Raw genomic sequence first — 45219 nt, 5'->3', positions numbered from 1 at the left:
CAGGCGTTGCCCCACAGCGACTTCACGACGTTCCAGCCGGCGCCGCGGAACTGGGCCTCCAGCTCCTGCACGATCTTGAAGTTGGCGCGGACCGGCCGGGGCGCCCGCCCGGGCCGGTGCGTCCGGGGGGACGGGCGCGCCCGGGGTGGCCGGACCGGTCGGGGCGGACGGGGAGGACGGGGAGGGTGACGCGCCCACCGGGCCCAGGGCCGCGACGTGGGCCGCCACCGCCGCGCGCAGCGGGGCCAGCCGGGCGGCCAGCGAGGGGTGCGCGGCGAGGGCCTCGTCGTACCGGGCCAGCAGTGCCGCGCTCGTCGCGGCCGACCGGCGCCGCAGCGCCGTCTCCGCACGGGCCGCCCGTGCGGCCGCCGACGCGGAGCGCGTACCGCCCGACCCGTCCGACGTGCACGCGCCGAGCGCACCCGCCGCGGCGACCGCACCGGTCGTGATGAGCGCGCGTCTGCGTGTCGTTCCCGTGCGCCCCACGCGTCACTCCTTCAGCCAGGCCAGCCGGACCCGAAGATCATCGCAGGCGAGCGTACCCGCGGCTCGTCGGGAGGTGGACGGCAACACCCCCCGCGACCGGATACCCTTTGATCTGACACGCGACGATCCACACAACAGCACACGCGGCCGAGGAGTCACCCGGATGAGCACCACCCAGAGCGAAAGGCTGCGCGGGCTGCTGGAACCGCTGGTCAGCGCCAAGGACCTGGACCTCGAGGAGATCGAGGTGTCCCGGGCGGGCCGGCGGCGGATGCTGAGGATCATCGTCGACTCGGACGAGGGCGTGGAACTCGACGCCTGTGCCGAGCTGAGCCGCGCCATCTCCGACAAGCTCGACGAGACGGACGCGATGGGCGACGAGGAGTACGTCCTCGAAGTCAGCTCGCCGGGCGCCGACCGCCCGCTGACCGAGCACCGCCACTACGTACGTGCCACCGGCCGCCTCGTGAAGCTTCAGCTCCACGAGGACGGTGAGCTGGTGGCCCGCATCCTCTCCGTGGACGACGAGGGCCTCGATCTCGAGGTGCCGGGCGTGAAGGGGCGCAAGCCCACCGCCCGCCGCGTCGCGTTCCCGGACATCGTGAAGGCGCGCGTGGAGATCGAGTTCAACCGCAAGGACAAGAAGGAAGAGGAGGCGTAGCCGTGGACATCGACGTGAAGCTCCTGAGGGGCTTGGCACAGGAGAAGGAGATTCCCTTCGACCTGCTGGTCGAGGCGATCGAGTCGGCCCTCCTCATCGCCTACCACCGCACCGAGGGAGCCCGCCGCCACGCCCGTGTCGTGCTGGACCGGCAGACCGGTCATGTGACGGTGTGGGCGAAGGAGGACCCGGCCGACCTGGAGGAGGGGCAGGAGCCCAAGGAGTTCGACGACACGCCGTCGGACTTCGGCCGCATCGCGGCGAGCACCGCCCGGCAGGTCATCCAGCAGCGGCTGCGTGACGCCGAGAACGACGTCACCTTCGGCGAGTACGCCCGCCGTGAGGGCGACATCGTCGCCGGCATGGTGCAGCAGGGCAAGGACCCCAAGAACGTCCTGGTGAAGCTGGACGACAAGCTGGAAGCGATCCTGCCGGTGCAGGAGCAGGTGCCGGGCGAGGAGTACACGCACGGCCTGCGGCTGCGTACGTACGTGGTCCGCGTCGCCAAGGGCGTGCGCGGTCCCTCCGTCACCCTTTCGCGGACGCACCCCAATCTGGTGAAGAAGCTGTTCGCGCTGGAGGTCCCGGAGATCGCCGACGGCTCGGTCGAGATCGCGGCGATCGCGCGCGAGGCGGGCCACCGCACCAAGATCGCGGTGCGGTCCACCCGTTCGGGCCTGAACGCCAAGGGCGCCTGCATCGGCCCGATGGGCAGCCGTGTGCGCAATGTCATGGCCGAGCTGCTCGGCGAGAAGATCGACATCGTCGACTGGTCGGACGACCCGGCCGAGATGGTGGCCAACGCGCTGTCCCCGGCCCGGGTCTCCAAGGTGGAGGTCGTCGACCTCGCCGCCCGGTCCGCCCGGGTGACGGTGCCGGACTACCAGCTGTCGCTGGCGATCGGCAAGGAGGGGCAGAACGCCCGCCTCGCCGCCCGTCTGACCGGCTGGCGCATCGACATCCGTCCGGACACCGAGCAGCCCGCCGAGCAGGGCTGATCCGTCCGGGGATCGGTTCGGCACCCGCTTCGGGGAATAGATCTCGCCATGGTCACGTTGTGCGATGGCGAGATCACGACAACAACCGTTCGATTTTTGCCCCAAAGGGGTGAGGTCGCTGCGGGGAGGTAGACTTAACCGTGTCTGGCCGGACGCACGCCCGCGCCTGCCCTGAGCGAACCTGTGTGGGATGCCGGGAGCGAGCGGCCAAGCGCGATCTGCTGCGCATCGTGTTGATCAAGGGCGAGTGCGTCCCCGATCCACGCGGTACGCTGCCCGGCCGGGGTGCTTACGTGCATCCCGCCTCGGTCTGTCTCGACCTGGCGGTTCGCCGCAGGGCGTTCCCGAGGGCCCTCAGGGTCCAGGGGCCGCTCGACATCGCGGACGTCCGCCAGTACGTCGAGCAGTCGGCACCGTAAGTTCGGCACCGTAAGAAGAAGTACGGCACGGAACACCGTGCGGTCAGGTACCTCGCGAGTTGGAAGTAGGTCGAGATTGCGATGAGCACTCGATGAGTACGCGATGAGTACGCCCATGAAGTAGCGACGGTCCGGCGGTAACCCGGACCTAAAAGGAGCGAAGTGGCTAAGGTCCGGGTATACGAACTCGCCAAGGAGTTCGGTGTAGAGAGCAAGGTCGTCATGGCCAAGCTCCAGGAACTCGGTGAATTCGTCCGTTCGGCGTCTTCGACCATCGAAGCGCCGGTTGTACGTAAACTGACTGACGCGCTGCAGGGGCCCGGCGGCAACGCCGGCAAGTCCGCAGCGAAGCCGGGCGCGCCTCGCAAGGCCGCGCCCGCCAAGCCTGCCGCCCCCGCGCCCTCCCCGGCGCAGGCTGGAGGCACCTCCCCGGCCGCCAGGGCCGCGGGGGATCGTCCCGCCGCCCCGAAGCCCGGCGTTCCCGCGCCGAAGCCCGCGGCGGCCGAGAAGCCCGCGGTGGCGGACAAGCCGGCGGCGCCGGCCCCCGGCCCGCGTCCCACCCCGGGTCCGAAGCCCGCGGCGGCGCCCAAGCCGGCGCCCGCCTCGCCGGCCCCGGCGAATCCGGAGTTCACCGCGCCCCCGTCGGCCCCGGCCGCCGGTCCCCGGTCCGGTGCCACGCCCGGTCCCCGTCCCGCCGGCCGCCCGCAGGGCGAGCGCGGTCAGGGCGGCGAGCGCGGCGGCCGTCCCGGTGGCGCCCCGCGTCCCGGTGGCGAGCGTCAGGCCCCCCGTCCGGGTGCCCCGCGTCCCGCGGGTCCGCGTCCGGGCAACAACCCGTTCACCTCTGGTGGCTCCACCGGCATGGCGCGCCCGCAGGCGCCCCGTCCGGGTGGTGCGCCGCGTCCCGGTGGCGCCGGTGCCCCGGGCGGTCCGCGTCCGCAGGGTGCCGGTCAGGGCGGTCCCCGTCCGCAGGCCGGTCCCGGTGGCCCGCGTCCCACTCCCGGCGGCATGCCGCGTCCCCAGGCCCCGCGCCCGGGTGGCGGCCCCGCCGGTAACCGCCCGAACCCGGGCATGATGCCGCAGCGTCCGGCTGCCGGTCCCCGTCCCGGCGGTGGCCCCGGTGGTGGCCGCGGTCCCGGTGGTGGCGGTCGTCCCGGCGGTGCCGGTGGCGGCGGTCGTCCCGGCTTCGCCGGTCGTCCGGCCGGTCCCGGCGGCGGTGGCGGCGGCTTCGCCGGCCGTCCCGGTGGCGGTGGCGGCGGCGGTCGTCCCGGTGGTCCCGGTGGCGGTGGCGGCGGCTTCGGCGGTCGTCCCGGCTTCGGTGGCCGTCCCGGTGGCCCCGGTGGCCGTGGTGGCACGCAGGGTGCGTTCGGCCGTCCCGGCGGTCCGGCGCGTCGTGGCCGTAAGTCGAAGCGGCAGAGGCGCCAGGAGTACGAGGCCATGCAGGCCCCGTCGGTCGGCGGCGTGATGCTGCCTCGCGGCAACGGCGAGACCGTGCGCCTGTCGCGCGGTGCGTCCCTCACCGACTTCGCGGAGAAGATCAACGCCAACCCGGCGTCGCTCGTCGCGGTCATGATGAACCTCGGCGAGATGGTCACCGCCACGCAGTCCGTCTCCGACGAGACGCTTCAGCTGCTCGGCGACGAGATGAACTACCAGGTTCAGATCGTCAGCCCCGAGGAGGAGGACCGCGAGCTGCTCGAGTCCTTCGACCTCGAGTGGGGCGAGGACGAGGGCGGCGAGGAGAACCTCACCTCCCGTCCGCCGGTCGTGACCGTCATGGGTCACGTCGACCACGGTAAGACCCGACTGCTGGACGCGATCCGCAAGACGAACGTCGTCGCGGGCGAGGCCGGCGGTATTACGCAGCACATCGGTGCGTACCAGGTCGCCACCGAGGTCAACGGCGAGGACCGCAAGATCACCTTCATCGACACCCCGGGTCACGAGGCGTTCACCGCCATGCGTGCCCGTGGTGCGAAGTCCACCGACATCGCGATCCTCGTGGTCGCGGCCAATGACGGTGTGATGCCCCAGACGATCGAGGCGCTGAACCACGCCAAGGCGGCCGACGTGCCGATCGTGGTCGCGGTCAACAAGATCGACGTCGAGGGTGCCGACCCGGTCAAGGTGCGCGGTCAGCTGACCGAGTACGGCCTGGTGGCCGAGGAGTACGGCGGCGACACCATGTTCGTCGACATCTCCGCCAAGCAGGGTCTGCACATCGACTCCCTGCTGGAGGCCGTGATCCTGACGGCCGACGCCTCGCTCGACCTCCGGGCCAACCCGGAGCAGGACGCGCAGGGTATTGCCATCGAGGCCCACCTGGACAAGGGCCGCGGCGCCGTCGCGACCGTCCTGGTCCAGCGAGGCACGCTGCGGGTCGGCGACACGATGGTCGCGGGCGACGCCTACGGCCGTGTCCGCGCCATGCTCGACGACAAGGGCGAGAACGTGGAAGAGGCGGGTCCCTCGACCCCGGTCCTCGTCCTCGGTCTCACCAACGTCCCGGGTGCCGGCGACAACTTCCTGGTGGTCGACGAGGACCGTACGGCCCGTCAGATCGCCGAGAAGCGTGCCGCCCGTGAGCGCAACGCCGCGTTCGCCAAGCGTGTGCGCCGCGTCTCCCTCGAGGACCTGGACAAGGTGCTCAAGGCCGGCGAGATCCAGCAGCTCAACCTCATCATCAAGGGTGACGCTTCCGGTTCCGTCGAGGCGCTCGAGTCGTCGCTGCTCCAGCTCGACGTCGGCGAAGAGGTCGACATCCGGGTCCTGCACCGCGGTGTCGGTGCGGTCACGGAGTCGGACATCGACCTGGCGATGGGCTCCGACGCCATCGTCATCGGCTTCAACGTCCGCGCGGCCGGCCGTGCCGCGCAGATGGCGGAGCGCGAGGGCGTCGACGTCCGGTACTACTCGGTGATCTACCAGGCCATCGAGGAGATCGAGGCGGCCCTCAAGGGCATGCTCAAGCCGGAGTACGAAGAGGTCGAGCTCGGCACGGCGGAGATCCGCGAGGTCTTCCGCTCGTCCAAGCTGGGCAACATCGCCGGTGTCCTCATCCGCTCGGGCGAGGTCAAGCGCAACACCAAGGCGCGCCTCATCCGCGACGGCAAGGTCATCGCGGAGAACCTCAACATCGAGGGTCTGCGTCGCTTCAAGGACGACGTCACCGAGATCCGCGAAGGCTTCGAGGGTGGTATCAACCTCGGAAACTTCAACGACATCAAGGTCGACGACGTCATCGCGACGTACGAGATGCGGGAGAAGCCGCGCGGCTGATCCAGCCACGGCAGCCGGGGCCGGTCGGCGGAAGTATTTCCGTCGATCGGCCCCGGCCGTTGCGTGTACGGTTCTTGGTGTCCCTGCCAAGTGGTTGGCGGGGCCCTGAACCCGAACCGGCGGGACATCCGGGCGATCCATGTATGTGGGGACTCTGTCCTTCGACCTGCTCCTCGGCGACGTACGGTCGTTGAAGGAGAAGCGCTCCGTCGTCCGCCCGATCATCGCGGAGCTGCAACGCAAATTCGCGGTGAGCGTGGCGGAGACCGACTCCCAGAACCTCCATCGCCGGGCCCAGATCGGCCTCGCGATGGTGTCGGGGGACGTCGGGCACCTGACGGACGTGCTGGACCGGTGCGAGCGCATGGTCGCGGGCCGGCCCGAGGTGGAGCTGCTGTCGGTACGACGGCGCATGCACACCGATGAAGACTGAACGTGTCGCACTGCGGCACGACGAACGTAGGACGAAAGAGGAGAAGGACCGGTGGCCGACAACGCGCGGGCCCGCAAGCTGGCCGATCGCATCCAGGTCGTGGTCGCGGAGACCCTGGACCGGCGTATCAAGGATCCGCGACTGGGCTTCGTGACCATCACGGACGCCCGGGTCACCGGTGACCTGCGGGAGGCCACGGTCTTCTACACGGTCTACGGCGACGAGGAGGAGCGGACGGCGTCCGCGGCGGCCCTGGAGTCCGCCAAGGGCATCCTGCGCTCCGAGGTGGGCAAGCAGACCGGGGTCCGCTTCACGCCGACCCTGACCTTCGTGCCGGACGCCCTGCCGGACAACGCCCGCACCATCGAGGACCTCCTCCACAAGGCTCGGGCCAAGGACGAGGAGGTGCGCGAGGTGTCGACCGGCAAGACGTACGCCGGCGAGGCCGACCCGTACCGCAAGCCCGAGGACGAGGACGAGGGCGAAGCCTCGGAATGACACAGCACACCAGGACGCCCGACGGGCTTGTCATCGTCGACAAGCCGTCGGGCTTCACTTCGCACGACGTCGTCGCCAAGATGCGCGGGATCGCCAGGACCCGCCGCGTCGGACACGCGGGGACGCTCGACCCGATGGCCACCGGCGTGCTGGTCCTCGGCGTCGAGAAGGCCACCAAGCTGCTCGGTCACCTCGCGCTGACCGAGAAGGAGTACCTGGGCACCATCCGCCTCGGGCAGGACAGCGTCACCGACGACGCGGAGGGCGAGATCACCTCCTCCACCGACGCCTCCGGGGTCACCCGCGAGGCCGTCGACGGGGAGGTGGCCAAGCTGACCGGCGCCATCATGCAGGTGCCGTCCAAGGTCAGCGCCATCAAGATCGACGGCAAGCGGTCGTACGCGCGCGTGCGGGGCGGCGAGGAGTTCGACATCCCGGCCCGCCCGGTGACGGTCTCGTCGTTCCGGGTGTACGACATGCGCGACGCCGTCGCGGAGGACGGGACGCCGGTCGTCGACCTGGTCGTGTCGGTGGTCTGCTCCTCCGGTACGTACATCCGCGCCCTCGCCCGCGACCTGGGTGCCGGGCTCGGCGTCGGCGGGCACCTCACGGCTCTGCGGCGCACCCGTGTCGGCCCGTACAAGCTGGACGCGGCCCGCACCCTGGACCAGCTCCAGGAGGAGCTCACGGTCATGCCGATCGCCGAAGCCGCGGCCGCCGCGTTTCCCCGCTGGGAGGTGGACGAGCGGCGGGCGAAGCTCCTGCTGAACGGCGTACGCCTGGACATGCCGGCCTACGACGAGGCCCCGGTCGCCGTCTTCGGACCGGACGGCCGCTTCCTGGCGCTGGTGGAGGAGAAGAACGGCAGGGCGAAGAGCCTGGCGGTCTTCGGCTGACCCGGCCGGGCCGGGAAGACCGGCCCACCGTGGAGCGGGCGGCGGGCGCCCGGCGCCGGCTGCCCGCTCCACGATCCCCCTCGCAGGGGGTCTATCCGCCCGGAGCCCAGGATTCACCCACTTGGCCAGGCGCTCGGAGTGAACAGCGGGGGCACACGGGGGCGCTTTCGGATCGCGTCCTTCTCCCGGTGATCAACTCCGCCCTACCGTCGAACCATGGAACGCGGGGAACGGGCGACGCTGGTGCGGATCTGTGATCCGGCGGGCCGGGCCCGCGGGGTCGGCTTCGTCGCCGACGACGAGGGCACGGTCGTGACCAGCCACGAAGCGGTGGACGGACTCGTACGGGTGGAGGTGCACGCCCCCGGTGGGCGCACGTGCGCGGCCGAGGCCGAGGCCATCGTCCCGCTGCCCGAGGCCGACCTGGCGCTCGTGCGCACCGAAGGCCTCGGGGTGAGCCCGCTGCCCGTCGCGGGCCGGGGGCGCCTGGAGGCGGGAACCTACGTACGGATCGCCGCGCGAGGCTGGCGCGAGGCACGGGTGCTCGGTACGGCCCGGGTGACCTACACGGCGGCGGACCGGTTCCACCTGCTCGGTGACGTACTGGAGCTCGCCATCGGGACGGAGGGCCGCGAGGCGCTGCGGCTGGGCGGCGAGGCCGCCGGCGGGCCCGTACTGGACGCCGGGACCGGCGCGGTCCTGGGCGTGCTGGGGACGGCGCTGCACGCCGGGCACCGGGCGGCCGGGCTCGCCGTACCGCTCGCGCGGGTGGCCGCATCGGCGCCCGAAGGCCCGCTGGCCGCGCTGCTGCGGCGCAACGCCGCCACCGTCCCGGCGTACGGCGACGACCTCAACCTCGCCGCCGCCCTCCAGCTCACCGCCACGACGGGTGGAACCGTCGGCGGGCCCAGCACCTGCCCCGACCCGGTGGACCGACGCGCCGTCGCGGGGGAGTTGGAAGCGTTCACCGAGTCGGACGCCGTGGTGTGCGCCCTCGTCGGCGACCCCGGCAGCGGCCGCACCACCGAACTGCGCGCCCTCGCCGACCGCCGGGCGCGCGGCGACGCACCCGCCCCCACCCTCTGGCTGCGCGGCGCCGACCTGCACGCGGACGACACGTCCCTGGCCGACGCGGTCGCACGGGCGCTGCGGCAGGCCGGCCGGATCGTGGCCTGCTCCGGCGCCCCGGGCGCCATGGGCACCGCCACTCCGGCGCGGGTGGCACGGCTCGCCCGGGACTGGGGGCGCCCCCTGCTCGTCCTCCTCGACGCCCCGGAGGAGATGCCGCCCGTCCTGGCGCACCGGCTCGCCGAGTGGTCCGCCGGCACGGTGGGCTGGCTCCGCGCGCACCACACCCGGCTCGTCGTCGCCTGCCGGCCCGAGCACTGGGAGCAGGCGGGCGCGCGGTACCCCGCCGGGGCGCTGTACCGGCCCGGGAGGCCCGCCTGGCGGCTGCCGGACGCGCTGCGGATCGGCGACCTGTCCGGGCGGGAGGCGAAGCGGGCCCGGGAACGGTACGGGCTGCCCGGCGACGCCCTCGCGGCGGAGGACGCCCGGCACCCGCTGGCGCTGCGGCTCCTCGCGGAGGTACGGGAGGCACTGCCCGGGGACGTGCCCGGCCGGCCCCGCCGGGAGGAGGTCTTCGCCGCCCACCTGGACCTGATGTGCCTCCGCGTCGCCGTGCGGATCGCCGCCGCGTCCCGGCCCCCACTGCGCGGCGGCGCGGTACGGCGGCTCGCCGCCCGCGTGGCGGGGCGCGTGCACGAGGCGGCACGGCGCTGCCTGGGACCCGGGCAGGGGCAACTGGACCGCGAGGCGTTCGAGGAACTGTTCCCCTGGACCACCGGCTGGGCGGGCGCCGTCCTGACCGAGGGCCTGATCGTCCCGGCCGGCACCGGCTACCGGTTCGCCCACGAAGAGGTCGGTGACTGGCTCCAGGGCGCGCACCTGGACGTGGACGCCGCGCTCGACGCGCTGGTCCACGGGGACGCCTCGGCGGACCTGCCGGTACCCCGGCACCGGATCGGCCCGGTCATCCAGGCGCTGCTGCTGATGGACCGCGTCCAGGGACCGGCCGCCCTGGCCGAGCGGCTGGAGGGCCTGGTCGAGGCCCTGGACGCGGCGCTGGACGAGGCGGACAGGGGCTGCGACGAGAGCGGGGGCGGCGACGAGGCGCACGGGGGTGGCGACGGGGACGAGGCGCACGGAGGTGGCAACGGGGGCGGGGACGCCGCCTGGTGGGGCGCCCGGCTGCTGGGCGAGACCCTGCTCAGGGTGCCGGACGTACGCCCCTACCTGGGCGTGCTGCGGCTGCTCGCCGAGCGCATCGCCGCCGCGTCGGGCGCCGACGGGGCCCGGCACCCGGGCGGCTTCGAGGAGTTCGGGCCCTGGTTCTGGGAGCGGCTCCGGATCGGCGAGGACGACCGCGTCGACCTGCTGCGCCGCCTCGTGCCCGCCGACGGGGCGCCCGGGACACGTGACGCTCCGCGTTACCTCGACGCCGTCGCCGTACGGCTGGCCGTCGATCCCCGCGGCGTGCAGCCCCTGCTGTGCCGCTGGTTCACCGACGAGCGGCCCCTGCCGGCCCAGCCCGGCGCCCAGGTGCGGCCCACCGTCGCCGGGGCCGCGCAGGCCCTGCTGTACGCCCACCGCGACCTGGCCGTCGACGACCTGTGCGAGGCGCTCGTCACCACCGCGCACCCGCGCGCCGACGAGCTGCTCGCCGCTCTCGCCGAGGACGAGCCCGCCGCACTGTGCCGGGCCGTCGACCGCTGGGCCCACGACGACACCCGGCCCGGGCGGCGCGTGGCCGCCGCCGCGTACGCGCAGCTGCTCTCCTCCCACGCCGTCGCCGACGCCGACCGCGAACTCCTCCGGTACGCCGCCCTCGCCCTCCTCGCCCACCCCGGCGACCAGGCCCTGCACGGAGCGGCGCTCGGCATCCTCGTCCGCGACCCGCACAGCCGGGGCCGGTACCTCCGCCGGGTGCTGGCCGCCTTCCGCGCCGGCGCCCCCGGGCTGCCCGTGAGCGCGCTCGTCGCCGCCCTGCACACCCACCCCGAGCCGGTCCTCGCGGCCTTCCGCGCCCGGCTCCTGGACGGCGGGCCGCACGCCGACGCCGTACTGGAAGGGCTCGCCCGGATCCGCACGCCCGCGCTCGCCCGGCGCGCCGCCGAACTGGTCCGCGCGTACGTCCACCACCACCCCGAGGGCGCCGCCCACGCCGCCGCGTACGTCGATCGGCGCCTGGAGCAGGGCCCTGCCGCCCGTGCCGTGCTCTTCCCACTGGTCAGCGGGCTGCTGCGGGGCTGCCCCGTGGAAGTGCGCGGCGCGCTGGCCCCCGTCCTCGCCGCGCCCGGCACGCCCGCGTCGCGGCCGCTGCGCGAGGAGCTCCTCGACGTGCTCCTGGAGTACGAGCGGTACGAGAGCCACGACGGCCGTGACCTCGCCGTGCTCGACGCGCTGCTGCGGGCCGCCGCGCTCGGGTGCGTGCGGCGGCCGGAGGCGCGCACCCGGGAGCTGGTCCACCGCACCGGGCTGCTCCTCGTCCGTACGCCCGAGGGCGCGACCTGCTTCGACCGGCGGCTCGTCGAGCTCGCCCGGCAGGTGCCGGGGTTCGCGGCCCTGGTCGCGGGATGGCTGCGCCAGGCCCCGGCGGACTGGGCGTTCGTGGTCGGGCCCAGCGCCCGCCGGACCGTCGAGAGCCTGGGCGGCTCCCCGGCCGGTCCGGTCCATCCGATGCCGATGCGGGCCGGAAGCCGCGGGCATGGCAGTCTTAGACCTGCGTAAGAGGTCAATGACGTACACGGGTTCGGGCGAGGAGCGGTCACAGTGCAGCGCTGGCGTGGCTTGGAGGACATCCCCCAGGACTGGGGGCGCAGCGTCGTCACCATCGGCTCCTACGACGGGGTGCACCGCGGGCACCAGCTGATCATCGGGCGGGCGGTGGAGCGGGCGCGCGAGCTCGGCGTCCCGTCGGTCGTCGTCACGTTCGACCCGCACCCCTCCGAGGTCGTCCGGCCCGGCAGCCACCCGCCGCTGCTCGCCCCGCACCACCGGCGCGCCGAACTGATGGCCGAGCTCGGCGTCGACGCGGTGCTCGTGCTGCCGTTCACGGCCGAGTTCTCGCAGCTGTCGCCGGCCGACTTCATCGTGAAGGTGCTCGTCGACAAGCTGCACGCGCGCGCCGTCATCGAGGGCCCGAACTTCCGCTTCGGCCACAAGGCGGCGGGGAACGTGGAGTTCCTGCGGGAGATGGGCGCCACGTACGACTACGAGGTCGAGGTCGTCGACCTGTACGTCCGCGGCGAGGCGGGCGGCGGCGAGCCGTTCTCCTCGACCCTGACGCGGCGCCTCGTCGCCGAGGGCGATGTCGAGGGCGCCGCCGAGATCCTGGGCCGCCCGCACCGCGTCGAGGGCGTGGTCGTCCGCGGCGCCCAGCGCGGCCGCGGGCTGGGGTACCCGACCGCGAACGTCGAGACCCTGCCGCACACGGCCATCCCGGCGGACGGCGTCTACGCCGGCTGGCTCACGGCGGCGGGGGAGCGGATGCCCGCCGCGATCTCGGTCGGCACGAACCCGCAGTTCGACGGCACGGAGCGGACGGTCGAGGCGTACGCCATCGACCGGGTCGGCCTCGAGCTGTACGGGCTGCACGTGGCGGTCGACTTCCTGGCGTACGTACGGGGCCAGCAGAAGTTCGAGTCCATCGAAGCGCTGCTGGCAGCGATCGCGGACGACGTCGAGCGCTGCCGCGCCCTCACCTCCGGCCGGTAGGCCCGCCCTCCGGGCGACATCGCCCACCCTGGCGCGGGCGCCGCCCCCAGTCCGTTGTGGGCGTTCGGCCCGGGTGGGGCTCCCCCCCGTTGTGGGCAGTCGTGCCGCAGGGCGGCACGGGTGGGCACAACGGGGCGGGGCGGTGCCGTCGCTGCGGTTCGCCCCGGGGCGGTCCCTGCCGGTGGGTGGGGGCGTGGCCCCTCCGGGCTCACCTCCTCGAGGCCGGCGGCCTCGGGCACGGGAAAGGGAGCCCGCCCCCTGCCGCCGGCCTCTGCGGGGGCGACCCTGCACGGCCCCGCCCGGGTGGGTTGCCGACTGCGGGCCGGGGGTCTCGCCCTGGGGGGTCAGGCGCCGTGTACGTGGCACGCCGCCGCCCGGCCGTGGCCGCGCAGGACCGGGAGGTCACGCGTGCGGCACGCGGAGGCCAGGCCCGCGCGGTCCGCTTCTCCGGACGCCAGGACCTGGCACCGTGCGTGGAACCGGCAGCCCGGCGGGACGCGGGAGGGGTCCGGGGGTTCGCCCGCGAGGACCACCGGGGCGGTGGGGGACTCCGGGAGGACGGAGAGGAGCGCCTGGGTGTACGGGTGGCGCGGCGCCGAGAGGACCTCCTCGACCGTGCCCGTCTCGACGATGCGCCCCAGGTACATCACCGCCACCCGGTCGGCGATGTTCCACGCCAGGCCCAGGTCGTGCGTGACGACCAGCGCGGACAGGCCCAGCTCGTCGCGGAGGCGCAGCAGGAGGGCGAGGATCTCCCCGCGTACCGACGCGTCCAGGGACGCGACCGGCTCGTCCGCGACGATGAGTTCGGGTTCCAGGACCAGGGCGCCCGCGATGACGACCCGCTGCCGCTGGCCGCCCGACAGCTCGTACGGGTAGCGCAGGAAGAAGCGCTCCGGGGGGCGCAGCCCGGCGCGGGAGAGGGCGGAGGCCACGGCGGCGCGTTCGTCGCCGGGGTACCCATGGATGCGGAGGCCCTCGGCGACCGCGTCGTACACGGTGTGCCGGGGGTTGAGCGAGCCGCTCGGGTCCTGGAGCACGAGCTGTACGCGCCGCCGGTAGGCCTTCAAGTCACGGGAGGTGTACGACAGCGGCGCTCCGGCGAAGGTGACCGAGCCGGATGTCGGGCGCACCAGGCCCAGCAGCGAACGCGCCAGGGTCGTCTTGCCGCACCCCGACTCGCCGACGAGCGCGACGATCTCGCCGGCGCCGATGTCGAGGTCGACCCCGTCCACGGCGCGGGCGGGCGGGGCGCCGCGCCGGCCCGGGAAGGTGACGTGCAGGCCGGAGGCCGACAGCAGGGGGTTCATGCGGGGCTCCCGGCCGTCAGGACGCAGGCCGCCCGGTGCCCGGGCGCCGCCTGGGAGAGTGGCGGGTCCTGGGACGCGCACGTGTCCAGCGCGACCGGGCAGCGCGGGTGGAACGTACAGCCGGAGGGGAGCTCGGCCGGGTCCGGCGGGTCGCCGGGCAGGCCGCGCGGGGCGAGCCGCGAGGCCGGGTCGCCGATGCGGGGGAAAGCGGCGGACAGGGCCCGCCCGTAGGGGTGCCGGGCCGCGTCGTACACGGCCCTCGCCGGGCCCTCCTCGACGACCCGCCCCGCGTACATCACCGCCAGCCGGTCACACGTGTCGGCGAGTACGGCCAGGTCGTGGCTGATCATGACCAGACTGATGTCCTGTTCGGTGACCAGGTCGTCCAGCAACCGCAGGATCTGCGCCTGGATCATCACGTCGAGGGCGGTCGTCGGTTCGTCCGCCACGATCAGCCGGGGGTCGCACGCCAGCGCCATGGCGATCATCACGCGCTGCCGCTGCCCGCCGGACAGCTCGTGCGGGTAGGCCTGCGCCCGCGCGGCGGGCAGCCCGACCTGCTCCAGCAGCGTGCCCACCCGCTTGCGGGCCGCGCCCGGGGTGGCCCGGCGGTGGACGAGGAGGGGCTCGGCGATCTGGTCGCCGATCCGGTGCACGGCGTTGAGCGAGTGCATGGCGCCCTGGAACACGATCGACGCGCCCGCCCACCGTACGGCCCGCAGCCGCCCCCACTTCATGGTCAGGACGTCCTCGCCGTCCAGCAGGATCTCGCCGGTCAGCCGGGCGGAGGCGGGCAGCAACCGCAGCAGCGCGAGCGCGAGTGTGGACTTGCCGCACCCCGACTCGCCGGCGATGCCCAGCTTCTGCCCGGCCGCGACCGTCAGGTCGACACCGCGTACGGCGGCGGTGCCGGTGCCGTACGTGACGTGCAGGTCCTTGATGGTGAGGACGCTCAACGGCCTGCTCCCAGCCTCGGGTTGAGTACCGATTCGATGGCCCGCCCGCACAGGGTGAAGGCGAGCGCGACGACCGCGATGGCGATCCCGGGCGGCGCCAGGTACCACCAGTGCCCGGACGAGACCGCGCCCGCCTCGCGCGCGTCCTGGAGCATGCCGCCCCAGGAGACGACCGTCGGGTCGCCCAGCCCCAGGAAGGCCAGCGTGGCCTCGGTGAGGATCGCGGTGGAGATGCACAGCGTGGTCTGCGACAGCACCAGCGGCATGACGTTGGGCAGTACGTGGCGGTTCATGATGTGCCCGTGGCCGCCGCCGAGCGCCTTGGCGCGCTCGATGTACGGGCGGGACTCCACCGCGATCGTCTGGGCGCGGACGAGGCGCGCCGTGGTGGGCCAGCTGGTGATGCCGATGGCCAGGATCACCGTCCACATGCTCCGCGACATCACCGTGGCCAGCACGATCGCCAGCACCAGCGACGGCATCACGAGGAACCAGTCGGTGACGCGCATGACGACCGTGGAGAACCAGCCACCGAAGTGGCCCGCCAGGATGCCCACGAGCGTGCCGATGGCGACGGAGAGCGCCGCCGCGAGCAGCCCGACGGCGAGCGAGACGCGCGCGCCCCAGGCGAGGAGGCCCAGAAGGGAGCGCCCGAACTGATCGGTGCCGAGCGGGAACTGGGCGCTCGGCGACTCCAGTGCCGTACCGGGCGCGTTCGTCACGCTCTGCACGTCACCGCCGACGAGCAGCGGAGCCGCGAGTGCGACGAACGCGATCAGGGCGAGGGCGCCGAGCCCGTACAGCCCCGCCTTCTGCCGGCGGTACTGGCGCCAGAAGCGCGCCACCGACTCACGGCGTCTCGACCATGTCAGTGAGGTCATCGGCCCACCCTGGGGTCGAGCAGCGGGTACAGGAGGTCGGCGAGGAGGTTCATCAGGATCATCGCGCCGGCGAAGACCACGAACAGGCTCTGGACGAGCGGCAGATCGGGCACCGACAGCGCCTGGTAGAACAGTCCGCCGAGGCCGGGCCAGGAGAACACCGTCTCGACCAGGATCGATCCGGCGGCCACGTGCCCCAGGTTGATGAAGATCATCGTGACGGTGGGGAGCAGCGCGTTCGGTACGGCGTGCCGACGGCGTACGGCATCGTCCCGGAGTCCCTTCGCCCGCGCGGTCGTTAGGTAGTCGCCGCCCATCTCGTCGAGCAGCGAGGCGCGCATCACCAGCAGCGTCTGCGCGTATCCGACGGCGACCAGCGTGAGGACGGGCAGCACCATGTGGTGGGCGACGTCGAGGACGTACGCGAAACCCGTCTCGTCCCCGGACTCCATGCCACCCGTGGGGAACATGCCCGGGATCGGGCCGATGCCCACCGAGAAGACGATGATGAGCAGCAGCCCGAGCCAGAACGACGGCACCGACCACAGGGTCAGCGCCACGCCCGTGTTGATGCGGTCGCCGAGGCCGCCGTGGCGCCAGGCGGAACGGGTGCCGAGCCACAGCCCGATCGCCGAGTAGAGGACGACGGCGACGCCGGTGAGGAGGAGGGTCGCGGGGAGCTTGGCCGCGATCAGCTCACCGACCGGCGCCCGGAACTGGTACGACATGCCCAGGTCGCCGGTGAGGGCCTTGGCGCAGTAGTCCGTGAACTGCTGCCACAGCGGCAGGTCGAGGCCGAACTGCCTGCGGAGCGTGGCCATCTGCTCGGCGGACGTCGGCATGCCGTGCGTCATGGCCTTGACCGGGTCGCCGGGGATGATGCGGAAGAGGAAGAAGCTGGTGACCAGCACGGCGAAGAGGGAGACGACCGCGCCGCCCAGCCTGCCCGCCAGGTAGCGCGGATAGGCGCTCGTCGTCGTGCCCGGGCGCCGCGCCACATCGGCGGGCGAGCTGACCGTCGTCATCGGCTACTCACGGTCGTCGGCGGTGGAGCGGCGGCGTACGGCGGCCCAGACGCCCACGGCGAGGAGGACGGCGGCGGCGGGGCCGAGCACCAGCCACAGGCCTGCCGAGGAACCGGAGTCCTCGTTCCCGCTCGCTGCGGCCGGCTCCGCGGACCACCAGCTCCAGTAGCCGTCCTGACCGTAGATGTTGCCGCCGTCGGCGGGCATCGTGGTGATGGACTTGATGTGGTCCGTGCGGTACGCCTCTACCGCGTTGGGGTAGGCCATGACATTCATGAACCCCGTGTCGTACAGCCGCGATTGCAACTGCTTGACCAGATCGGCCCGCTTCGCGGGGTCGTACTCGACCGCCTGCTCGGCGTACAGCTCGTCGTACCGCTTGTCGCAGATGAAGTTGTCCGTCGCCCCGGTGTCCTTGGGGGTGGCGGGGAGCGCGGCGCAGGTGTGGATGGACAGGACGAAGTCGGGGTCGGGATTGACCGACCAGCCGTCGAAGGCGAGGTCGTAGTCGCCCTTGGTCCAGGGGTCCGAGACGTTGTCGAGGCAGTCGACCTTGAGTCCGATGCCGAGCTCGCCCCACCACTCCTGGAGGTACTTGCCGACCGCCTTGTCGTTGGGGTCGGTGGCGTGGCACAGGATCCGGAAGTCGAGCGGCCTGCCGTCCTTGCCGACGCGCTTGCCGCTGCTGTTCTTCTTGTATCCGGCTCGCTGGAGTGTCTGCTCGGCCTTCGCGGGGTCGTAGTCGATCCTCTGGCTGCCCTCCGGCTTCCAGAAGTAGGTGTCGAAGCGTGGCGGGATGTAGCCCTCACCCTCCACGGCGTGGCCCTGGAAGACCTTGTCGACGATCGTCTTGCGGTCGACGGCGTGGAACAGCGCCTTGCGGACCGCCGGGTCGAGCAGCGCCGGGTGGCCGCTGCCGAACTTCTTGCCGTCCTTCGCGCGCGCGCCGGGGTTGGTGGCGAGGGCGAAGAAGCGGCGGCCGGGCGCGTCGTTCACCTTGATGTCCTCGGCCGACTTCAGGGAGGCGGCCTGGGCGGGTGTGAGGTTCGGTACGAAGGACACCTCGCCCTTGCGGAGGGCGGCGACGGCGGCGTCACCGTCCTTGTAGTAGCGCAGCACCAACTCGTCGAACTTCGGCGCCCCGCGCCAGAACTTCTTGTTCGGCCTGAGCTTGACGTATTGGTCGACCTTGTAGTCGGTGATGACGAACGGGCCGTTGCCGACGATCGGGAACTGCTTGTCGTTGTTGAACTTCGAGAAGTCGCCGACCTTCTCCCAGATGTGCCTGGGCACGATCGGGACGTCGAGGGCCGTCATGGTGGCCTGTGGCTTCTTCAGCTTGATGACCAGCGTCCTCGGGTCCGGCGCGGTGACCTTCTCGAAGTTGGCGGTGAAGCTGCCGTTGGCGATGGCGGCGTTCTCGTCCGTCATCATCTTGGTGAACGTCCAGGCGGCGTCCTCGGCGGTCGCCTGCTTGCCGTCCGACCACGTGGAGTCGGAGCGGATCGTGTACGTCCACGTCAGCTTGTCCGGCGACGACTTCCAGGCGGTGGCGAGGCCGGGGATGGTGCGGGCGTCCTTGGCGTCGTAATTGGTCAGGTACTCGTAGGTGAGCCGGTGGATGCTGGTGGAGACCAGCCGCTGGGCGAGGAACGGGCTCAGGGAGTCCACGCTCTGCGAGACGGCGACGGTGAGGACGGTCTTGTCGCCCCCCTCGTCCCCAGCCTGTGCCGGTTGGCCGACGGTGAGTGAGGCGGCGGCGATACCTGAGGCGATGAGCAGGCGGAGGGAGCGGTGTGGAGCCATGGTGACCATGAGGTTGACCTCGCGTCGATCTCGGGGCGCCGGCTGGTGAAGCGAAGGTCTATCAGCGGGGATGTAACCGAGTCAACGAGGCGTCAAACCGCTTCTGGGCTGCGGGAATAGCGCGAGGGCCCGCACCGTGGTCACGGTGCGGGCCCTCATTGGTCCAGTCCTCTGCTGCCCTACTGCTGAGGGGCTGGCGGCGCCTGCGGGGGCTGCTGCTGGGCGTGCTGGTCGTGCTGGGGGTGCTGCGGGTGCTGCGGCCATCCGGGCTGAGGTTGCGGCTGCTGGGCCTGCGGCTGCTGGCCTTGCGGCTGCTGGGGCTGGGCCGGGGGCATGGCCTGGCCGGGCTGCTGGTACGGCTGCCACCCCTGGGGCGGGTACGGCTGACCGGGCATGGGCTGCTGGGGCGGGTACGGCTGGCCCGGCATCGGCTGCTGGCCGGGAACCTGCTGGCCCGGCACCGGAGGCGCCATCTGCGGCGGCATGGAGCCGTGACCGTCACCGGTCCACAGCCCCTGCGCCTGCTGCGCCCGTACGAAGTCCTCGGCGACCATCGCGGAGAGGTTGAAGTACGCCTCCCGCGTCTTCGGCCGCATCATGTCGAGGTCCACCTCGGCACCCGCCGCCAGGTGCTCGTCGAACGGCACCACGATCACCCCGCGGCAGCGCGTCTCGAAGTGCTGCACGATGTCGTCGACCTTGATCATCTTTCCGGTCTCGCGGACACCCGAGATCACCGTGATCGAGCGCTGCACCAGGTCGGCGTACCCGTGCGCGGACAGCCAGTCGAGTGTGGTCGACGCGCTGGACGCACCGTCCACGGACGGGGTGGAGATGATGATCAGCTGGTCGGCGAGGTCCAGCACGCCACGCATCGCGCTGTAGAGCAGGCCGGTGCCGGAGTCGGTGAGGATGACCGGGTACTGCTTGCCCAGGACGTCGATCGCCCGCCGGTAGTCCTCGTCGTTGAACGTCGTCGAGACGGCCGGGTCCACGTCGTTGGCGATGATCTCCAGACCGGAGGGCGCCTGCGAGGTGAAGCGGCGGATGTCCATGTACGAGTTGAGGTACGGGATCGCCTGGACGAGGTCACGGATGGTCGCCCCGGTCTCGCGGCGCACGCGCCGGCCGAGCGTACCGGCGTCCGGGTTGGCGTCGATCGCCAGGATCTTGTCCTGCCGCTCGGTCGCCAGGGTCGCGCCGAGCGCGGTGGTCGTCGTGGTCTTGCCGACACCGCCCTTGAGGGAGATGACCGCGATGCGGTAGCAGGACAGCACCGGCGTACGGATCAGCTCCAGCTTGCGCTGCCGCTCCGCCTCCTCCTTCTTGCCGCCGAGCTTGAAGCGGGCGGCGGCGGAGGGATTGCGGCTGGACTTGGCCTTCTGCTTGTTGTTGCGCAGCAGGCGGTCGGACGACAGCTCGACGGCCGCCGTGTAGCCCAGCGGCGCGCCCGGCACGGACCGTTCGCGCTGGTCGTGTGTGACGGACGTGGGCCAGGCGCCTCCGGTGCGGGGGTCGACCGGCGGCTGCTGGGGGTGCTGATGCGGCTGGGGGTGCTGCGGCTGCGCTTGCGGCTGCCCGGGCTGGGGCTGCTGCGGGAACCCGTACCCGCCTTGCGGCGCCGGGGCCTGCGGCGGCAGCGCACCACTGGGCCCGGGCTGCTGCGGGAGCTGCTGCTGGGGGTGCTGCGGGTGCTGGGCGGGGTGCGGGAAGCCGTATCCGCCCTGGGGCAGGGGCTGCGGGGGCTGGGACTGCGGGTGGCCGGGGTGGGGGAAGCCGTATCCGCCCTGGGGGTCCGTCTGCGGCGGCAGGGGCGCGGCGGGTGCCGGCGTGGGCGCCTGAACCGGAGCGGGCGGGGCCGACTGCTCCTGCGTCGGGGCCGGCTGTACGGGCCACTGCGGCGCGGCCGTCGGCGCGGCCGGCTGGAACGCGGGCGGCAGCGGCGGCAGCCCCGCGTCCTGCTGGGCCGGCGGCTGGGCCCACGGCTGCTGCACCGGCTCGGGGGCGGGCGGGGTGGTGTCGTGGGGCGTGACGTCCTGCGGCGTGGCGTCCTCGGGCGTGGGGCCCTCGGGCGTGGCGGGCGTGGCATCGGCCACCGCCTCGGCGGCCTCGGCCTCGGTCTTGGTCTCCGCCGCCTCTGCCCTCGCCTCGACGTCGGCCTCGGCTTCGACGCGGCCCTCGTCACCGGTCGCGTCGGTCTCGACGGCATCGTCCGCCGGAGCGCTCTCCTCGGCGGCCCGGGCCTCGGCCTGCTCCGCCTTCGCCGCCTCCCGTTCCGCGATCTCGGCCATCTCACGCTTCAACGCGGCCGGAGAGAAGCGCATGGTGGCTCCGCTCTCCACATCCCCGCCCCCGAACGGCTGCGGCGCCTCGTCTCCCGGCTGCTGACCGGACGGGGCCGGGGCCGGGGCAGGGGCCGGCTCAGGCTCGGCCGGGGCCACGGGCGTCGGCTCGGCGGGAGCCGGGGGAGTCACGGGGGCCGATTCGGCAGGAGCCGGAGCCGGAGAAGCGGGAGTGGCCGGAGTGGCCGGAGGAGCGGGCGGAGCGGGCGGAGCGGGAAAATCCTGAGGAGCCGCCGGAGCCGGGGCCTTTGGCGTCCAGTTCGGCTGGGCATCACCGCTCTGCGGCTCCGCCGGGGCCGGTACGGCCACCGGCGTCGCCCCGCTCGGCGGCGGGGGAGGCGTGACCGACGGTGCGGCCGACGCCCCGCCGCCCGACGACGTGTCGCCCGCGTTCTGCGTGTACCAGGCAGGCGGGGTGTAGTCGATGGTGAACTCACCCGTCATCTCGGCGGGATCCGCGTCGGACTCCTCGACGGGAATGCTCCAGCCCCCGTGGATGTCGTCCCGATCGCCGTTCACTTTGCCTCCTGGTGTGGTCGAGCACCCTTGTGCCGTCGTGGGTGGGGGCCACCGTTGTTCCGATCGGCCCGGCTCTCCCCCGGGGACGTGGCGACATGACCGCAAACGCGCGCCGCGCCCTCACCCACCCTAATCGCCAACACCACCCGCCCGGCAGGCCCGTCCCGGGTCACCCTCCGACCCGCCTCCCACCTGCTGCCCTCATGTGACCCGGATACGGCGGAGCGTGAGGAACAGAGCCGGATGAATCGGCGCAATCCGATGGAAGCAGGGTGTCCGATCCAGCCGGTGGGCGTTCCCAACGATCAGGTCTCGGCCCCAGCGGCTCCCTCAGCGGCTCCCTCAGCGGAGGTCGAACTCGCCGTCCCGCGCGCCCAGCACGAACGCCTGCCATTCGGCCTCCGTGTACCGCAGGACGGTGTCCGGGTCCAGGGACGAGCGCATGGCGACGGCTCCGCCCGGAAGGTAGGCGATCTCCACGCGCTCCTCGTTCGCACTCGTGCCCGGGGCGCCATGCCACTCGACGTCGGAGATGTCGAGTGCGTACAGCGCGTCCTTCTCCTCTGCGCTTCCCATCACGGTTCCCTTCGATCACAGTCGGCTGAACGGACGGGCGAGAGCAAACGCCCCGTGGCGGCGCGTAGTTGGATGCGGCCCAAGCGTCACCACTCGTATCCTAGGCCAGCTCAACCCCGGGGGACGGAGCGCTTCCGCGGATCGGCAGGCGGTTTACGCGGGCGTACGTCCGCCGGGGCCGTGTCCGTACGTCACCCGGCCGAGTGAGGCGCGGTGGAGGTCAGTCGATCCGGCGCGCCATGCCCAGCAGGCCGGACTCCGCGTCCGTGGCGCTGGTCATCACCCACTGCCGCTCACGTCCGGCGCACCAGAGGGTCACACCGTCCGCCAGGGTCGGCAGCGCCTCGGTCTCGGTCGGGTGCAGGCCCAGTATCCGGCCGATCTGCTGCGCTTCCTGGGGCGAGACCCGCTGGACGCCCACGAGTGTGGCCATCCGCATCAGCCGGGGCGCCACAGGGCTCAGATAGGGCAGCAGTGTCAGTACGGACTGCCACGGCGACGACACCACACGTCCGCGGGGCGGTCGCATTCCACAGTCCCGGACCACGACGACCGGACTCCCCACGGTCGCGCCCATCGGCGGGACGCGGCCCACATCGTGGAGGGTGACGCACTCGAGTCCGGCTCCCGCGGACTGTGACAGGGCGGTCCACTCCTGGGGCCGTCCCGTCTCCACCGCCACGCGGGCCCCGGTGCCCGCGGCACGCAGGGCCAGCACCTGGGCCGTCCACAGGCCGCCGATCAGGAGTACGTCGTACGGCGTCGAGCGGTGGAAGCCGACCAACTGCGGGCGGCCCTCGGCGTCGTCGCCGATCACCACGCCGTCGTCGCCGACCGGCAGGGACAGGACGCCCAGGTGGTCGGTGAGCACGCTGTGGCCCGCGTGACTCGGGCCGAACAGCCCGCGCAGACCGCGTACGGAAGCGGACCGGGCCATCAGCGCGCACCTCCCAGCGGCAGCGTCGCCAGCACGCCCGGCAACTGCTCGCGGTCCAGTCGCTGCAGACCGACCTTCGCCGATCGGGCGGCCTGTTCCAACGCCCGCCGCACCCCGACGAGTTCGGTGTCGGAGCCACCGGTGATCCGGATGTGACCGAGCATGTTCATCGTTCCATGGCGCGTTCCGCGACGCAGGGTGAAACTGACGGTGGTCGCGTACGCCGGAACAGAGGTGAGCAGGGAGACCAGCTTGGGCAGCGGGGACGCTCCCCGGCCCAACTCCGGCCAGCGGCCGACCGCGTACGTGGTGTTCCAGCGGTCGTCGCATCGCCAGACGCGTGACGTCTCGGCCGTACGGCGCTGCGGTGCGGTACCGGGTTGGGAGGCCCGCGCCGCCAGCCGGGGATTCGCGCAGGCGGCGGTCGCCACCGTGGAGTTGAGCTCCTCCTGGTCCAGGACCACGGCCTGGAACCCGGCTCCGGTCATACGGCTCGCCACATGGTCCGCGACACGCACCAGGCAGCGCTGCGCCCCCTCCACTCCGCCGCCGCGTGCCCTGACGGCTTCCGGGCAGAGCTCCGGGTCGAGCTTCACGGCCACCCACGTCATGCGCAGCGCGGGGGAACCGGTTCGCTCGTGCAAGGGGGCGTACGAGAGCCGCGCCACGGACTGCTGGGGCAGGTGCGGCGCGGGAGCGGGACGTACCTGCTGCACCAACTGGACCGACTCCAGGACGATGTCGTCGACCTGGAGGGCATCGCCCAGTACCGACAGGGGCAGTGCGCGGGCGCCGGAGGCGGGACGCAACGCCGATCCCTTCGCCTCGACCCGTACGACGGCGGTCAGGAAGGTGCCGTCACCGAGCATGCCGACGGTGCGGCGGTTCCGGTCGACGTAGGTGAAGGGCCGGAAGCCCGGCACGTTCTCCGTGACACCGGCCAGCGCCGGGTCGGCGTCCGGGGCGGGGGCCGTGGCGTTCCGCCTGCGTGCGCGGAGGGCGAGGGCCGTGGACAGCCAGTCCTGAAGTGCCTGGCCGCGGCGGCGGATCACGGCGAGCAGTACCAGCAGACATGCCACGACGCCTGTGGGGACGAGCCAGAGCCCTCCGAGCGCGACACCGACCGCGGCCAGGGCCAGTGCCGTCTCCACGAGCACCAACTGCCGCAGCTGGACCGGGCCGACGCGGCTGGTGCGGGACAGCGGACGCAGGGTCGTCGTCGTGGGGACCCTGGGAACCGGAGGCGTGGGCCGGGCGTTACTCCGTTGCCGTCGGGAAGTTTCCGGGGCCGGTCCGGAGGTCCGCCCATTTCGCGCGCGCGTCGCCGTACCCATCGCCGCGTTGCCCCCTCGTGTCCGCAATTGCCAAATTCTCATGGGCGTTGACCGGGCGATCACCCTACCTGAGCGGGGAGATGCAGGCGCCAGCGGGCATAGTAGTGCTCGGCGCGACGGCGAGGCGTTTCGATGCGTATGGGAACCTGGTCGCCCAGAGGGGATGAGGGGCAGCGGACAAATGGCATCACGACGGGACGAACTCAACGCCTATACCTTCGCAAAGCGGAGGCTCATTGCGCAGTTCGTGCAGCCGAACACCACCGGGTCGGAGGAGGGCGCGCCGCGCCCGCTGCGTGCGGTGCTGCCGGGAGCCATCGTCGGTGTGGTCGTCCTCGCGGTCTTCGCTGCCTGGGGCATGTTCAAACCGGTGGCGCCGCAGAAGTGGGACACCCCCGGTGAGAACGTCATCATCGCCAGCAAGTCCACCACGCGTTATGTGGTTCTGAAGACCGGCAGCAAGACGCAGCTCCATCCGGTCCTCAACATGTCGTCAGCGAAGCTCCTGCTGAACCCCGACAAGGGCAAGGTCATCAACGTCGACGAGTCGGTGCTCGACAGCGGCAGGATCCCGCACGGCGCCACCCTCGGCATCCCCTATGCCCCGGACCGGCTGCCCGACCCCAAGCAGGCCGGTGCCGCCAAGCGCTGGGCCGTCTGCGAGCGGCCGGGGGAGGGCGGCCGGGCGATCCAGAAGGCCGCCTTCGTCTTCGCCGAACGCGAGGAGAACAGGACCGAGGGCGCCAACCGCTTGCGCGGCGGAGAGCTGCTCTACGTCGAGGGCCCCGACAAGACGCGTTACGTGGTCGACGCCGGCGGCACGGCGTACCCCGTGAAGGAGGACGAACTGCTCCTGCGCCAGCTGGTCGGCCAGGGCCGCGCGGCCCAGCGGGTGTCCGCCGCCTGGCTGGACACCCTCCACAAGGGCGACACCATCACGTTCCCCGCCCTTCCCGGCCAGGTCGGGGAGCCCGCCGGTGTCGACGGGCTGCTCGACCCCGGGGACAACAAGGTGGGCATGGTCCTCACCGCCACGGACGGCACGAAGAAGCAGCAGTACGTCGTCCTCGAGGGACGGGTCGCCCCGGTCTCCGACTTCATGGCCAAGCTCCTGCTCAACAGCAGGGAGCTGATCGAGCTGGGGCAGGCCGGCCAGGCGAAGTCGGTCAGCGCCGGAGCCTTCGAGCCGGGCGAGGCGTTCGGCAAGGACAAGAAGTGGCCCCAGTTCGCGCCGAAGCCCGTCAACGAGGCCGGCATCGCCGACGGAAGCCGTAACACCGTGTGCAACGTGCTGCGCGAGGTGGACGGCGACGACGGATCGACCACACTCAGCACCTGGGCGGGCCGCGACTTCCCCGCGACGCTCCCGACCGGCTCGAGCAGCGCCTACGTCACGCCCGGCTCCGGCCAGCTGTTCCGTCAGTTCAAGGGATCCACGACCGACTCGGGATTCCTCTTCCTGGTGACCGACACCGGACTCCGCTACGCCATGCAGTCCAACGGCGACAGCGCCACCGACGACTCCGGAATCGGCTCCTCCGGCTCCAAGGAGGAGAAGGAGGCGCGGCAGCAGGAGGCGCAGCAGGCCCAGAACCGCCTCGGCTACAAGGACGTCGACCCCGTGCCGATCCCCGCCGCGTGGTCGACGTTCCTGCCGACCGGACCCCGCCTGTCGACCGGCGCGGCGCGCCAGCCGCAGGGTTCCTGAGGGCCGGGGCGCACATGACGTACACGTACCGGCGCCTGCTGACGGCCGCGGCCGTCACCGCGCTCACCCTCGTAGCCGTGCCCGCGGGCCCCGCCGCCGCGGACGACAACACCCGGTGCACCTTCCCCGGGAAGATGTACGAGGGCCGCCCCTGGTCCCTGCAACGCGTCCTGCTGGACGAGCTGTGGAAGCAGTCCACCGGCAAGGGCGTGCGGGTCGCCGTCATCGACACCGGTGTCGACGTCAAGAACCCGCAGCTGAAGAAGGCCGTGGACACCAAGAGCGGCGTCAACCTGCTCCCCAAGGACATCAAGGACGACAGCGGCAACAAGATCGAGCGGGGCAAGGAGGACGGCACCACGGACACGGTCGGCCACGGCACCAAGGTCGCCGGCATCATCGCCGCCCGCCCGGCCAAGGGAACCGGCTTCGTCGGCCTCGCGCCCGACGCCACGATCATCCCCATCCAGCAGAACGACGCCGAAGGACACGGCACCGCCGAGACCCTCGCGACCGCCATCAAGCACGCCATCGACGAAGAAGCCGACGTCATCAACATCTCCCAGGACACGGCCAAGGCGGTGGAACCCGCCCCCGACCTGAAGCAGGCCGTGGACGAGGCACTGGCCAGGGACATCGTCGTCGTCGCCTCGGCAGGCAACGACGGCCTGGGCGGCAACGTCAAGCCCACCTACCCCGCCTCGTACGACGGAGTACTGGCCGTCGCCTCCTCCGACCGCAACAACGAACGGGCGCCGTTCTCGCAGTCCGGCGACTTCGTCGGCATCGCGGCCCCGGGCGTGGACATGGTCTCCACCGTCCCCGGCGGCGGCCACTGCGCGGACAACGGCACCAGCTTCTCCGCCCCCTACGTCGCGGGCCTCGCCGCTCTCATCAAGGCCAAGCACCAGGACTGGACGCGAAAGCAGATCGTCGCCCAGATCCAGCAGACCGCCGAGCGCTCGGTCGCCGGCCACGACCGCCTCGTCGGCTGGGGCGTCGTCGACCCGGTCCGCGCCCTCACCGAGGACGACAAGCCCATCGAAGCACCGGTCGCCCACGAGGGCGTCACCCGCGCCGAGGCCCCCACCCCGGCCGAACTCCACCTCGGCGAAACCCCGGACGACCGCAACGCCCGCCTCGCGACGTACGTGGTGATCGGCGGCGGAGTCCTGGTCGCGGTCATCACCGGCGCCGCTGTGGCGGTACGGGACTCCCGGCGCCGGGCGAGACGCGTTGCGCGGTTGTGACCGCACGGCAGGGAAGTGGCGTGACGGATAAGGCGCTTGGGGCTGTCATAGCCAGTGACTAGAGTGACAACGACACTGCGTGTCGGCTGAAACAAACGGGGAGGATTGAGCATCGTGCTCGAGGCGGTTGTGTACGGGGGCGGCTATGGCGAGTGACCTCGAGCTCGGAGTTGGCGCGCTGCGGACGTTCCAGAGCCGGGTGGACGCCCTGCTGACGGAACTCGAGGGAGGCGCCGGAGGCAGCCGCCAGGTCGCCCTGGAGCGGGTGACCCGCGGTTCCCTCGGTGTCGGCCTGAAGTTCACGGAGGCGGACGACTTCTTCAACCAGTACAACCGCGTCCACACGGCCCTCGTCCAGCTTTCCAAGTCTCTCGGGGAGCAGATCGAGTTGCTGCGCATCGCCGTGCACGCGGCGGACGTCGGCTACGACAACGTCGACGAGGAGACACGACGGCGCTTCCACGAGATCCGGACACGTCTCGACAAGGAGCACGACGCGGCGGAATGGGCGAAGGCGAAGGCGCAGGAGAAGGGCGTTCACTCGGAGCGCCACGATGCCACCAGCGGCAAGACGGACCTGGGGTGATCACCGATGAGTGAAGAGAAGCAGCCGGAGCCGTTGACGCCCGAGCAGCAGGCGAAGAAATTCGAGCAGGCGCAGCAGGAGGCGCAGAAGAACATCCACGGTCAGTTCGCCGCCACGGACCTGATGGAACGGGCAACCGACCTCATGGACGGCTTCTTCCGCGGCGGTAAGGCGGGTGACAGCCTCTTCGGCAAGACCAGCTTCGAGAACGTGAAGCTGAACGCGATGCTGGACTTCCTGGACAGCGCGAACCCGGCCGACCTGGAGCACGCGGCCGAAACCCTCAAGAAGGCCACTAAGGCCCTCAACGATGCGGCAAAGGATCTGGCCGCCGCTGTCGCCGCACCGGACTGGAAGGGTGACGGCGCCGAGGCCTTCCGCTCCTACGGCGCCCAGATCGTCGGCTACACCTACAAGCTGAGCTCCTTCGCCAATGTGGTGGGTGCACAAATGGAGGTCGCCAGCACCGGCCTGACCTCGGTGCGCAACTCCAAGCCGCCGCGGGACGGCCGCCTCGTCCAGAAGATGCCCAAAGAATTCGCTGTGCCAGAGCGTACGGAGGACAACCCGGAGTACCGGAAGGCCCTCGCGGTGGAGAAGGACCGCCAGGAGGCCATCAACCAGATGAACCGCCTGGCTTCCTTCTACTCGGTCTCGCACAGCAGGCTGGCTGCCGAGAAACCCCCATCGCTGCCGAAGCCGCTGAACGCGGCGGTTCCGAGGCCGAAGGGTCAGGTCGATGACGGCCGCGCCACGGCCACTGGCTCCGATCGGGCCGATCTGTCGGGAGCTTCCACGACACCGGTGAGCGGAGGTCGCGCGGAAGGCAGTGTGGGTGACGGCTCCTCTCGCACTGAGGCTCTCGGTAAGCCGCTACAGGTGGCTGGCTACAGCCCGTCCATGCAGATCGACAGCGTGATTACCCCTACTGCCCCTCCAGCGGCCACGGGCACCACTGCGCCTCCTTCGAACACCGGCCCTTCCAACATCACCAACGGCAACAACCCCCCGATCACGGGAGACTTCCGCCTTCCTGTGCGTGCCGTCCCGCCACGGGCCATGGGCACGTCTGGTGTCCCTCGAACCAGCGGCGGCCCAGAGGTCGGCAAGGCCGGCCGGACCAGCGCCACAGGCGGCGGCGGATCCACTGCGGGACGCGCCAATGCGATGGGACGACCAGGAGTCGCTGGAGCTGGTGGCGGCAGCACGCCCCCGGCGGCCGGACGCTCCGGGACGGTCGGTCGCCCAGGAGCCATGGGCACAGGAGACGGTCCCGCGGGGCGTGCCGGAACTGCTGGAGGCCAGTCGCCCGCGATCGGTCGGCCTGGAGCAGCCGGGCAGCCTACGCCTGGACGCGCTGGAGGCTCGACCGGATCTCATGGAGGTCGTTCGGGCGGCATTATCGGAGGTACGGCTCAACGCGCTTCCAACGGCAGTGCCGGGCCACGCATTCCCCGAGGGACCGTTATCGGGGGAGAAGGAACCGTTGCCGCGGGTCGTTCCTCTGCGGCGAGGCCGACCCAGACTGGAGTCATCGGTACCAACCAAGGGAGCGGCTCTTCTCGCCCTACGGGACGCGGAACGCCGAGCACCAACGGTGTCGTCGGTACCCCGCGTGGAGCGGTAATGGGCTCTGGCAGCGCTGCCTCTCCAGGAGGTGGTCGTCCGGGTCAACGTCGGTCCCGCGACGAAGGGCAGGAGGGGACGGACTCGTCGCGCCCCCGCTACCTGACTGAAGACCAAGAGACGTGGGCGGGCAAGCGGCGCGGCGCCGCTGTGCCCCCGGTGATCGACTAGGCACTCGACAGATTCGGAAGTCAGGATGACGCCAGTAATGAGCCAGCGTTTCGAGCGCGGTGCGCTGTACAGCTTTCGGCGCGGCATGCTCTGCGCCGCGGCGGCGGCCGGAGCTTTGACAGTGGCCATCGGCGGAACCGCCACGGCAGCGTCCATCACCGACCCTCAGTCGAAGCAGTGGTACCTGGGCGCCATGAAGGCGGACGACATCTGGAAGACAGCCACCGGCGAAGGCATCACGGTCGCGGTCATCGACAGTGGTGTCAACCCTTCCACACCGTCGTTGACAGGACAGGTCCTCAAGGGCGTGGACTTCACCGGCGTGAAAGGCGAGGCCACAGACGACTTTGACGGTCATGGGACGTCGATGGCCGAGCTCATTGCCGGCACGGGGAAGGGCGGAGGCCTGAAGGGTCTGGCGCCGGGTGCCAAGATCATTCCGTACCGTGTGGCGGACACCGAGCTCCAGAACAAGGAGCGAGTGAACGCCTTCGACATGGAGGAAGCGATCCGGGCTGCTGCGGACAGTGAGGCCCAGATCATCAACGTGTCGATGGCCAGTGACTACTACAGCTCCGAAGAGCGTGACGCGGTGGAGTACGCACAGAGCAAGGGAAAGCTGCTTTTCGCTGGCGTTGGTAACGGTGCCAAGAAGGGGAATAAGCCACAATATCCTGCCAGCTACCCCGAAGCTGTCGCTGTTGCCGGATCGGGCCCTGACGGCAAGGTGGCCGACTACTCGCAGCACGGTGATTTCGTGGACATCGCAGCTCCCGCTGACGATATCCCCGGCTGGTGCGACCAGACCTTCACGAGTTACTGCGACGGCGACGGCGGCACTAGCTCCGCCACCGCCATCGCCTCCGCCACCGCCGCCCTGATCTGGTCCAAGCATCCCGACTGGACCGGAAACCAAGTGCTACGCGTCATGTTCGAGTCCGCTGCACGGGGTGACGACTGGAAGCCCGGTACCGTCAGCAACTACCTCGGTCACGGCATCGTCCGCCCCGGTGCACACATTAACCGCGGCCTCGGCAAGCCCGGCGACCCGGACATCAGCCCCCTCACCAACGAGAAGGTCGGGGGCGGCGGCCCGTCCGGTTCGTCCGCCTCGCCCGCCCCTTCCGCACCAGCTTCGTCACAGGCCCCGAAGCGCAAGCCGGGCTCCGACGCAGTCGTGGCAGGCTCCAGTGAGGAGGCCCAGAAGGCCGACGACGGAGGCAAGTTGGGGCTCATCATCGGCGGAGCCGCCCTCGTGGTCGTCCTCGCGGGAGCCGCATACGCGATCGCACGCCGGCGGCGCAGCGCCTGACCGGACCAAGGTGCCTCAGACTTCACCTTTCACCACCTGGTGAAGCACAACTCAGCAAGTCACCACAGTAGTTCAGAAGGGAAACGCAACCGTGTCACAGGGCCAGCGGCTTTCAGACAGCGAAGTAATCAAGCTCGAGAGGCACCTCCTCGAGAAGTTCAACTCGATCAAGGGCCAGCTGCAGGCGATTCAGGGCACGATCGACAGCCTTGAAGGCCAGTGGAAGGGTATCGGCGCAGGCGCCTTCAACAAGAAGCAGGAAGAGATCAACACCTCGATGGTGGGTCTCGGCAACATTCTTGCGAAGTTCCTCGAGGGACTGAGCGCCTCCAGGAAGATCAAGGACGGCACTGAGGACGAAGTCCTCGCCGCTGTGCAGAGCATCAACGTCGACCTCGGTGTCGGTACCCAGGCGAAGTCGAACATCAGCGGCCTGTAACACCCTTGGGCGACCCGATTTCGGCAACCAAGGCCGATTCACAACCAAGCGAGATGAGGAAAGATGAGTACGAACTACGACGGGCTTGTCGTCAAGTACGGCGCTCTCGACGCGACGGCCACCGTGCTCGGTAACCAGGCCAAGCGGCTCGAAGAGGATCTGCGTTCCATCAAGACGGCCATGGCCACCGTCGCTGCCGGCTGGGAGGGCGAGGCACACGAGGCCTACGTCCAGGAGCAGATCAAGTGGGACAAGGAAGCTTCGGACATCCACCAGGCCCTCATGCAGATCGGACAGGTCGTCGCGAGGGCGGGCGGCGACTACATGGGTGGCGACAAGAAGGCCGCCGGCTACTTCCTGTAGGCGCCGGGAGCCGTGCACGGAAATCAGGGGTGGGCACACGCGAGGGGTGCCCACCCTGTTCCTGCATTCTCGCCACTTTCGGCACAGGCCACCGCTTCCACTCGCGTGCTGGCGGTATGCCCTGTCACATGCCGGAGGCCGTACGCGCTGCTGGGCCCGGGACCAGGGCCTGATCGGAAAGGCGGCAGCGGAGCCGACGAGGGCGACGGGCAGAGGAGCACGGGGAGATAGGGCGTGGTGTACCAGGGGCGGCCGGGGTGGACGACACCTCGGTTACGGGCAGTACCCATCGCCCGGCGAACTCACGCGCCGTCTGTGCCTCCACGAGGAAGCAGCCAGGATCAATGCCATTGAGTGGCGCGCTGACCAGGGCCGTACGTTCACCGTCCGTGCTGCGCGCGACGAGCCGGTGCTCAGGCGCGGGTGGTAGGCCGGTGCGGTCGAGCCGGTTTGGGGCCCCGGGCCGCCCCTCCGTAGCCGACGGTCAGATGCAGTGGGCAGTGGGCGCGGACATCGACCAGGCTCTCATGGAGAACGGCCAGGTCGTCTTGAGGGCAGGGCGACCACAATGGTGGTCACAGGGGGCTCTGCCGACTGCGTCGCCTGAGCCGTCCGACTGCCGGCCGTCGACTCGGGACGCTGACCCGGCGTGAGCACGCGCGAGGGGCACCCACCCCTCGCCCATCCCGATGCGACAGACCCCAGGTCTCATGACGCCAGCCCCTTGCAGGCCGCCGAGTCGGCGACGGACTTCGCGTAGGCGAGCAGCAGCTTCTTGGCCGCGTCGGCGTCCGAAAACTTGTCGTTGTAGATGAGGACCCTGACGAAGAGTTGGTTCCGGTCGGGATGGTCCTTGGCAGCCACCGGACAAGGGATACGGCGCACGCCGCCCTTTCCGGACCACATGTACGTTCCGTCCGCGCTGGTGTGCTCGTCGAGGTCGATGTACGGGTTGATGCGGGCCGCCTTCCTGACGGAGGGGTCCACCTGCCACTCGGAGATGGCGCTGAACACTGTCGTGCCGTCGACGACGACACGACAGTGCGTGCCACCCACCTCGCGCGACGGCGCATGCGTCTTCAGGGTCTTGCCGCTCCTCGGCAGTACCGCGTCCACCGCAGCCGTGGGCACCGGGGTGCCGCAGAGGTCCGGCGGCACGGTGAAGGACCGCTTCTCCTCCGGTTGCGAGCAGGCGGCGAGTACCAGCGCGAGTTGGGCGGTCACCGCGAGAGCGGCGAGCTGCCGCCGTGCCCTGCGCCGCCGTGGAGCCGACGACGGAGCGCCCTCGGTCTGTCCCGGATCCGTGGCCATGCCGGCGTGTGTCATGCGGCCGGCACCTCCGTGGTGAGGTGGTCCGCCATGCCCTTGGCATTGGTGGCAGCGTCATTGAACCCGTTGTCACGCCCCGTCAGGGCCCAGTCCGCCGCCTTGTCCGGATGGGGAAGCCCATGGACCTTGGCCGCGTCGATGGCCGCCCTCTGGCCGTGTTCCGCGCTCAGGTCCCTGCTCTTCTCCCACAGGTCACCCGCGTTCCTGCTGGCCTCCGTCAGCACATCGGTTTCTGACTGCTGGAAGATGTGCTCGAGCACCATGCCGCTGACGGTACCGGCGACACCGCTGGCGACCGCACCGCCTACCGGTGTGGCGATGAAGCTCACGCCGACGCCGATGCCGGTTCCGATGGCTCCGGACCATGCGTTCTTCTGCTGCGCGACTGAGTCGGAGAACTCCTTCGCCTCCTTGGCGGCTGGGCCCAGAACAGCTTCCTGCATACCGATGGCCAGTGATCCGCTGACCTCTCCTGAACGCCGAGTGATCGTCTCGATCGTCTCCTGCGCTGAGTGTGGATAACGCTGATCCGCAGGCAGGTCCGGGTTGAGGTGGTAGTCCATGAGATCTGCCATGTATGCCTTCTGGCCCACTTCGACAGCTGCGTAACCGTCGGGGCTCTGCCCCACGGTGATCAGAAAAGCTGTGACGTCCTTGTGGTCGAGTTCGGCCTGGGCGCCCGCCAGGGGGAAGAGCAGGTCGGTGTTCCCGTGCGGGTCGTCGGCGATCGCACGGTTGATGTCGGGCAGGTACTCGGAGGCGATCTGACCCATGCTGTCGGACATGTGGGCGTGGTCCGTGAGCCGCTTGGGGTCTTCCTCGACCGACGCGACGATGGCCGACATCAGCTTGGCCTGCGCCTCCGAGTGCGGCGCCAGGTCGGCCGTCGGCATCTCGCCCGCGGGGTGGCCGGTCGTCGCGGCCTCCAGCGCCATCGCCAGGTTGTTCCGCCCCGCGATGCTTTCCTCGCGGTCCTTGTCGTAGTCATGGGGCCAGTCGCGCTCTTCGAAGAAGTACTCGAAGTTGCTGAGAGACCGGCGCTCGTCCTTGCCTTCCACCTTGAAGTCGTGGTCCTCGTCCTTCGTGACGAACGTGTCGCCAAAGAACTCGGTCGCCGCGTCCGGGCTGTTGGCGAGTGCCTTGAAGAAGCCTGTCATCGGGTCCCAGCCGGAGTCGGTTCCCGTGTGGTTGAGCTGCGGATCCACCCCCATGGGCTGCCAGGCGCCATGGGTGCCGTTGTGGGTGACCTTCTTCTCGGCCGCGACGAGCTTGTTGCCGTACTCGTTCAGGAACTTGTCGTCGTAGTCGCCCCACCGCATCAGGTTGCTCATGACCTGGCCGCCGAAGGGCATGCCGCCGTTCTTCTCCAGCGGCTTGTCGGCGAAGTTGACGACATCCCGCTTCCACGACTCCATGGCGGCCGTGTCGCTCTGACTGGCGGTCGCCAGCGTCAGACCGAGATGCTTCTGGAGGTCGTCCATCTGGTCGCGTCGCTCGTGCATGAGTTCGGGATTGATCATCGGCCTGTTGAGGTCGGCCCAGAACTCCAACGTTCCCTTGCCGCCCAGGTTGGTGGCGAACCGCTCGGCGAAGAGGTCGTCGTTCGCGTACTTCTTCAGGCCGACCGCCAAGAGGTCGAACTCCTTGACGGTGAGGTCCTCGGGATTCTTCTTCGCGATCTTCGCGAGGTCGTCGGCTTCCTTGAGCGCGGCTGCAGCCGAGTCGCGGTCCTTGTAACCGGCGTCGGAGAAACCGAGCTTGCTCTGGTCGACGAGTGCCTTGAGGACTGTGCTGGCCGTGGTGTCGCTCTGGGTGGCCTCATTGAGGATCTTCTGGATCTCGTCGCGGAGACCGGTCACGTCCTGCGGGGTGTGGTCCGGGACAGTGGCCCCCTTGGCAGCACGGTCCGGATGGATGTTCATCGTGACCGTGAAGCCGCCATCCCCGGTGGAGACCACAGTGAGGTTCTTCTTCAGGCCGCGTTCGATCGCGTCCTCGAGTTGTTTCTGGAAGGACTGCAGTTCGTTCCGGGTGTCCCTGAGGATGTTCCGGATCGAGGTGGCCTGAGTGTGGGCGTCGGCGAACTCCCCGGCCGTCTTACCGATGAACGCCTTGGAAACCGTCGCGTTGCTCCCGGCCCAGTTCGCCTTGTTGGCCTGGGCCCGTAGGCCGTCGTCGGCATCCCGCTTGAGGTCTTCAAGCTTGCTGATCAGGGTCGTCCAGTCGGTGATGGCTTCGTCGAGCAGGCCGAACTTCGCGAAGCGAAGAGTGTCCAGATCCATCCCTAGTCCTCACCCTTCTTTTCCTTCTTCGGCGGGCCGTAGATCTCGTTCTTCTTGCCTGGGGAGCCGACCCGTTCGTCGAACCCTTCGACGAGCGCCGAGATGCTGCTCAGCTGACCACCGATGTAGTGCTCGTCATCCGCGTGGATCTTCTTGGTCACTCTCATGTGGTTGGAGATGTGTGCGCATGCGTCCCTGAGCGAATCGAGCTGCTCCTCCCAGCGCTTGGCCACATGACTGGCACCTGTGCCGAGTTCGAAGCCCTGTGTCTTGAGGTCCTCGGCGGCCTTGGAACTGCTCGGTCCGGCCACGCGGGCCTCGTTCCACAATCGGTTGAACAGTTTGAAAGCGTTGTCGCCGATCTTTGCCAGGTCGCTCTGCGATGCCACGAGGTCCCCGTAGCTACCTCCACCGGACCCCTGCGCGGCGGCCTGGTTCAGCTGCATGTGCGTCGATTGACGCTCCGCTGCGTCCGTCTTGAGTTGTTCCCACTCGTCCCACGCCATGTGCTTGCCCTTCCCCTTGTCCGTCGGGCACCGGATGCGGCGACCGGCTCCACCCAGCCCTCAGCGCTCAGCCCTCAGCACACGTCCCGTCCGTGGCCTCCGCCCGCAGATCGAAGTAGACCGGCCCCATGTGAGCCGGGACCGGCTGGTCCGCGGAAGGCCTGGCCGTCAACGTCAGGCAGACGGTGCTCTCCGTGCCACTCACGTCGTAGCGCTCCACATTGCCGTCCGGGCTCAGGGCGCCCGAACGCCACGCCAGCCGAGCCGTCGGATCGTCCCTTTCCGGGCCGCGGAGTTCGGGGTCCAGGTAAGAGGACCAGGATCCGTCGTCCACACCCGGCAGGGGAGACTTCGTCGATTCGTCGAACGAACGGGCCACCGACCGCACCCGCTCGAGGAGCTCGTCCTGGTCCACTCCGTCGGGCGTGACGAGACGGAACGTGGAGAACGAACCCCAGAACGCCAGGGCCGCTAGGGCGAAGCACAGCAGTCGTTGGACGGCAAAGCCGGCGTCCGACGGCTCGTGGGCCGCCGGGTCGGCGTGCCGCCGGGCCTGGAACCGCCACCAGATCGTCCGGTGGTTGGCGAATCCCAGGACCGCGAACCCCAGGCCGAAGACCACCATGAACATGGCCATCGCCTTCATGTCGCCTGCCCTTCCCCAGGCTCCTCCCACGGCGGAGAGCCCGGCGGGGCCAGCCGCGTCAACCGATGCCGGCTGGGGCGGCGGTTCGGCGGCGCCACGCACTCTGCCCCCGCGCTCACTCGGGATTCCCCAGCCAGCCCGTCTGCACCAACGGATTCCCCCGCTGCCGCGAGACGAAGACGCCCCGCCCGGGCGGCATCGGCCGCATCCGCACGCCACCGAGCACGTCGCCCTCCTGCGGGTCACCGGAAAGGAGTACGCCTTGGGCGCCGAGCTCCATCATCCGTTGCATGAAGGGTTCGTACGACGCCCGGCTCGCGCCCGCCGAACTGCGGGCGATGATGAAGCGGACGCCCACGTCACGTGCGAACGGCAGATGCTCCGTGAGCTTGGCCAGCGGGTTGCCGCTCGACGTGGACACCAGGTCGTAGTCGTCGACCACCACGTACACCGACGGGCCGCGCCACCAGCTGCGGTCCCGCAGTTGCTGCGCCGTGACGTCGGCGGAGGGGGTGCGGCGCTGCATCAGGTCGGCGAGCGCGTCCACGTGGTGGTCCATGTTGTTGGACATGGGGACGTACTCCGCCAGGTGGGACGCCGGGGTGACGTCCAGCAGCGCACGCCGGTTGTCGATCACGAAGAACTTCGCGGAGTCCCCGTCGTACCGCTCGCACACCTGCTTGATCAGCAGCCGCAGCAGGTTCGACTTGCCCGACTCGCTCTCGCCGAACACCAGGAAGAACGGGTCGCGGTCGAAGTTGACGAAGACCGGCTCCAGGTTGTTCTCGTCGATGGCGAAGGCGACACCTCGCTTCGGCTCCACGTACCCTGCCGGCAGGTTCTGCGCCGGCAGCTCGCGCGGCAGGAGACGTACCTTCGGGGCAGCAGGACCGGTCCAGTGGCGGCCGATCTCCTGCACCATCGCTGCCGTGGCCTCGGCCAGGTCGCTGTCGGAGTTGATGCTGTCGATGCGCGGCACAGCGGCCATGAAGTGCAGCTTCTCCGGAATGAGACCGCGGCCCGGTACACCGCTCGGGACATTGACGGCGATCTTGCGGTCGACCTCCGAGTCCATGGTGTCGCCCAGACGCAGCTCCAGCCGGTTCATCAGGTGGTCCTTGATGTTGGAGCGCACCTCCATCGAACGCGACGCCGTGAGGATCACGTGGATGCCGTAACCGAGGCCGCGCGCCGCCATGTCCAGGACGGCCGGCTCGAGGCCTTCGTAATCCGTGCGGAAGTTGCCCCAGCCGTCGATGACGAGGAAGACGTCGCCCCAGGGCTGGTCCGTCACCGAGATCTCACCGCGGGCACGGAGCCTGCGGTACGTGGAGATGGAGTCGATCCCGGTGCTGCGGAAGAACTCCTCGCGCCGCGACAGGATGCCGTACACCTCGGCGACCGTGCGCCGCACCTTCTCCGGATCGAGGCGTGACGCCACCCCGCCCACGTGCGGCAGCTCCGCGATCGCAGACAGGCCACCACCACCGAAGTCGAGGCCGTAGAACTGGACCTCCTGCGGTGTGTGCGTCAGCGCGAAGCCCGCGACGAGGGTGCGCAGCAGCGTCGACTTGCCCGACTGCGGACCACCGATGATCTGCATATGGCCGGCCGCTCCGGAGAAGTCCCGGTACAGGACGTCCCGGCGCTGCTCGAAGGGCTTGTCGACCACGCCGAGAGGCACCACCAGCCGGCCGGCGCCCTCGTATCCGGGCTGCGTCAGACCGCGGCCCTCCACGCCCGCGAGACCGGGCAGGATCTCGTCCAGTGGCGGCGGGTTGTCCAGCGGCGGCAGCCACACCTGGTGGGCCTCCGCGCCGCGTCCCTCCAGCCGCCGCACGATGACGTCGAGTACGGAGTCGGCGAGGGCGTCGTCCTCCGCGCCCCGCGCCTCGGGGACACGCGCCTGCGCGGTCGGCTCGACGTAACGCACCGGCACGGGCGCGGCCGTGAAGGGCACCGGCCGGCGGTCCACCGGGAGCGGACCGCCCGGCAGCGCGGCGTGCTGGTTGGAGCGGTAGACACCGGAGACGTACGCCGCCTTGAAGCGGACCATCTCGTCCGTGCCGTACTTGAGGTATCCGGAACCGGGGACGTTCGGCAGCGAGTAGGCGTCGGGGACACCGATCGCCGCACGGGACTCGGCGGCGGAGAAGGTCCGCAGGCCGATCCGGTACGACAGATACGTCTCCAGGCCGCGCAGCCGGCCCTCTTCCAGACGCTGCGACGCCAGCAGCAGGTGGACACCGAGCGAACGGCCGATACGGCCGATCTGCACGAACATCTCGATGAAGTCCGGCATGGCGGTGAGGAGCTCGCTGAACTCGTCGATCACCAGGACCAGTGACGGGATGGGCTGCAGCGGCGCACCCGCGGCGCGGGCCTTCTCGTAGTCGTGGATGTTGGCGTAGTTACCGGCGTCGCGCAGCATCTCCTGCCGGCGGTTGAGCTCCCCGCGGATGGAGTCGCCCATGCGGTCCACCAGCGTCAGGTCGTCCGCCAGGTTGGTGATCACCGCGGCGACGTGCGGCATCTGGGACATGCCCGCGAAGGTGGCACCGCCCTTGAAGTCCGCGAGGACGAAGTTGAGGGTCTCCGACGAATGCGTGACCGCGAGCCCCAGCACCAGCGTGCGCAGCAGCTCCGACTTGCCGGAACCGGTGGCGCCCACGCACAGGCCGTGCGGGCCCATGCCCTCCTGGGCCGCCTCCTTGAGGTCCAGCATCACCGGGGAGCCGTCCTCGCCGACCCCGATCGGCACCCTGAGCCGCTCCGACTGCGACCGCGGCCGCCAGGTGCGGCTGACGTCGACCGACGCGGCGTCACCCAGGTTCAGCAGGTCGGTGAAGTCCAGGTTGGCGAGCAGCGGTTCGTCGTCGTCCGATCCCGAGGCGATACGCAGCGGGGCGAGTTGACGGGCGAGGGCCTCGGCGGCCTCCAGGCCGAGACGGTCGGGGGTCCCGTCGTACACGAGGCCGTGGGCGGACTCCAGCTGGAGGGAGTCGGGGCGGACGATCACGGACAGAGCGCCGCGGGCACCCGTCAGCTCTCCGGGAAACACCTCGATGATCGTCACACCCTGCAGGCCCTCCGGGGCCGCGAGCGCCGACGCCTGGGGGACCGACTGGCCCTCCAGTACGACCACGATGTGCGGCTGGTCCAGCAGCGGTTGACTCCCGCCGTGGAACCGCGGACGCCCCTCCAGACGCGTGGCCAGCATGTCCTCCAGGTCCCGCGAGTCCGTCGTGATCAGGCGCCGGCTGCCGGCACCGTCACCGGGGCCCGGTGCCTGGACGTGCGGAAGCCACTTGGCCCACTCCCAGTGCGGTGCCGCGGCGGGATCCGTGGCTATGGCGATGACCAGGTCCTCGGGGGAGTGCAGCGCGGCGAGAGAACCGAGCATGGCCCGCGTCGACGAGCGGACGGAGTCGGGGTCTCCGCTCACCGTCAGGTGGTAGAAGGCGCGCAGGGACACGGCCATGGGCAGGCCCTCGAGCGTGCCGTGGGCCGAGAGGAACTGCTGCATCGCCCCCGCCGTGAGCGGCTCCAGCTCGTCCACGGGGGCGGTCTCGGGGGCTACGAGCGGGGTGGCGAGCTGCTGACTGCCCAGGCCGATGCGTACCTGCCCGAAGTCGTCGTCGCCCACGCGGCGTTCCCAGACGCGGCTGCCCTCGGCGACCAGCGCCCACAGCTGCTCGGGGGACGGGTGGAGGTAGTACTGCGCGTCGCGTTGCAGGCGCGCGGTCCTCAGCACCGAACGCCTGGTCTGCGTCAGGTACTTGAGGTAGTCGCGCCGGAGGTCGGCGAGCTGCCCCTGGGTCCCGCGCCGGTAACGCACCATCATCGCGATGGCCATGGCGACGGTGGACGCGATCATCACCATGCCCATGATGCGCATGACGGGGTTCGGAGTCATGAAGAAGAAGACGACCGAACCGCCCATGCCCAGCGTCGGCAACAGCTGCATGAGAACGCCCTCCTGCTGACCCCTCGGCAGCTCGGGCGGCGGTTGCAGCTGCACCGGATCGCCCGGTACCTCGGAGGGCAGGGCCCGTGGTGGGCGCTTGACGACGATCTGACTCACAGCTCACCAATTCCCTTGCCGGACGGAAATGTTCCTATCGGCGCCCCCGTGGCGACGGGCTCCATCCGCGCTGGGGATCCTACTGGCGGAGGGGGTGACGGGTGGGCGGTAGGGTGGCGCGACGTATTGGCGCGCGCATGAACCAACGCAAATTACGGGTCTCTCGAACGCTTACGGATCTCGCGACCGCGCCAGGCCGACGATCCACGACAACCACGAGGGGAAGCAGCAGGTGAGTATGACGGCCTCAGCCGCGGCCACCGGAACTGGTCACCCGGCTCCCGCGACTCCGTCCGGCGGCGGAACGGGCTTCTGCCGTGTCACTGTCGTCGCACCGGATGGCCGTGTCGACGTCGCACTGCCCGAGGACATCCCCGTCGCCGACCTCTACCCGGAGGTCCTCCGGCTGTCCGGCCAGAGCCCCGACGCCGGTGCCCCGGTCGGCTATCACCTGGTACGCCGCGACGGCACCGTCCTCGACAGCGCGCGCTCCCTCGCCGCCCAGCGGATCCTCGACGGCGAGCTGCTGTCCCTGAGGCCGTTCGCCGAGTCGCTGCCCCCCGCGGTCTTCGACGACGTCTCCGACGCCGTCGCCTCCGCGGTCGCCCGCGACCGCACCCTGTGGACCGACGACCTGATGCGCGGCGCCGGCCTCTTCGGCGGCTCGGTCCTGCTCGTCCTGCTCGCCTTCGTGCTGTGGTCGGCCGACCCGAGGCACGACATGCACGGCCTGCCGGGCATCCTGGCCGCGGTCAGCGGTGTGCTGCTGCTCGCGCTGGCGGGCGTGCGCGCGCGGGTGTACGACGACCGCGGCTCCTCCGTCGCGCTGGGCATCGGCGCCATGGCCAACGCCGCCGTCGCCGGCGCCGGGCTGCTGCCGCCGGCCGCCGGGCAGGGCAACGGCAAGCTGCAGTTCCTGCTGGCCTGCGCCGCCGTGCTCGTCGTCTCCGTGATCCTCACGCTCGTCGCGCCCAGTGGGGACGGCCCCTTCGTCGCGTTCGTCTTCGCGGCCGGCATCGGCGTCCTGGTGACCTTCGCCGCGATCCTCACCACCATGACCCCGGCCGAGACGGCCGCCGTGTGCGCACCGCTCGCCGTGGGAGCACTCGCCTTCCTCCCCGGCCTCTCCACCCGCTTCGCCCGCCTCCCCATCGGCTTCGAGCCGCCCCGCACCACGGTCGGCGGCTACGGAGACGACCCCGAGCCCCAGGGGCCGGTGGACGCCGAGCGCATCGCCGCCCAGGTCCGCCGGGGCCACGAGCTGCTGGTCGGCCTCGTCGGCGGCTGCGCGCTCGTGGCCGTGGGCTCCGCCGCGGTCCTCGGGTTCTCCGACAACCTGTGGGGACAGCTGCTGGCCCTCGCCACCGGCGTCGCCATGCTGATGCGCGCCCACCTCTTCCGCTACACCGCCCAGGTGGGCTGCGCCCTCGCAGCGGGCCTCGGCGCCCTCGTCCTGCTGGGCCTCGGGCTCTGCCTCAACCCGCCCGCGGATCTGTGGCGCGACGCCACGGCACTCGACATCCGCACGGTATGGCTCGCCGCAGCGGTCGCCGGCGTCGCCGCCCTGATCACCGCCATCGGCCTGATCGTGCCGCGCAAGGGCGTCACCCCCTTCTGGGGGCGTTTCCTGGAGATCGCGGAGACCTTCGTACTCTTGACACTGCTCCCTCTGTGCCTCGCCGTCTTCGACGTCTACCACTCGATCCGTGCCATGACGTCCTGAGCGGCTGGTACGCTGTGTAACGGCCGTTTGTGTACGCGCTTCCGGATGATCTGGAAGCAGCGCTCATCGGACCTTCGCCTCCGAGTCACGGAAGCTCCCCTGAGACCAAGACCAGGGGCACTCGTGGGCGCATCGAACACCAAGAGGAGTACCGAGTGTCTCTCGACGCCGCTACGAAGAAGCAGATCATGGCCGAGTTCGGCACCAAGGAGGGCGACACCGGCTCCCCCGAGGTCCAGGTCGCGATGCTCTCCCGCCGTATCTCGGACCTGACCGAGCACCTCAAGACCCACAAGCACGACCACCACTCCCGTCGTGGTCTGCTGATCCTGGTCGGCCAGCGTCGCCGTCTGCTGCAGTACCTGGCCAAGAAGGACATCCAGCGCTTCCGTACGCTGGTCGACCGCCTCGGCATCCGCCGCGGTGCGGCCGGCGGCGCCAAGTAAGACGCCGTGAAGGGAGCGGTTCCCACTCTGAGGGGGCCGCTCCCTTTGCTGTACATGCGGAGTGTCGCCTCCCCTTTGTAGGCTGGCTTACACAACGCAATAACGGAAAAGCGACAATCACATACTGGAGAGGTGCCCGGCGCCGTCGCCGGTCCTCGGTAGTGGCCCCCGGGAGAGATCACCCCGGGCGCTTCGATCGAAGACCGGCCCCGCACACACGGTGCACTTCTCCGCCCCGTCCCCTCGCCACACGGGCGTCCGGGACGCAAAGACGACAAGCAACGGAGAATTCGCTTTGGTGGAGAACGAGACCCACTACGCCGAGGCCGTCATCGACAACGGCTCCTTCGGCACCCGCACCATCCGCTTCGAGACGGGCCGCCTGGCCAAGCAGGCCGCCGGCTCCGCCGTGGCGTACCTGGACGACGACACCATGGTGCTGTCGGCCACCACCGCTTCCAAGAAGCCCAAGGACCAGCTCGACTTCTTCCCCCTGACGGTGGACGTCGAGGAGCGGATGTACGCGGCCGGCAAGATCCCCGGCTCCTTCTTCCGCCGGGAGGGCCGCCCCTCCGAGGACGCCGTCCTCACCTGCCGCCTGATCGACCGGCCGCTGCGCCCCTCCTTCAAGAAGGGCCTGCGCAACGAGATCCAGATCGTCGAGACGATCATGGCGCTCAACCCCGACCACCTGTACGACGTGGTCGCGATCAACGCCGCCTCCTGCTCCACGCAGCTGGCCGGCCTGCCCTTCTCCGGCCCGATCGGCGGCACCCGTGTCGCCCTGATCAACGGCCAGTGGGTCGCGTTCCCGACGCACACCGAGCTCGAGGACGCCGTCTTCGACATGGTCGTCGCCGGTCGCGTCCTGGAGGACGGCGACGTCGCGATCATGATGGTCGAGGCCGAGGCCACCGAGAAGACCATCCAGCTCGTCAAGGACGGCGCCGAGGCCCCCACCGAGGAGGTCGTCGCCGCCGGTCTCGAGGCCGCGAAGCCCTTCATCAAGGTCCTCTGCAAGGCCCAGTCGGACCTCGCCGCCAAGGCCGCCAAGCCGGTCGGCGAGTTCCCGGTGTTCCTCGAGTACCAGGACGACGTCCTGGAGGCGCTGACCGCCGCGGTGAAGAACGAGCTGTCCCAGGCGCTCACCATCGCCGGCAAGCAGGAGCGCGAGGCCGAGCTGGACCGCGTCAAGGAGATCGCCGCCGAGAAGCTGCTCCCGCAGTTCGAGGGCCGCGAGAAGGAGATCTCCGCCGCGTACCGCGCGCTGACCAAGAAGCTGGTCCGCGAGCGCGTCATCAAGGACAAGGTCCGCATCGACGGCCGTGGCCTGACGGACATCCGTACGCTCGCCGCCGAGGTCGAGGCCATCCCGCGCGTGCACGGCTCCGCCCTGTTCGAGCGTGGCGAGACCCAGATCCTGGGCGTCACCACCCTCAACATGCTCCGCATGGAGCAGCAGCTGGACACCCTCTCCCCGGTGACCCGCAAGCGCTACATGCACAACTACAACTTCCCGCCGTACTCCGTCGGTGAGACCGGCCGCGTGGGCTCGCCCAAGCGCCGCGAGATCGGCCACGGCGCGCTCGCCGAGCGCGCCATCGTGCCGGTGCTGCCGACGCGCGAGGAGTTCCCGTACGCGATCCGCCAGGTGTCCGAGGCCCTCGGCTCCAACGGTTCGACGTCCATGGGCTCGGTCTGCGCCTCCACCATGTCGCTGCTGAACGCCGGTGTGCCGCTCAAGGCCCCCGTCGCCGGTATCGCCATGGGCCTGATCTCCGAGGAGGTCGACGGCAAGACGCACTACGTCGCGCTGACCGACATCCTCGGCGCGGAGGACGCCTTCGGCGACATGGACTTCAAGGTCGCCGGTACGAAGGAATTCGTCACCGCCCTCCAGCTCGACACCAAGCTGGACGGCATCCCGGCCTCCGTCCTGGCCGCGGCCCTCAAGCAGGCCCGCGACGCCCGCCTCCACATCCTCGACGTGATGATGGAAGCGATCGACACGCCGGACGAGATGTCCCCGAACGCCCCGCGGATCATCACCGTCAAGATCCCCGTGGACAAGATCGGTGAGGTCATCGGCCCCAAGGGCAAGATGATCAACCAGATCCAGGAGGACACCGGCGCCGAGATCACGATCGAGGACGACGGCACCATCTACATCGGTGCCCAGGTCGGCTCGCAGGCCGAGGCCGCCCGCGCCACGATCAACGGCATCGCCAACCCGACCATGCCGGAGGTCGGCGAGCGCTACCTGGGTACGGTCGTCAAGACCACCACCTTCGGTGCGTTCGTGTCCCTGATGCCGGGCAAGGACGGCCTGCTGCACATCTCGCAGATCCGCAAGCTCGCCGGTGGCAAGCGCGTGGAGAACGTCGAGGACGTGCTCGCGGTCGGCGCCAAGGTCCAGGTCGAGATCGCCGAGATCGACCAGCGCGGCAAGCTCTCCCTGATCCCCGTGGTCGCGGACGAGGACGCTGCCGCTGAGGGCGACAAGGACGACACCGACCAGTGACGTCCCGTAGTTCGAAGGCGACGGCCCGCACCTCCGCCACCGGCAAGGCGGTGGTGCCGGAGGCCGGGCTGGGGAGCGTGCTGCGCGACGGGCGGTTC

Annotated in this window: 34 protein-coding genes; 19 read left to right on the top strand and 15 right to left on the bottom strand. The window is 70.6% G+C overall.

The genetic code is table 11. The features are described 5' to 3' along the window. A partial coding sequence (locus ABT360_RS25290) for a hypothetical protein (protein WP_351820770.1) occupies nt 1-486 on the bottom strand: 486 nt, incomplete at its 3' end. Between the two features lie 163 nt (nt 487-649). Here ABT360_RS25290 and rimP point away from each other — a divergent pair. From rimP to ABT360_RS25245, 9 genes are all read left to right on the top strand, one after another. Continuing rightward, nucleotides 650-1147 carry a ribosome maturation factor RimP gene (gene rimP / locus ABT360_RS25285; protein ID WP_351820767.1) on the top strand — a complete coding sequence of 166 codons (498 nt, stop codon included), beginning with the start codon at nt 650-652 and terminating at the stop codon, nt 1145-1147. Between the two features lie 2 nt (nt 1148-1149). After that, entirely contained in the window at nt 1150-2145 is a 996-nt protein-coding gene (gene nusA, locus ABT360_RS25280) for a transcription termination factor NusA (protein WP_351820764.1), read from the top strand. 140 nt (nt 2146-2285) lie between these two features. Beyond that, nucleotides 2286-2564: a YlxR family protein gene (locus tag ABT360_RS25275; protein WP_351820761.1), complete on the top strand. Its 279-nt coding sequence runs from the start codon at nt 2286-2288 to the stop codon at nt 2562-2564. Nucleotides 2565-2726: 162 nt separating this feature from the next. Further along, on the top strand, nt 2727-5840 hold the full coding sequence (gene infB / locus ABT360_RS25270; RefSeq protein WP_351820758.1) for a translation initiation factor IF-2: 3114 nt from the start codon (nt 2727-2729) through the stop codon (nt 5838-5840). 139 nt (nt 5841-5979) lie between these two features. After that, nucleotides 5980-6273 carry a DUF503 domain-containing protein gene (locus tag ABT360_RS25265; RefSeq protein ID WP_351820755.1) on the top strand — a complete coding sequence of 98 codons (294 nt, stop codon included), beginning with the start codon at nt 5980-5982 and terminating at the stop codon, nt 6271-6273. Between the two features lie 51 nt (nt 6274-6324). Next, entirely contained in the window at nt 6325-6771 is a 447-nt protein-coding gene (rbfA, locus tag ABT360_RS25260) for a 30S ribosome-binding factor RbfA (protein ID WP_351820752.1), read from the top strand. Further along, the gene (gene truB, locus ABT360_RS25255) at nt 6768-7667 is read left to right on the top strand and encodes a tRNA pseudouridine(55) synthase TruB (protein WP_351820749.1); all 900 of its coding nucleotides are present in this window, start codon (nt 6768-6770) and stop codon (nt 7665-7667) included. The genes rbfA and truB overlap by 4 nt, the downstream gene beginning before the upstream one ends. A gap of 216 nt (nt 7668-7883) precedes the next feature. Continuing rightward, nucleotides 7884-11456, top strand: a complete 3573-nt coding sequence (locus ABT360_RS25250; protein ID WP_351820746.1) for a trypsin-like peptidase domain-containing protein — start codon at nt 7884-7886, stop codon at nt 11454-11456. 42 nt (nt 11457-11498) lie between these two features. Beyond that, nucleotides 11499-12443, top strand: coding sequence for a bifunctional riboflavin kinase/FAD synthetase (locus ABT360_RS25245; RefSeq protein ID WP_351820743.1), 945 nt, complete (start codon nt 11499-11501; stop codon nt 12441-12443). Between the two features lie 344 nt (nt 12444-12787). Here the strand turns inward: ABT360_RS25245 and ABT360_RS25240 are convergent, their stop codons facing one another. The 9 genes from ABT360_RS25240 to eccE all read right to left on the bottom strand — a co-directional run bounded on the left by ABT360_RS25240 (nt 12788) and on the right by eccE (nt 24129). Next, nucleotides 12788-13753, bottom strand: coding sequence for an ABC transporter ATP-binding protein (locus tag ABT360_RS25240; RefSeq protein WP_351820740.1), 966 nt, complete (start codon nt 13751-13753; stop codon nt 12788-12790). Beyond that, complete coding sequence (locus ABT360_RS25235) at nt 13750-14709, bottom strand: ABC transporter ATP-binding protein (RefSeq protein WP_351820737.1); 960 nt, start codon at nt 14707-14709, stop codon at nt 13750-13752. The genes ABT360_RS25240 and ABT360_RS25235 overlap by 4 nt, the downstream gene beginning before the upstream one ends. After that, the gene (locus ABT360_RS25230; protein WP_351820734.1) at nt 14706-15590 is read right to left on the bottom strand and encodes an ABC transporter permease; all 885 of its coding nucleotides are present in this window, start codon (nt 15588-15590) and stop codon (nt 14706-14708) included. Before ABT360_RS25230 ends, ABT360_RS25235 begins: the two co-directional genes overlap by 4 nt. After that, complete coding sequence (locus ABT360_RS25225; RefSeq protein ID WP_351820731.1) at nt 15587-16615, bottom strand: ABC transporter permease; 1029 nt, start codon at nt 16613-16615, stop codon at nt 15587-15589. Before ABT360_RS25225 ends, ABT360_RS25230 begins: the two co-directional genes overlap by 4 nt. Nucleotides 16616-16618: 3 nt before the next feature. Continuing rightward, nucleotides 16619-18430 carry an ABC transporter substrate-binding protein gene (locus tag ABT360_RS25220; RefSeq protein ID WP_351820728.1) on the bottom strand — a complete coding sequence of 604 codons (1812 nt, stop codon included), beginning with the start codon at nt 18428-18430 and terminating at the stop codon, nt 16619-16621. 170 nt (nt 18431-18600) lie between these two features. Further along, nucleotides 18601-21282 (bottom strand): SCO5717 family growth-regulating ATPase, encoded by a 2682-nt coding sequence (locus tag ABT360_RS25215; RefSeq protein WP_351820725.1) that lies wholly within the window; start codon nt 21280-21282, stop codon nt 18601-18603. 342 nt (nt 21283-21624) lie between these two features. After that, nucleotides 21625-21858, bottom strand: a complete 234-nt coding sequence (locus ABT360_RS25210; RefSeq protein ID WP_351820722.1) for a DUF397 domain-containing protein — start codon at nt 21856-21858, stop codon at nt 21625-21627. 220 nt (nt 21859-22078) lie between these two features. Then, entirely contained in the window at nt 22079-22795 is a 717-nt protein-coding gene (locus ABT360_RS25205) for a hypothetical protein (RefSeq protein ID WP_351820719.1), read from the bottom strand. Further along, entirely contained in the window at nt 22795-24129 is a 1335-nt protein-coding gene (gene eccE / locus ABT360_RS25200) for a type VII secretion protein EccE (RefSeq protein ID WP_351820773.1), read from the bottom strand. The genes ABT360_RS25205 and eccE overlap by 1 nt, the downstream gene beginning before the upstream one ends. A gap of 181 nt (nt 24130-24310) precedes the next feature. Here eccE and eccB point away from each other — a divergent pair, with 181 nt between their 5' ends. From eccB to ABT360_RS25165, 7 genes are all read left to right on the top strand, one after another. Continuing rightward, entirely contained in the window at nt 24311-25837 is a 1527-nt protein-coding gene (gene eccB / locus ABT360_RS25195) for a type VII secretion protein EccB (RefSeq protein WP_351820716.1), read from the top strand. A 14-nt stretch (nt 25838-25851) separates the two neighbouring features. Beyond that, entirely contained in the window at nt 25852-27087 is a 1236-nt protein-coding gene (mycP, locus tag ABT360_RS25190; RefSeq protein ID WP_351820713.1) for a type VII secretion-associated serine protease mycosin, read from the top strand. A gap of 145 nt (nt 27088-27232) precedes the next feature. Beyond that, nucleotides 27233-27673: a hypothetical protein gene (locus ABT360_RS25185; RefSeq protein WP_351820710.1), complete on the top strand. Its 441-nt coding sequence runs from the start codon at nt 27233-27235 to the stop codon at nt 27671-27673. Between the two features lie 6 nt (nt 27674-27679). Further along, the gene (locus ABT360_RS25180) at nt 27680-29470 is read left to right on the top strand and encodes a hypothetical protein (RefSeq protein ID WP_351820707.1); all 1791 of its coding nucleotides are present in this window, start codon (nt 27680-27682) and stop codon (nt 29468-29470) included. A gap of 37 nt (nt 29471-29507) precedes the next feature. Continuing rightward, nucleotides 29508-30782: a S8 family serine peptidase gene (locus ABT360_RS25175; RefSeq protein ID WP_351820705.1), complete on the top strand. Its 1275-nt coding sequence runs from the start codon at nt 29508-29510 to the stop codon at nt 30780-30782. 91 nt (nt 30783-30873) lie between these two features. Next, complete coding sequence (locus tag ABT360_RS25170; RefSeq protein WP_351820702.1) at nt 30874-31221, top strand: WXG100 family type VII secretion target; 348 nt, start codon at nt 30874-30876, stop codon at nt 31219-31221. Between the two features lie 63 nt (nt 31222-31284). Then, complete coding sequence (locus ABT360_RS25165) at nt 31285-31584, top strand: WXG100 family type VII secretion target (RefSeq protein ID WP_351820700.1); 300 nt, start codon at nt 31285-31287, stop codon at nt 31582-31584. Between the two features lie 708 nt (nt 31585-32292). Here ABT360_RS25165 and ABT360_RS25160 read toward each other — a convergent pair. The 5 genes from ABT360_RS25160 to eccCa all read right to left on the bottom strand — a co-directional run bounded on the left by ABT360_RS25160 (nt 32293) and on the right by eccCa (nt 40431). Then, complete coding sequence (locus ABT360_RS25160) at nt 32293-32910, bottom strand: hypothetical protein (RefSeq protein ID WP_351820697.1); 618 nt, start codon at nt 32908-32910, stop codon at nt 32293-32295. Continuing rightward, nucleotides 32907-35195 (bottom strand): DUF6571 family protein, encoded by a 2289-nt coding sequence (locus ABT360_RS25155; RefSeq protein ID WP_351820694.1) that lies wholly within the window; start codon nt 35193-35195, stop codon nt 32907-32909. The genes ABT360_RS25160 and ABT360_RS25155 overlap by 4 nt, the downstream gene beginning before the upstream one ends. A gap of 2 nt (nt 35196-35197) precedes the next feature. After that, on the bottom strand, nt 35198-35701 hold the full coding sequence (locus ABT360_RS25150) for a hypothetical protein (RefSeq protein ID WP_351820692.1): 504 nt from the start codon (nt 35699-35701) through the stop codon (nt 35198-35200). Between the two features lie 67 nt (nt 35702-35768). Then, nucleotides 35769-36347 (bottom strand): hypothetical protein, encoded by a 579-nt coding sequence (locus ABT360_RS25145; protein WP_351820689.1) that lies wholly within the window; start codon nt 36345-36347, stop codon nt 35769-35771. Between the two features lie 115 nt (nt 36348-36462). After that, the gene (gene eccCa / locus ABT360_RS25140) at nt 36463-40431 is read right to left on the bottom strand and encodes a type VII secretion protein EccCa (protein ID WP_351820686.1); all 3969 of its coding nucleotides are present in this window, start codon (nt 40429-40431) and stop codon (nt 36463-36465) included. Between the two features lie 238 nt (nt 40432-40669). Here eccCa and eccD point away from each other — a divergent pair, with 238 nt between their 5' ends. The 3 genes from eccD to ABT360_RS25125 all read left to right on the top strand — a co-directional run bounded on the left by eccD (nt 40670) and on the right by ABT360_RS25125 (nt 45121). Next, nucleotides 40670-42154 (top strand): type VII secretion integral membrane protein EccD, encoded by a 1485-nt coding sequence (eccD, locus tag ABT360_RS25135; RefSeq protein WP_351820683.1) that lies wholly within the window; start codon nt 40670-40672, stop codon nt 42152-42154. 155 nt (nt 42155-42309) lie between these two features. Then, entirely contained in the window at nt 42310-42600 is a 291-nt protein-coding gene (gene rpsO / locus ABT360_RS25130) for a 30S ribosomal protein S15 (RefSeq protein ID WP_006346214.1), read from the top strand. 298 nt (nt 42601-42898) lie between these two features. Beyond that, entirely contained in the window at nt 42899-45121 is a 2223-nt protein-coding gene (locus ABT360_RS25125; protein WP_351820679.1) for a polyribonucleotide nucleotidyltransferase, read from the top strand. Nucleotides 45122-45219: the final 98 nt, after the last annotated feature.

It is taken from the genome of Streptomyces sp. NPDC000229 (assembly GCF_040300825.1).
Lineage (GTDB): Bacteria > Actinomycetota > Actinomycetes > Streptomycetales > Streptomycetaceae > Streptomyces.
Note: the sequence above shows the minus strand (reverse complement) of the source record. Positions and strands in the feature narration are given on the sequence as shown.

Bases quoted from the DNA above. Each gene is read 5' to 3' on its own strand.
- eccB (WP_351820716.1), top strand. From the start codon at position 24,311: ATGGCATCACGACGGGACGAACTCAACGCCTATACCTTCGCAAAGCGG.
- ABT360_RS25225 (WP_351820731.1), bottom strand. From the start codon at position 16,615: ATGACGACGGTCAGCTCGCCCGCCGATGTGGCGCGGCGCCCGGGCACG.
- ABT360_RS25165 (WP_351820700.1), top strand. From the start codon at position 31,285: ATGAGTACGAACTACGACGGGCTTGTCGTCAAGTACGGCGCTCTCGAC.
- ABT360_RS25145 (WP_351820689.1), bottom strand. From the start codon at position 36,347: ATGAAGGCGATGGCCATGTTCATGGTGGTCTTCGGCCTGGGGTTCGCG.
- ABT360_RS25250 (WP_351820746.1), top strand. From the start codon at position 7,884: ATGGAACGCGGGGAACGGGCGACGCTGGTGCGGATCTGTGATCCGGCG.
- ABT360_RS25160 (WP_351820697.1), bottom strand. From the start codon at position 32,910: ATGACACACGCCGGCATGGCCACGGATCCGGGACAGACCGAGGGCGCT.
- ABT360_RS25205 (WP_351820719.1), bottom strand. From the start codon at position 22,795: ATGGCCCGGTCCGCTTCCGTACGCGGTCTGCGCGGGCTGTTCGGCCCG.
- ABT360_RS25175 (WP_351820705.1), top strand. From the start codon at position 29,508: ATGAGCCAGCGTTTCGAGCGCGGTGCGCTGTACAGCTTTCGGCGCGGC.
- rimP (WP_351820767.1), top strand. From the start codon at position 650: ATGAGCACCACCCAGAGCGAAAGGCTGCGCGGGCTGCTGGAACCGCTG.
- eccE (WP_351820773.1), bottom strand. From the start codon at position 24,129: ATGGGTACGGCGACGCGCGCGCGAAATGGGCGGACCTCCGGACCGGCC.
- truB (WP_351820749.1), top strand. From the start codon at position 6,768: ATGACACAGCACACCAGGACGCCCGACGGGCTTGTCATCGTCGACAAG.
- ABT360_RS25155 (WP_351820694.1), bottom strand. From the start codon at position 35,195: ATGGATCTGGACACTCTTCGCTTCGCGAAGTTCGGCCTGCTCGACGAA.
- ABT360_RS25220 (WP_351820728.1), bottom strand. From the start codon at position 18,430: ATGGTCACCATGGCTCCACACCGCTCCCTCCGCCTGCTCATCGCCTCA.
- ABT360_RS25230 (WP_351820734.1), bottom strand. From the start codon at position 15,590: ATGACCTCACTGACATGGTCGAGACGCCGTGAGTCGGTGGCGCGCTTC.
- ABT360_RS25210 (WP_351820722.1), bottom strand. From the start codon at position 21,858: ATGGGAAGCGCAGAGGAGAAGGACGCGCTGTACGCACTCGACATCTCC.
- ABT360_RS25185 (WP_351820710.1), top strand. From the start codon at position 27,233: ATGGCGAGTGACCTCGAGCTCGGAGTTGGCGCGCTGCGGACGTTCCAG.
- ABT360_RS25150 (WP_351820692.1), bottom strand. From the start codon at position 35,701: ATGGCGTGGGACGAGTGGGAACAACTCAAGACGGACGCAGCGGAGCGT.
- ABT360_RS25240 (WP_351820740.1), bottom strand. From the start codon at position 13,753: ATGAACCCCCTGCTGTCGGCCTCCGGCCTGCACGTCACCTTCCCGGGC.
- ABT360_RS25265 (WP_351820755.1), top strand. From the start codon at position 5,980: ATGTATGTGGGGACTCTGTCCTTCGACCTGCTCCTCGGCGACGTACGG.
- mycP (WP_351820713.1), top strand. From the start codon at position 25,852: ATGACGTACACGTACCGGCGCCTGCTGACGGCCGCGGCCGTCACCGCG.
- eccD (WP_351820683.1), top strand. From the start codon at position 40,670: ATGACGGCCTCAGCCGCGGCCACCGGAACTGGTCACCCGGCTCCCGCG.
- ABT360_RS25180 (WP_351820707.1), top strand. From the start codon at position 27,680: ATGAGTGAAGAGAAGCAGCCGGAGCCGTTGACGCCCGAGCAGCAGGCG.